Raw genomic sequence first — 57,671 nt, forward strand, 5'->3', positions numbered from 1 at the left:
CCCGCTCTACTTTTGGCATGGCGAGTGACATTCCGTACCGGATTAGCCTATTTAAGAAAAAAAGGATTCAACACTCGTACTGCAATAATCATCGGCCAAACTCCTCACGGCATTACCCTTGCTAACGAAATTCAAAACCACACTGAACACGGTGTACTTTTTGATGGCTTTTACGATGAGCGTTCTTCCGACAGATTGCCAAATTCTGCTTACCCTATTAAAGGGGCAGTTGACCACGCCCTTGAGCGAGCCAAAAAAGGGGAAGTGGATTACGTCTATATCGCAATGCCAATGCACGCAAAAGAACGTATTGCATCGCTTCTTAACCAATTCTCAGACACCACCGCAAATACGTATCTGATTCCTGACTTCTTTACCTATAACCTTTTGCATTCTCGTTGGGCGCAAATCGGCCAAGTTCAAACGCTCAGCGTATTTGATACGCCATTTGCTGGAATTTCTTCCTGGGTAAAACGGTTTGAAGACATCTTGTTTTCGAGCATTATTTTAGCCTTGATCTCTCCAGTCCTGCTCACTATTGCGATTGGCATTAAGCTGACCTCTAAAGGTCCGATCATTTTTAAACAGCATCGTTACGGCCTCGATGGACGCAAGATAGAAGTCTGGAAATTCCGTTCAATGACCACTATGGATCAAGGCCCTCACGTGAAACAGGCGACAAAGAACGACCCACGCATTACGCCTTTTGGTGGTTTTCTGCGTCGCACCTCTTTGGACGAACTGCCTCAATTTATCAATGTACTGCAAGGGACCATGTCTATTGTTGGTCCACGCCCTCACGCCGTGGCGCACAATGAAGAGTATCGCCAGATTGTTGACCGCTACATGCTACGTCACAAAGTAAAACCAGGCATTACTGGCTGGGCGCAAATTAATGGCTATCGCGGCGAAACAGACACCTTAGAAAAAATGGAAAAGAGAGTCGAATTTGATTTGGATTACATCCACCACTGGTCGGTTTGGATGGACATCAAAATCATCTTCATGACCGTTTTCAAAGGGTTCACTGGTGCTAACGCTTACTAAGGTTGAGATTATGAAGAAACTGACAATGGCAATAGCATTGAGTCTGTTTTCAACTGGCTTACTCGCAGAACCGATGGCTTACCAAACCGAGTCTGGCATTGAGTTTATTCCCCTCGTAAGAACTTTCTACGAGGGCGATGACAACATCAACAAAGCGGAGGAATCCGGCAATGTAGAATCGGTCAATATTTGGGGTATAGAGCCAAGCTTATTAGCACGTATAGAAAGGAATCGCTATCGCGCAGATATTTTATACAAGTTGAAAGCAGGTTTTTCATCAGATGACCGCAACGACTTCGACGATCATACCTTTCAGTTTTCCAACTTTTTTGAGTTCAATCATCGTCATCGTTTAGTGGTTGATTATCGTTTTCGCGCCCAGCATGAAATTAGAGGGGAAGACATTACCGAAGGTAATGGTAGCGCAATAGACTCACCAATTGAGTTCAACCGTAACGATATCAAAACCAATTATGTCTTTGGCTCTAACGGTGCAAAAGGCAGACTCGAATTCGGTTTAGGCTACAGTGATAAAACCTATCAAAACTACCGTGACGGATTACCTGGGCGCCCAAACGCTAAAACGAAATACAACGATTTTCGAGCTCCCAATGCACACTTGGAATTCTATTTAAGGGCGACGCCAAGAACCTATTGGTTGGTTGGGACAAAACAAATAGTAACCGACTATCAGCACCGAAATTCTGCGCAGCCTTCCAAAGATAATAGCACCAGTTTCTATTACACCGGTGCCGAATGGGAAGTCACAGGAAAAACCAAAGGCATCGCTCGACTCGGTTATCAAATCAAAGATTTTGACAGCGCTCAACGAGAGACATTTAAAGGCTTTAGTTGGGATATCGGCTTTGAATGGCTGCCTCAAGAACAAACTCTAGTCAGCGTGAAAACCACTCAAGCGGCAGTTAACCCAGATCAAGATGGCGATTACAACCTACAAACTCGTTATCGACTGAACCTCAAGCACGATTGGAATAGTTACCTTGCAACTCGCTTAGGTGCTATTTATCAACAAGATGACTATACGGGGATCACCAGAAACGACGATCGCTACACCCTATCTTTTGGTATCGATTATCAAATTAAACGCTGGATACAGCTGCAAGCCGACTGGCAATACCAAGATAAAACCTCTAACCGACCAGGTTATAGCTTCGAACAGAACATTTGGACTTTAAGCGCACAGTTTTCTCTGTAACAAGGATTATTAATGAAGTCATTCATCACATTCATGAGCGTCGCGTTACTGCTATTTAGCACCTTGGTAAACGCTGACTCAAACGAAGAAGATTACTTACTCGACACGGGCGATACCATTTCCGTGCAGGTCTATGGTGAAGAAGATCTTACGATTAAAAATATTCTAATAACGTCAGATGGCTATTTTGATTACCCCTACCTTGGCCGAATCAAAGCAATCAAAAAAACACCGAAACAACTCAAGTACGAAATAGAAACGGGCTTAAAAGGCGATTATCTCATCAACCCAAAAGTGATGGTCACCATCAATAACTTTCGTCTGTTTTACGTCAATGGCGAAGTCAGGAAACCAGGTGGATTTGAATATCGACCAGGATTAACTATCGAAAAGGCCATCGCTTTAGCTGGTGGCTTGACCGACCGAGCCTCACGCAAAGGCATTAACCTCACCAAACATAAAACGGGTCAAACGATAGAGGGTGTCAGTATGCACCGCAACGTTGAGCCTGGTGACATTGTATTTATCGACCAGAGCTTCTTTTAAGTGACAGGGAATCAAATGAACGGGACTCATCCAAATAATCTCCAGATGAACAAAGTAGAACTGATTCGTTTTGGTCATCACTTTAAAGCGATTAAAAAGAATTGGCTAAGCATCGCAGCTTTCACGCTTCTGTTTTCATTAACTTGTACTTGGTATATCTACTCCAAAGCATCGATATACCAAGCTACAGCAACGTTACTCATCCAAGAAGAGCAAAAAAGCGCCCTTTCAATCGAGGAAGTATATGGCGTCGACACAACGAAAAAAGAGTACTTTCAAACGCAAATCGCTATTTTAAAATCGAATCATATTGCAGATAAGGTCATTAGAGAGCTGAACCTAACTCAACAACCGGAGTTCACACGCTCAGGTGGATTAAATCAAAAGATCGACCAAATAAAGTCGATCCCTTTTGTTCAAGACCTACTGAATGTGGCTCCAAGCCCAAAAGAAACTGCCCAGTTTTCAGAGTCCTATTATCAAGCGCTTCAAGCTTTCAGAAGTAAACTCGATATTGAGCCAGTACGTAACACCCAATTAGTCAGAATTCGCTTTCGTTCTACCGACCCTAAGCTTGCTACGACAATCGCTAACGCGGTCGGCCAAGCCTACATTGACGCAAATTTTGAAGCCAAATTGGTCGTTACACAAAATGCGGCCACTTGGTTGACAAATAACTCACAAAAATTGGAGGAGCGATTACGTAACTCTGAGCAAGCGCTGCAAGAGTTCTTGTTAAAAGAAGGGTTGATCGATATAAACGGTATTGATGAAATTTACGCAAATGAGCTAGAAGAACTCACTCGCAAGCTAAATGTCGCTGTTAATAAGCGCATTGAAGCGCAGACGTTAATCCAACTGTTAAGACGTAAATCTTCACAAAGTTTAGACAGCTTGCTGTCAATTGATGAATTCGCTAATCAAGCGCAGATCCGCGACCTAAAATTATCGGAAGCCCAGGCAGCCAAAAATCTCTCTGAGCTGGCACAGCGCTACGGCCCCAAGCATGACCGAATGATTCAGGCGAAAGCGCAGCTTGCTGAAATTCAATCAAGAACCCAGCAACTCATTCGTGACATTTCCTTCAGCAAGCAACAAGACCTTCTTGCTGCAAAAGCGCAAGAGGACATGCTTAGAGCAGAACTCGATAACAAAAAGGCCGATTTCCAATCGTTAGGGTCACAAAAAGCGCGTTACGAGCAGTTAAAACGCGAGGTTGAATCCAATAAGGCACTCTATGAAGCGTTCTTAAATCGTGAGAAAGAGACCAACGCCACCAGCGACTACAAGAATGTCACCGCTCGCTTTACTGACAAAGCCATCATTCCTCTATTCCCGGTGGCACCACAACGAATCAAACTGGTACTGATTGCCACCTTTTTTGGCTTTGCCATTGCTTGCGCTCTGGTCATCATCTTAGAAACGATGCGAGAAGTTATCCGAAGCACAGCCGATGTGCAGGAAAAACTTGGTGTTACGTGTTTAGGCGTGATTCCGATGGTCAAAAAACGCAATTTGCGTAAAAACGGCGTCAGTTATACCGCGTATTTAGATGATGAAGAAAAGCTATTTAGTGAAGCTTGTCGCTCCGTCAGAACCTCGCTTCTGCTCAGACTAACCAACACTAAGCAAAAGATATTGCCCTTTACTTCTGCCATTCCAGAAGAAGGAAAAACATCGACCAGTATTAATATGGCGGTGTCGTTTTCAAAAATGGAAAAGGTATTGATCATCGACTGCGATTTACGCCGACCTTCCATCGCAAAACGGTTTGGTATTGCTGAATCAAGCCCTGGCTTAACGCATATCCTGACTATGGATACGCCAATCAAAGATTGTGTTACACATATAGAAGAAGCCAACTTAGATGTATTATCGGCCGGTCTAATTCCGCCAAACCCACAGGAACTGCTAGCTTCTGATCGCTTTAAAAAGTTGCTCGAACATTTTCAAAATAAGTATGACCGGATCATTATCGATACACCGCCCCTACTGTCAGTGAGTGATGCACTTATTCTTGGTCAGTATGCCAATGGTCTGATTACCGTCATTCGCTCAGAATCGACAAAATCATCACTGGTTAACCTTGCGTTATCTAAACAAATACAACACTCAGTTCCATCTCTTGGCGTCTTAATCACACAAGCCAAGACTAAGGAAGGAGAAACGCTTTATGTCCAGAAATACGCCTACTAACTCAAACGCATCTTGGTACCAAACGTTGAAAAGCCAAGAACAACCAGTATTGATCTATCAAATGGGCAAAGTAGGTTCGAGTGCATTAGAACATTCCATTCCTAACTCGATTCACTTGCACGACCTTATGACTGTCGATGCGCAAAAACAGATATCCCCTGTTAGAGCGCAATTGCATAAACCTCAGATCAATGCGTTAAAGCGACGACTCAAGCGCATAGCGATGAGCCGTATGTTAAAGCACAAGAAAAAAGTTCGAATTATCTCACTGGTGCGTGAACCGATCGGACGAAATATTTCAATGTTCTTTCAAGCACTTCCGTTTTGGATGGCGGACAAATACCTAAAAGATGATAGCGCAATCCGTACCGAACGTCCGCAGTTACTCCAAGAGGCATTTGATAAGCACATGAATCATCAATATGCGCTGCAGTGGTTTGACAACGAAATCAAACAACTAACAGGGATTGATGTGTTTAACGAACCTTTTAATCACGAAGTAGGCTATCAGACATACCATAACAATAACTTTTCACTGTTGGTCATTCGAAGTGACAAGCTAAAGCAGGCTAACTCCGCAGTCGAAGGCTTTTTAGGTTACCCCGTGGATGTCGTTTATGAAAATCAGTCAGACAACAAATGGTACTCGCCACTAATGAAAGAATTCAAAACGCAATTTCAACCTACACCCGAGTACGTTGAAGAAATGCTGAATTCTAAATTGACGAAGCACTTTTTCTCAAATGCAGAAATCACCGACCTTAAACAGCAATATCTGACCAATTAATCATGAAAACCAAGATTCTACATATTATTAATGATCTTTCTCAGAACGGCGGTGCTCAGAAGTTCTTAGTCGACCTTGTTTTAGAACATAAGCCTGAATACGAAATCAAAATTTTGGTCTTGTGTGATGAAAATGATTACTTACCAACGCTATCCGCCCAAGGGATAGAGTGTTTTAACTGGCGCACTTTGTCATTGAGTGAGAAATACTGCTTGCTACGTTGGCCGCATGTCGTTCACGGGCACCTCTACCCTTCCATTTATCTAGCGCTATTGGCGGTAGGTAAAAAACGAATCCAGACTGAGCACTGCTCTTACAACCGTCGACGTGACTATCCGTTGTTTAAGTTCATGGAGTACGTCTTATATTGGGGCCACGACTTGACGGTCAGTATTAGTGAAAAAGTACAAGATGAACTGGTGAAGTTCATGCCTCGCTACCAACATAAATATCACGTGGTGCACAATGGCGTTGATTTAAAAAGGTTTCCTATGATGCCGAAGAGCGCCAGCCACCTGTTCGACAAACCAGTCATCAAGATTGGAATGGTGGGCCGACTTCACCAACATAAAGATCATGAAACGCTTATCCAAGCACTTGTCCATTTACCAAGACGATACGAGCTCCATCTTGCTGGAGATGGCGAAAAAAAATCGCCACTGCAAGCATTGGCAACAAAGCTTAACGTCGCGCAACGTGTTCACTTTCATGGGGTAGTTTCTGATGTTCCAGCGTTTTTGAACGACATGGACATTTACGTGCAATCATCTCATGTCGAAGGCTTTGGCTTGGCGGCGGTTGAGGCCATGGCAGCAGGCTTACCCGTATTATCATCGGACGTACCCGGTTTGGATGACGTCACCGGACGTGCCGAGTATTTATTTCAGGTAGGTAACTCAAATGAGCTGAGCCAAAAAGTGCTCCAGCTGTGTGAAAGTGTTGAGCGGTATGACGCTGCAAGTCAATACTCAGTCAATAGGGCCTCTCTCTACACCATCGATAAATTTCGTGAAGGTTACTATGGAATCTACCAGCAGCTTTGCGCCAACAAATAGTTCCGCGCCATCGAGCCACCGAGCCTCATTGCTTGCAGCATGCCTATTAGCATTGTTCTTTATTCCCATGAAGTTTCGTGCTGGAGGAATAGCACTAGCACCATCAGACATCGTAAGTCTTTTGTCCATTGGTTTTACTGCATTAGTGGTATTGGAAGGAAAAGCTGAAAAACTCATGCATCCCTGCATGGGGTTCCTTGTACTGTTCAGTGGTTATGTGTTCTTAAATGGCCTGCTAAATCGCGTCCCCTTAATGCCGCTAGTTATAGAAACCGTGCAATGGCTGGCGATTCTCTGCTTGCTTAGCCTAATGTACGCCTATGGCGTGTTTGATGATGAATGGGTAATGGTTTATTTCACTTATCTGCTGTTTTTGATCTGCACGCTCGTTGCCTTATGGCACTTTGCTCAAGGCTATCAAAGCGGCTTTAAGTTACTCGGGGTAAGTAAATACGGTTTCGGTGTACTTTGCTCACTACTATACCTTTATCGGGATAAAATTCGCGCTTTCCACCTTTTAATGCTCGTTGCTTTGGTACTACTGGTGTTGTCGCAAGAAAGAAAAGCACTACTTGGTTTTTGTCTGCTTTTCTTCTTTGACCAGCTGCTCGTAAAAAACCTGATGAGAAAATCGCTTAATGAAACGTACACGTGGACGATTTTATTAGCCTTAAGCTTCATTGTGTTTACTGCCGTCACAACCACACTCTACGTTGGGTTTGAAACGCTAGCGGACACATTGGAAATAACCCAAGAAGACGTCTTATTTGCCAACCAAAGTGAAGCCCGCTGGGTATCGAATCTTCATAGAAAACTCTTACTTGCCAATGGGTTAGACATTTTACTTCAGCACCCTGTTTTAGGTGTCGGCGCGAAGATGCTGCCCAACTTTATGATCAGTTACTTTAACTATGATGAGCTGGCGATCTACACCCACAACTTTGTGTTAGATACCGCAATTGAATACGGGTTGCTCGGTATCGCCCTATTGTTTGGTGGTTATTTTCTGTTTATTCGCTTTTGCTTCCGTAGTCTCAATGACAACAGAAAAAGCCTCTTACTCGCGATATACGCCCTCATCATGGTGTTCTTCGTTGCGGTAAATACCACCATCATTTTAATACTCTTATTACCCGTCATGATAAGCATGAGCCGCGAGTCAAAGGTCAACACCATTACTCATACTTTTCCGGTAAACCATCACCATGAATTTGAATAATCAAGGATAGGATAGATGAAGCATTCAATCTCTCGACAATTTGAAAAGAACCGAGAACTCCAAGCTGACAATTTTGTTTTAGTTTACCAAATGGGCAAAGTTGGCTCATCGTCAATTGAGCACACGCTGGGAGAAAGAAATATCCCGAGCTATCACATCCACACCTTTGATGATCACGAAGAATTTCACATGTATCACAATAAAAAAGACGTGAGTAAATTTTTCGATTTCAAAAACCGTGCGCTCTATCGCTTAGTGCTCAAGCAACGAAAACGTATCTTACAAAAACGCGAACAGATCAAAATCGTCACACTGGTCCGTGATCCAATCGCAACTGTCTTTTCTCGTTTCTTTCAAGACCTCCATTTGCAATTTATCGAAGGCAAAAAGAATGATGCAATTCACCGAGATATGGCAGTCACGTATCAGCACCTCGAACATTGTTTCGATAACTATATCAATCTCAACTATTTTGCGAACTGGTTCGACAACGAGTTAAAACGTAACTTCAATATCGATGTGATGCGTCAAGAACTGGACAACACTCAACCTTTCTTCACATTCAAGAACGAGCAAGCCAACGTCATGCTAATCAAATGCGAAAAGCTCAGCTCTCTCGATAAAGAAATTGGCGAGTTTCTCGGGCTGCAAGACTTCGTGTTGAAAAACAGCAATGAAGCGAAAAACAAGTGGTACTCCAATATCCACCAGCACTTTAAGCATCACTACGACTTTTCAAAACTGTTCTATATGTACGATCTTCCCTTATATCGCCACGTTTATTCAGAACAAGAGCGTGATGCTTTCAAGCATAAATGGATACAGACACCAGGAACAAAATCATCATGAAAAAAGTGCTCCATATTACAGAAGCCTTCGGAGGTGGCGTTCAAACAGCCCTCTATAGTTATGCTAACTCCTCTCGAGACGAACCCTATCAACATTTCTTGCTAGCCAGAGCTCGAGAAAACGACTTAACCAATGAGAACAACCATCATATTTTCACACAGACCAAATGGGTGGAAGGCGGCTTACTTCAATTTGTTCGCGATGCAAACCACATGATTGCATCTCTTGCGCCTGACGTTGTGCATTTGCACTCGAGTAAAGCGGGCTTTCTCGGGCGATTTCTAAAACTTGGCAAGGCGCGCTTGGTTTATACGCCGCACTGTTATGCTTTCGAACGTGAAGATATCTCCGAATTAGCACGCCAGCTCTATAGAGTGCTAGAGAAAGTAAAACTAAGCAAAATTGATGTGGTGGCAGGCTGTAGCCAACGAGAATGTGACCTGGCGATTAGCATTGGCGCGAAACGTGCTGAACTGCTCAACAACTACGTATCTTATCAAAGTGAAGAGCGTTTATTGCGAAACAGACAAGAAGCGCTGCGACTTGTTGTGCTTGGTCGTGTCGCGCCCCAAAAGGATCCGCAATTTCTCATCGACACATTGCAACATCTTAATCGACATGCGCTTAACCGCCCATTAGATATCACTTGGATAGGAGGCGGTGACAACACACTCGAACAAAAATTGCGTACAGAAAATGTGGATGTGACTGGCATGTTGCCTCGTGATGAGGTGGTTAAAAAGCTCAAGGGCTCAGACCTTTACTTACATACTGCAGCATGGGAAGGGATGCCGTTAACTATTCTAGAGGCAGCCAAGTTACATCTTCCTATGGTGATTCGAACTATCGGCGCGACCAAAGATCTCAACTACCCATTTTTAGCGCTAACACCTGAAGAAATGGCCAAGCAGATCGCGCACTGTGTCAATCATTATGATGAAATTGATTTTTGCCAATATACAACAGCGTTAAACGACGCCTTCAGTGAAGAAAAACAGCGCCTCGCACTCAATAATATTTACGGTTAAATGCCCCTATGTTTCACACTGTTCAACAAAAATTACTGTTGATGCCCAGCGGTAAAAAAAGCTTGCTATCTACTGGATTGAAAACCGCAATCACGCGTGTGTTGAGTGCGCTATTTGCTTTTTTACTGACACTGATTGTATCGAAGGCCAGTGACGCTTCGACTTCCGGTCAATTTTTCTTTTTATTCAACCTAGTCTCACTACTCGCGATCGTTTCTCAGCTAGGATTTGATGTCTCATTAGTTCGCTACAATGCGATCGCCTTTAACAACAAAGAGACACTTCAACAAAGCCACAACTATAAAACGGCACTTTATCGAAGTATGGCGTTTTGCTTGCTAGCCATTGCCGTTTTGTTAGCAGGATTTAATCTGTTTCCTGAACAACTAAACCAGACCCAATCGCCAATGCATGCGATTACTTTAGGCTTGTTCTGCATACCGTTTTTGGTGCTTGCACAGACCAACAGTCGTGTGCTTCAAGCGTGTAGAAAGGTCGTGTCATCACTGTTCGCTTTACAGCTTGGCGTGAGTATGTTGATGGTCTTTTTTGTCTTTGGCTTGGACTATATCGGTCAGCAAAATATAAACAATCTGATGACCGCACTGCTTCTGGCGAGTATGAGCGTCGCGGTAATATCCAGTGTTAATTGGCTAGGTTCAGGTCAGTATCAGACATCAGCTTTCGTACCAAACAAAAAAATGGTCGCTTCTGCCAAGCAAGTCTGGATTGGCAGTATCTTCACGAACGTTCTTCAATGGGGAAGCCTTGTCATTGCGGGCTTTTTTATCTCAACAGCGGAACTCGGTCTATTAGCTGCAGCTCAACGTACATCACTACTGATTGGCTTTGTGCTGATTACCATTAACTTTGTGGTCGCTCCTATGTTTGCCTCTCTCTACAAAGAACGCCAAATGATCAAACTGCAAAGCCTTAGCCGTTTAGCTTGCCGAGCCAACGTTGGTTTGGCCATTGTGCCCGTGATTATTTGCACTCTATTCCCAGAGTTTGTGATGCGTTTTTTTGGTGAAGAGTTTCTTGCTGCTGCGCCACTGTTAGTCGTCCTGTCTTTAGGGCAGTTAATCAATGTTGCGACTGGCTCTGTAGGATTTTTATTGCTCATGAGCGGTCACGAAAGAACCATGAAATACATTACAATTTCCTCCGGCACAATCTCTATCTGCTTGCTCATTGCGCTTTGCCAAACGTTCGGTGTTATTGGTGCAGCATGGGCGATGGCAATTGGCATGGCAATTCAGAATCTAGCGGCGTTGTACTTTGTAAAACGTTACTTAGGCTTCTTTCCAATAGGTTAATTATGGTTTCAATACTGACACGGATAAGTTTTGTTTTCGTTCTGACGCTTACGGCTTCACTCTCTTTGTGGAAAAGCTCTGACTTACACCATGCCACTTACCTGCAAATGGAAACCTACTTAGGTGGATCGAGTACGCTTCACTTTACTTTCAGTTTATTGATCGGCTTTTTATCGGTCTTCACCTTCCCCTCTTTAGTAAGTTCAAGTAAAGCCGACATCTTTGGGATCCGCCTTTTGCTACTACTGTTGGCTATCGTTTCAATGGAAGAAATAAGTCAACTTTTTATTCCAAGTCGCTCATTTAGTTTTGATGATCTCAGTACCAACTGGATAGGCATTATCTCGGGTTACTTTAGTGCCAAGTTGATTCGCGTCCTACGCACTCGCTCGTTCTCTTGAAATAAGCACCTCAAGGTTATTTGGGTATATAATTACGCCAAACAATCAGACTAACGAGTACATCATGTCATCCCACCCAACCAAGATTACCTTTTTTGAATTCTTAACCCCGTTGATCACATCAGGCAAAAAAACGATTACGATTCGAGATGAATCAGAAAGTCACTACGTTCCAAATACAGAGGTCGAAGTTTTTACGCTAGAGACGGATCGTAAAGTCTGCAACATCAAAATACGCTCTGTAGAACCACTCAACTTTGAAGATATCAATGAGTTTCATGCTGAACAAGAAGCCATCGAACTACCAAAACTCAAGCAGTTAATTCGAGAAATCTACCCAAATACCGACACGCTATTTGTGATTGAGTACGAGCTAATCAAATAACCCACAACAAAAACTAGACGACTGGTCTAATTCATTCTATAGTACGCTTCATGAACGCAAAGACGAACGACACACGCCAACATATTCTCGACGTCGGATACGAGTTAATCGTAAACCGAGGGTTTACGAGTGTTGGCCTTTCAGAGCTTTTAAAAAAGGCCGCGGTGCCGAAAGGCTCGTTTTATCATTACTTCAAATCCAAAGAACAATTTGGTGAAGCGATGATTCAAGACTACTTTACTAAGTATTTTGAGCGTTTAAACGCACGCTTTACCAATACCGATCTGAATGGCTACCAACGCCTAATGAGCTACTTTGAAGAAATGGTCAAAGTAGAAGACGACGTATGTAATGCGAACAAATGTTTGTTGGTCAAGTTAAGTGCGGAAGTCTCCGATCTCTCAGAGCCCATGCGCCTAGCGTTACGCCAAGGTGCAGACAAAACCATTCAATCAATGGCGTATTGCATTGACGTAGGCATTCAAGATGGCTCTATCCCAAATGGTGACAGTGCTTTATTGGCAAGGCAGATATACTACCTTTGGAACGGCGCAAGCTTGCTGAACAAACTGTATCAAGATCAGGCAGCATTAACGCAAAGTCTGACCTATACTCAACATCTACTGCAAAACACGCGAACTTGCCCATAGTAGGTAGCGTAAAAGTAAGATGAACACCCTACATGTGTTTCACAGTTGGTAATAACTCCTGTGATAGCACAATACACTTTCCCGCTCTATGAGCGGGATATTTTGAAATCAAAACTAGACGACCGGTCTAATTAATAAGTGAGATAAATATGACTAACGCAACAAATCGCAGAATCGTACTCGCGTCACGTCCCCATGGTGCACCAACAAAAGAAAACTTTCGTCTAGAAGAAGTGGCGAAACCGACTCCTCAAGATGGTGAGATGCTACTGAGAACCGTTTATTTATCTCTCGACCCATACATGCGCGGTCGCATGAGCGATGCCGAGTCATACGCCGATCCTGTTGCGGTTGATGACGTAATGATCGCTGGCACAGTTTGTCAGGTAGAAGCATCAAACCACCCAGATTATGAAGCGGGTGAATGGGTTCTTGCATACACTGTTGGCTGGCAAGACTACGCGCTCTCAACTGGTGAGATGGTAATTAAACTAGGCAAAGAACCACAAAACCCATCATACGCTCTAGGTGTTGCTGGCATGCCAGGTTTTACCGCGTACATGGGCTTGCTCGATATCGGTCAGCCAAAACCAGGTGAAACCATTGTGGTAGCGGCCGCGACAGGCCCTGTGGGCGCGACCGTTGGTCAAATTGGCAAAATCAAAGGTTGTCGAGTTGTTGGTATTGCAGGCGGAGAAGAAAAGTGCCGTTACGCCAAAGAAGTCCTTGGCTTCGATGAATGTATTGATCACAAAGCTGACGACTTTGCAGAGCAGTTGAAAAACGCCTGTGACCAAGGTATCGATGTTTACTTCGAAAACGTAGGTGGCAAAGTATTCGAAGCTGTAATGCCACTTCTGAATACCAGCGCACGTATCCCACTTTGTGGTTTGATTTCTCAGTACAACGCAACAGAACTGCCTGAAGGTACCGACCATCTTCCATTATTAATGGGTAAGCTGCTGACTAAACGAATCAAGGTGCAAGGCTTCATCATTTTTGATGACTACGGACATCGTTACGGTGAATTTGCGCAAGATATTAATCAATGGTTGGCAGAAGGAAAGATCCAATACCGTGAACATCTAGTACAAGGACTGGAGAATGCACCAGAAGCATTTATCGGTCTGTTGGAAGGTAAGAACTTCGGCAAGCTTGTAGTACAGATTAACGACCCATTATAAGGAAGGGATAAATAAATGATTAAACTTCACCATCTCAATCAGTCTCGCTCAAAGCGCATCATTTGGTTACTTGAAGAGCTAAATGTGGATTACGAAATCGTGCCTTATGTTCGTGACAAAGTGACCTTCATGGCACCGCCTGAGCTAAAGAGCGTTCATCCGCTCGGTAAATCGCCCCTGCTTGAAGATGATGGCGAGTTCATCATTGAATCAGGCGCGATGACCGAATATTTGATTGAGAAGTACAGTGATGGTGCGTTGGCTCCTGAGCGTGGGACGAAGGCGCACACTGAGTACCTACAATGGATGCACTTTGCTGAAAGTTCAGCAATCTTACCAATGTTGTTAAAAATCTTTATCAGCAAAGAGCCAAACGAAACTCAATTTCTATCAGGCTATGCTGACAAAGAAGCGATGAACGTTCTGGGTTATTTCGAGCAATCGCTAGAAGGCAAAACTTACCTAGTAGAAGAACGTTTAACTGGCGCAGACATCATGATGTCATTTATTGTCGAGCTCGTGCATAAGTTCGGTTTGGCTGGTCACTTCCCGAATATTGAGCGTTATGGAAAACAACTCGCAACGCATCCAGCGTTTGAAAAAGCTGAGCAAATTGAAGTGAAGTACTCCTAATCATTCCGCCCCTTTGATGTTCAATAAAGCGATATCAAAGGGGCGATTTCCGACGTTAGCCTTGTCAACAAAGCGCAACTCATGCAAATGCCAGCGTCCTCTTTTTACCCTTTTCGCCAATACGTTAATAAACCAATCATAAAAATCAGCTAAGAATTTGATTCTAAGTTACTTTTCATCATCGTTACCACCTATTGAATTGATAAGCAGTATCAGTTTTTGCTTCCAGCTTTTCCGTAATAATCTTCTCTTCAGTTGCTAAGGTATTGATCCCTGGAGGGGAAGAAAAATGACAAATAAGAAATTAACCACCGCCGCAGGCTGTCCTGTCGCCCATAATCAAAATGTGATGACTGCAGGTCCTCGTGGTCCCCAACTACTGCAAGACGTTTGGTTCCTTGAAAAACTGGCACACTTTGACCGCGAAGTGATTCCTGAGCGTCGTATGCACGCCAAAGGCTCAGGCGCTTACGGCACCTTTACTGTGACTCATGACATCACAAAATACACTCGCGCGAAGATCTTCTCGGAGATTGGTAAAAAGACCGAACTATTTGCTCGCTTTACCACCGTTGCGGGGGAGCGCGGTGCCGCAGATGCAGAGCGCGACATCCGTGGTTTTGCGCTAAAGTTTTACACCGAAGAAGGCAACTGGGACTTGGTTGGTAACAACACGCCAGTGTTCTTCCTCCGTGATCCACTAAAATTTCCAGATCTAAACCACGCAGTAAAACGCGATCCACGCACCAACATGCGCAGCTCGACAAACAACTGGGATTTTTGGACATCACTACCAGAAGCATTCCACCAAGTTACGATCGTTATGAGTGATCGTGGTATTCCAGCGTCTTACCGTCATATGCACGGCTTCGGTAGCCACACATTCAGCTTTATCAACGCAGAAAACGAGCGTTACTGGGTGAAATTCCACTTTAAAACTCAGCAAGGCATCAAAAACCTGACTGACCAAGAAGCAGAAGCGATCGTAGGTAAAGACCGCGAAAGCCATCACCGTGACCTTTACGAAGCGATTGAGCGTCAAGACTTCCCTAAATGGAAGATGTACGTCCAGATCATGCCTGAGTTAGAAGCGGATGAAGTGAACTTCAACCCGTTCGACCTAACAAAAGTATGGTCACAAAAAGATTATCCATTGATCCCAGTAGGCGAGTTTGAACTGAACCGTAACCCAGAAAATTTCTATGCGGAAGTTGAGCAATCCGCGTTTAACCCGGCAGCTATCGTTCCTGGAATTGGCTTCTCACCAGACAAAATGCTGCAAGGCCGTCTGTTTGCATACGGAGATGCGCAGCGTTACCGCCTAGGTGTAAACCATCACCAAATTCCAGTTAACGCGCCTCGTTGTCCGGTACACAGCTACCACCGCGATGGCGCAATGCGCGTTGATGGCAACTTTGGTTCAACACTAGGTTACGAGCCAAACTACAAACAAGAATGGGCAGAGCAACCAGATTACTCTGAGCCACCTCTACGCATCAACGGCAATGCTGATCATTACGATCACCGTGTAGACGAAGACTACTTCAGCCAAGCGGGAGACCTATTCCGTCTGATGAGCGAAGAACAGCGTCAAACTCTATTCGACAACACCGCTCGTGCAATGGATGGTGTGCCAGACTTCATCAAAGAACGTCACGTTAACCACGCCTACCAAGCGGACGAAGCTTACGGCAAAGGCCTTGAGATTGCGCTAGGCTTAAACAAGTAAACGGACACTGCGCCAGCAAATGCTGTGATAAGAAGACATAAAAAAGGAGGTGGCCCAAAGCACCTCCTCATTCAAGTTCGTTAGTCACACACTAATGTTCAAGGGGAACGATTATGATCAACTTAAATTTCTTCAAGCTCTTTGATACTAAAGAACTGTTTATCTACTACTGATTCTTAGCCACGGCTTTAATCAGAACAGATGTATCCATGCGACCTAAACCATCGCGTTGAAGGTCTGCGTATTGCTCATCCACTTTCTTAGTCAGTGGGAGCTCTAGACCCACTCGCTCTGCTTCTTGCAAACAGAAGCCTAAGTCTTTGCGCATCCAATCAATCGCGAAGCCAAAATCAAACTTATCTTGCGCCATCGTCTTGGCGCGGTTTTCCATTTGCCATGACCCGGCAGCACCGTGCTTGAGTGTTTCAACTACTTGTTCAATATCCAAACCGGATTTCTGCGCGAGTAACAACGCTTCGCTCAAGCCTTGAAGCACACCACCAATACAGATTTGGTTTACCATTTTACAACGTTGACCCTGACCATTTTCACCCAGAAGCGTCATTTGCTTTGCATATACGTCCATCGCTGGAGACACACGATTAAAAATGTTCTGCTCGCCACCACACATGATGGTTAGTACACCATTTTCTGCGCCTGCTTGACCACCAGATACCGGAGCATCAATGAAGTGATTGCCATATTTGGTACAAGCATCGGCCAATTCAACGGCTAAATCAGCAGAAGTCGTGGTGTGATCAACCAGTACCGCGCCTGCTTTTAGACCGACTAGAATGCCTTCTTCACCGTATACAACGCTACGCACGTCATCGTCATTACCGACACAAGTAAATACGATATCGCAATCTTCTGCCGCTTCTCGCGGTGTCTCACACGCAATGCCGTTGTATTCTGCAGCCCATTTATCAGCTTTGGCTTTGGTGCGGTTGTATACTTTGGTTTCATATCCCGCTTTGCTCAAATAGCCCGCCATTGGGTAACCCATAACACCCAAACCAATAAATGCTACTCGTTGTTTTTCCATTGCACGCTTCCCTTAGTTCACCTGACTGAAATGTTTTGTAACATGCTACTAAAGAATTGAAAACATTACTCGTAATTTATCCTTCACTCGCGGCACAAATAAAAGCGAACCGCGATGTTGGAGTAAATACCAAAAGCATTCATCAGGGTCATCGAGGAGACATTTCTCAGAAGTTAAATGTTAAGACACTCTACGAGCTTGCAACAAAGCCGTGGCGTTCAACATGGCATCCTTGGTACTGACATCCAAGACTTGGATTTTTCGAAAACGTTCCGGTTCTTTGATCGCGACATCATGAGCAAAGATCACAAACTTCGCTTTCTCGATGTCTTTCTCGGTAATTCGGTTGATGACACCATTCGCCCCTTGGGTTTCGACTTTAATCTTAATGCCGAGTGCACAAGCCGCTTTTTCCAATGACTTCGCCGCTAAGAACGTATGTGCCACACCTGATGGACAAGATGTGACCGCCAAAACATCCGCCTCACCTTCGCCTTGAACGGAGCCATATACTTGAGAATGACCTGTATAACTCTCATCTTCGGTCACGGTTTTCTTTAGTGCAATCACGATCAACGCGGTGGTAACAGAGCCCGCAATCGTGCCGATGATGTAACCGATTTTTCCATCCACAACAGGGAGAACAATCCAACCGCCCCACGGTGCATGGTTCATTACGTGGAACATAAAGCCAATCACGTTACCGACGATGCCACCCGCCACAATAGCGGGTAGCACTCGTGCAGGGTCGCCAGCGGCAAAAGGAATCGCACCTTCGCTAATACCGATCATCCCCATAATACCTGCGGCTTTCCCTGCTTCGCGTTCATCTCGCTTGAATTTACTCGGCGCCAAAAACGTGGCTAGTGCCATACCCAATGGCGGCGTACAAATCGCAATACCGACCCCGCCCATCAACCATGGTTGCGTGTTCACTTGGGTTTGAGCAAACAACGTCGCCACTTTGTTGATTGGGCCGCCCATATCAAACGCGGTCATTGCCCCAAGCACGGTACCGAGCATTACTTTGCCTGAGCCCGCCATGCCCGTCAGCACCTCGTTCATGGTGGTCATTGCGCTGGCAATCGGAGCACCTATCACCCACATCACCGCACCGCAAGTAACAAACGTACCGACTAGCGGATAAATAAAAATCGAGCCAAGCGAACTCATGCTGTCTGGTAGCTGAATTTTCTTTAATAGCCAAACGACAAGGCCAGCAAAAAAGCCGACTACAATCGCACCTAAAAAACCCGTATTATAATGACTGACCGCAATCCAAGATCCAATCATACCCGGCGCAAGGCCCGGCTTGTCGGCAATGGAATAAGCAATGTAACCGCCAAGCACGGCAGTAAACAATGTCAGGCCAGCAATCCCCATTTGGGCAATATCGGCCAGAATGCCCTCTTGTGGTACACCACCGTGACCAGAGATCATCACCGACAACGACAACAGCACACCGCCCGCAACGATAAACGGGATCATGTGGGATGTGCCAAACAGCAAGTGCTCTTTAATGCGGCCAAGTTTTTGCGCCCAAGGGCTCAAGGGTTCTGATGCAAATTCTAAAGAAGTTGGGAGAAATTCATTGGATTGGGTTTGAATATCAGTCAGCATCTCAAGCGCTTCTTCTCGCGATTGAGCCAACTTGAGCTTTTCAACAAAGCCGTCTTCGATAATTTTGGTGGAAATTTGTGCCAATACTTCAATGTGATGATGATCATCACCATCTGGAGACGCCAGCATGAAAAACACATCGGACAGCTCGCCATCTTCGGCGCCATAATCAATCCCATTACGGCTGATCCCGACCGCGACAGCCGGTTTCGCTACAGCATCACTTTTGGCATGAGGGATCGCAATACCATCATCAAATCCTGTGTTACCGATCTCTTCTCGTTTCCAAATATCTGCCAAGAACTGGCTTTGACTATTGAGCTTGCCGGCGGCCTCTAACATCTCGACCAGCTCTTTGAGCGCTTCATCTTTGGTTTGAGCTTTTAGATCTAAACATATCGTTTCCAGCTCAATTAGGTTTGTGATGTCCATTGTTTTACCTTCCAATATTCACGCTCGAATATATACCCAAGTGAGTTTGAGATACAGGATCCCCTGGCTCGTATGCGTTCCTACTCATTTTATTTGGGCATAGATTAACCAGTGCCTACCCTTTGATATATAGGACTAAAAGTGCATTAACTGGATTAATGTAACATGAGATTCAAACTGTGATAGAGCTCTTGCGTTAATCCAGCTCAAATCAATTCAATCTGCGGTGGCTGTGCTAATATCCACAAAAAATAAAATGGATAGAACATGAAAATCGTAGCGGTGACAGCATGCCCTACAGGCATCGCTCATACTTATATGGCGGCAGATGCACTAATGAAAGCTGCGCCAAAACATAACGTGCAAATTAAAGTAGAAACGCAAGGTGCGATGGGGATAGAGAATCAGCTCACTCCGCACGATATCGCTCAAGCGGATCGGGTTTTGATCGTGTCGGATATTGAGATAGAACAACCTGGCCGATTCGAAGGGACGCGCAAAATTCAAATCCCCATTGAAGAGGTTTTGCTGAACGTCGACAAAGTATTCCTCGTCCACTGCCGCGACTAAATTTGCAGATGAACGAATACCAAATCACCTTTTTCGTCGATAATGCAAATGCCAGTGCGCACCTTGCTCAGCCACTCAATCGAGTGGCAAAGAAGTTCAAAAGTACCTTACATATCATTAATGTAACGCAAAATCGTGTTGCGGAACTCACCAAGTCCGTGGCGATTTTGCAAGCAGGTCTACAACAAGGTGATTTGTGTCAAATCACAGCGATTGGCATTGACGCAGAGCTGGCCTGCTTCGTCATCAAAGACATGATTGCTGAACACTTTACGGTGGTGGGATCTCATATCAACTATGAGTTTTCTAGCCAACTGGCCGAGCGTTTACCGCAAATTTGCCCACCTTGTGAAATCAAATGGCACTACGCCAAAGCACATACCGAGCTCACCAAGTTTGAATGCCTTAAAGGATTAGCTCAGCTTATCCACCCCATTCATCCCGACGAACTGATTCTTGCTTTTATTAAACGCGAAGAACGTTCATCAACTTGCGTGACTCCGGGGATCGCTCTGCCGCATGTGATGTTTTCAGGTGTTGACCATATTTCCATTGCCGTTATTGCAAATGAAAAATCGATGGATTGGGCTTCGAAGATGGGGGATGTTCATCTGGCTATAGCACTGGTGATGCCAGAAAATCCGACCCGAGAACAGATCATTGCGGCCACTAACCTCACACGAAATCTGCTTACCGATCAAATGGCGGAACGCCTACTACTAACAAAAAGCAGCGTCGACTTACAAGCGCTGCTGATGTACGCCATGTCGAGGCTGCTCGCCTAAACTTCTCTATGATTTACGCACTCTTACTGAAGGTTTAAATCGAACCACGATATTCCGTCGGCGTTCTGCCTGTACGGTTCTTAAATACTCGGCAGAAATAGTTCACGTCTTTAAATCCACAGCGCACTGATACGTCATTGAGTTTGAAGTTGTATTTCTTGAGCATAAACTTCGCGCGATCCACACGTACCCAAGTAATGTAGTCAGCCAAAGTCATGTGCCCCTGCTGACGGAACAAGCGCGACAAATGGTTCGAGGAAATACTGAATCTCGACGCAATGCTGTCGCGCGTGATTGGGCGATGGAAGTTCTCTTGAATGTAGATACAAATCCCTTGATAGAGATCTTGCACACGGCTATGTGACTGCTGCTCGACTGGTGCATCCAACATCGTCTTCGCGTATTGCAGTAATGCTTGCAGTAAAAGCTCATCCATTGGTTTTTTAGTATTCTCACGAGCCAGTGAGCTCAACGCTTCTAAGATGTTATCTATCGCAAATCCTGAGCGTGTTTGGATGCTATGCTTTTGAATATCGTAAAAGTTTGCCTCACCTTTGCGTTTGCTCACCAAACTCAACCCAAGTTGTCGACGCCCAAACAAAATACTTAACACTGAGCAATCGGTATCCCAGTCTGGTTTATTCCAACAGTTAGGTGGAATAAATATCGCGTCGCCTTTTTTAGCAACGATGTGCGTTACTTTTCGATCATGACTTTCCATTTCATTAATATATTCCCCATCCAGAACTAACTCTAGGCGAGGGAAATTAACTTGATAGCTAAATTCAGGCGGCGTATGAAAATCTCCTGCAAACCAAATATTATGAAATGGCTCTCTTTCATTTAATACAGCTGAAATTAAATCATGAAAAATCATTGTCTCACACTCTATATATGCATCAATGATGCTATTTACTATAGATATACACCGGACTGGACTTTTGTGCTATTGAGCAAAATCACACTTCCATTTTAATGTTACAAAAATCCAGTTAACGCATCAAATCTCCAGTAACAAAAACTCTATCAACAACACTCAATCCCTTTTCAAGTGGGAGCGAGGCCACATTTCACTTATCGTTTAGCTTCTTATCCATCATGTCACAGATATGCAGCTAGATTTGTCCAGTGAACGATCTAAATCACACTATAGTTAGTCGGTTACAATCCTCCAGTAAATGCATTTTTTCTTCACTACAGTCTTTTTCTCACTAATTTAAAAATATCCCTGAAATAAAAATTATATTTATAGGGGTTCTACAATGATCACCAAACTAATAAATGAAGACTTAATTAAGCTTGATCTTAAAGCGTCTTCAAAAGAAGACGTATTTAAAGAACTGGTTGCCGTTCTTCATGCCCAAGGTCGTATTTCTGACCAAACACAATTTCTTGCAGATATAAAAGCACGTGAAGAATTAGGAAATACTGGATTTGAAGATGGCGTGGCAATTCCACACGCGAAAAGCGCCGCTGTGATTGAACCAGCGGTTGTGATCGGCGTAAGCAAATCAGGTATCGAATACGGCGCGGAAGACGGCTTGCCTTCAAAACTGTTCTTCATGATAGCTTCTCCAGACGGTGGCGATAACCACCATATCGAAGTACTTGCAGAACTGTCTTCAAAATTGATTGAAGATGGTTTCATCGATGCGTTCTTAGGCGCAACAAACAGCCACGACGCACTGGCACTCCTTCTTGCTAAAGAAGAACCGCAACCAGTGACAGATGCTCCAGCAAACCAAGGTTTCATCATTGGTGTTACTGGTTGTCCTGCTGGCGTTGCCCACACGTACCTAGCGGCGGAAGCGCTAGAGAAAGGTGCAGCGGCGATGGGTTACGAAATCAAGGTTGAAACGAACGGTTCAATCGGTGTGAAGAACAGCCCAACCGCAGAAGAAATCGAGCGTGCAGATGCCATCATCGTCGCCTGTGACAAACAAGTCGACATGAACCGCTTCGCGGGCAAACGCGTGGTTAAAACCAACGTAAAAGCCCCAATCCGCGATGCTCAAGGACTGATTAGTGAAGCGTTAAACGCACCGACGTACCAAGCTGAGTCCAATGGCAATACGCAAGCGTCAGTTGCAAACAAAGCTTCTCAAGCCCGTTCTGACTTATATCGCTACTTGATGAACGGCGTATCACACATGATCCCCTTCGTCGTAACGGGGGGTCTGTTGATTGCACTTGCTCTTGCAATCGGCGGTCAGCCAAGTGAAGCCGGCATGGCCATCCCTGAAGGCAGCATGTGGAACCAAATCCTCAACGTCGGTGTGGTTGCCTTTACGCTGATGATCCCAATTCTAGCGGGTTACATTGCTTACGCGATTGCTGACCGCCCTGCTCTAACTCCTGGCTTGATCGGTGGTTGGATTGCAAACAACGGTTCTTTCTACGGCGCAGACGCAGGTACAGGCTTTATCGGTGCCATCATCGCAGGCCTGCTTGTGGGTTACTTCGTGAAGTGGATTACGTCTATTAACTACCACAAGTTTATTCAACCTTTGGTGCCAATCATGATTGCGCCAATCACAGGTTCGTTGTTCATCGCAGGTCTTTTCATCTTCGTTATCGGCGCGCCAATCGCAAGCCTAATGGACGGTCTGACTGCGCTACTAACGAGCATGAGTACAGGTAACGTCGTTCTACTGGGTATCGTACTTGGAGGTATGGCTGGCTTCGATATGGGTGGTCCATTCAACAAGGTCGCATTCCTATTCTCTGTGGGCATGATTGCGAGCGGTCAAACTCAATTTATGGGTGCGATGGCGTGTGCAATCCCTGTTGCACCTTTAGGCATGGCACTGGCAACGGCGCTTGGTCGTAAGTTCGACCTGTTCGAAGAATCAGAAACCGAAGCGGGTAAAGCCGCAGGCGCAATGGGTCTGGTGGGTATCTCTGAAGGTGCGATTCCGTTCGCAGCGCAAGATCCAATGTCAGTGATTCCTGCAAACGTACTTGGATCAATGGTGGCGGCAGTAATGGCGTTCTCATTCGGCATCACCAACAGCGTTGCTCACGGTGGTCCCGTGGTCGCTCTGCTTGGCGCGATGAACCACCCAGTCCTTGCTCTGATTTGTATGGCAGCTGGCGCAACGGTTACCGCAGTAACGTGTGTAACGTTGAAGAAAGTGCGTAAAGCAAAAATGATGCAAGCAGCCGCTTAATCATTCCCTTCCCCCAAATGGCTCCTATGGCTTGGGCAATGTCGCCTAAGCCATGATTTTCTCGCACGGTGACACTCTATGTCTGATTTAACGATGTCCGATACACAAACGATTCAAACTCAAGCTAAGCATCCGATGTTTTTCCTGATGAACAACGTGATTCAAAACTACGCTTGGGGCAGTACTACTTCTGTTAACCAACTGTTTGGCATTGAAAACCCAACGGGCGAACCACAAGCCGAAGTATGGATGGGCGCGCATCCAAACGGTTGCTCATTGGTGATGATAAACGGTAAGGAGATCAAACTCTCTTCACTGATTGCTCAAAACATGAATGCTTTTCTGAGTGAAGAAGTCGTAAACCGTTTTGGTGAACTTCCATACCTGTTTAAAGTGCTTGCCGCTGAGAAAGCGCTGTCGATTCAGGTGCACCCAAACAAGCAACAAGCAGAACTGGGTTTTGCACTGGAAGAAAAACAAGGCATTCCCCTAACCGCTGCAAACCGTAACTACAAAGATCCAAACCACAAACCAGAATTGGTTTACGCGCTAACCGAATACCAAGCGATGAATGGCTTCCGCCCAACCAGTGAAATCATCAGCTTCTTCTCTGAGTTGGCGATTCCTGAGCTGCAAGGCTTGGTGGATGACCTTATCGACAATCAAACTTCCAAAGGCTTGGCGAGCTTCTTCTCCGGTCTATTGTCACTGGAAGGCGAACAGAAAGAGATGGCGTTGACGGTGCTATTGGCACAAGCTCGCATCACCGACTTACCTCTGTTCAACCTGGTCTTGGAGTTAGAAGCGCAATACCCGGGCGACATTGGTTTGTTTGCGCCCTTGCTACTCAACGTCATCACGCTGAAACCAGGCGAAGCGATGTTCTTGGATGCAGAAACGCCACACGCGTACTTGAAAGGTACGGGGCTTGAGATCATGGCGAACTCAGACAACGTGCTACGTGCCGGTTTAACGCCGAAGTATATGGATATAAAAGAACTCGTTGCATGCACACGCTTCGAAGAAAAACCATTCGATACACTACTGCTTGAACCAATCGAAAACGATGACATGTTGGAATACCCAATTCCCGTCGACGATTTCAAATTCGCGATTGTAAAACAAGCCAACCAACGAATGCTTGATGTAAGAACCGCAGAAATCCTGTTGCCGCTAGATTCCCCGCTCGTGATTACACATGCAAATGGTGAGACGTGCGCAGTAGACAAAGGCCAGTCTGTTTTCATCCCAGCTTACGCCAAACAATATACCTTGAATTGCAAAGGTCGTGTGGCGCGGGCTTATAGTTAATATCGCTGATTAAGTTTGCATGTCGTTACTGCCAATAAGCAAAAAAGAGCAGAGAAACGTCTCTGCTCTTTTACTTAATATGCGCTTTTCCCGATAAATTCACGCAATAATCAAATTGTCTAGAAAGGTTTACTGCTTAGCGTGGAACATCGCTTGTCCACTTTTATCTTTATTCGACCAAAAGTTAATATTGAACTGTGCATCATCGCTTATTTCAATACGATGCCAATACTGTGGCGGGCTTGTCGCGAACTGACCTGCGTTGATCACGATGACCATTTCAGGCTCTGTCGCGAATTCATCTGCAAAACCATAATAGGTGACTTGCCCCTCCATTACACATAACTGCCCAAACACGCCTTCGGCTGTGTTGTGATGAGTTAGAAGAGCTGGAGGCACACTGCCTTTGGTAAAAAATGGCGTCGAACGTTGAACCTTCCAGTCTTTCGGAATACGAAGATGTGACATGGTTATACCCTCTTTGAATATAAAATTGTGCTTCTTGAAGCGAGTTACGATTGCGCGACTTGAGACAGTTCACGCAGTAACGGAAAAGCCTGAGCCACTTGCTCGCCCGTAACAACAAACCCTGTCAATATGCTTTGTTCATTTTCAGCTTTTGCCACGATGCCAGATTGAGAAATCTGCACATTCCAATTCGCGACAGCACTGAAGTCCCCGGCAAGCTGAATTGGGTAACTCGGCGTTTTGACTTTTACCATCATTGGCGGCAACTTCAATTGCGCTTCCTGCCCAAGCAACTGCTTACCTAAAACATTAGCGCTCAACACGATTGGCTGAAGGTATGGAAGCATACGCCCTTGTATCTCGGCGCAATCGCCCAGAGCGAATACATTATTCGCAGAAGTCTGCAGCTTAGCGTCGACAGCAATGCCTTTCCCAACCTCTAATCCACAAGCATTCGCTAATTGAGTGTTTGAACGTAAGCCAGCGGCAGAAATCACTACATCAGTCTCGATCACTTCACCGCTGTTCAAAGTCGCCACCAACGAATCGGCGGTACGATTCACCTCAACAACCCCATTTCCCAACGCCAGTTGAATGCCTTGCTGCTTAAGTTGGCTTTCCAGAGGCAACGCCACAAACTCAGGAATAAGATTGGCAAGCAAGCGTTGGTTTGATTCAACCACCGTAACGGCTTTACCGCTACTCGCAATATCCATTGCAATCTCAACGCCAATCAAACCACCACCGATAACCATTACGCGCCTTGCTTGACTGATTCTCTCTTCTGCGAGCTGATACTCTTGTAACGAATTGAGCGTTAGGACATCGCCAGAAGCATCACCTCGCATTGGAGGAACAAAGGCTTTCGCGCCCGTTGCAAAAATCAGTTTGGAGTACGCATAAACTTGTCCATCTGCTACCACTTGTTGGGCTTGCGTATCCACACTATCAATTTTAGTGTGGGTTAATAACTCGATATGATGCTCTTGAGCAAACGCTTCTCCCGTTTTTACCACCAGATCCCTCGCGGTCTGTTTTCTACTGAACACATGGCTCAAATCGGGCTTGTTATACTCCGCACCGTCATCAGCGGTGAATACTTGAATTGACACCTGTGCATCCATTCGACGCACAGTTTTAACCAGTTGATAGGCAGCAAAGCCACTGCCTATGATTACAATTGGTGCTTGCATCACAGCTCCTTAACCCTTGAACTCAACAAATACATCTTTACCCAAGTGACACTCAGGGCAAAGGAAGTAATCCGGAACGTCTGACCACACGGTGCCTGGTTCAATTCCTTGATTAGGCTCACCCTGAGCAGGGTCATACACCCAGTTACAAACGGTGCAAATCATGCATTGGCAATCTGATGGATGTGCCTCTGAGCTTGGATTAATAAGCTCCCTTTCGACCACTGCTTGCGTTTCTACTTGTACAACGGGCTGCGATTGAACTTGCGGTGCAGACGCAGCCATCATCGGAGACGCAACAGGGCTTGTTAGTGAATGTTTCGCCCACAATTTCGCGATGCTCTTGCCATGTTCACGACACTCACGCATCGCTTTACCATCTGGTCGCCATTTAGTTTTCAGGCTGACTGCCGTTTCAAAACCCGCGTCGGTCAACCGTGCGTGGATACGGTCTACCGCACCACCATTCCAGCCATAACTACCAAAGGCAGCGGCTTTCTTGGCTTTAAAACGAAGACCTGTGATCTCCTCCAGCATGCCAGCAATCTTCGGCATCATGACGTTATTCATGGTAGACGAACCAACCAAGATGCCTTTTGAGCGGAACACATTGGCGAGAATTTCATTCTTATCGTGCTTAGACACATTGAAGACTTTAACCGCGACACCCGGGTCGACATCGTGAATGCCCTGTGCAATCGCGTCCGCCATCATTCGGGTATTGTTCGACATAGAATCGTAGAAGATGGTAATACGATCTTCTTGGTAGTTATCCGCCCACTCTAGATACTGTTCGATGATTTGGACTGGGTTATCGCGCCACACAATACCGTGTGAAGTTGCAATCATGTCGACAGGCAAGTTGAAGCTCAGTACTTCTTTGATTTTGGCTGTTACCAAGCTGCTGAACGGCGTTAGAATGTTTGAGTAGTAACGCAAACACTGTTCCATCAGCTCATTTTGATCCACTTCATCATTGAATAAGCGTTCATCGCAGTAGTGCTGACCAAATGCGTCGTTACTGAATAACACTGCATCGCCAGTTAGGTATGTCATCATGCTGTCTGGCCAATGCAGCATTGGCGCTTCCACAAACACCAATTGCTTACCGTTACCAATATCGATGCTGTCACCCGTTTTTACCGTTTTAAAGTTCCATTCGGGATGATGGTGATGGCCAACAATCGAATCAATCGCCGCTTCCGTACAGTAAATTGGCGTGTTCGGAATCTTCTCCATCAATGCCGACAATGCGCCCGAGTGATCTTCTTCTGCATGGTTCACGACGATAAAATCGATCGTCTTAAGATCGATTTCCATTTCTAGGTTCTGGATAAATTGCTGGCTGAATCGATGATCGACCGTATCGATCAGCACCGTTTTTTCTTCACGAATTAGATAACTGTTGTAACTGGTGCCTTTTGTCATTTTGTATTCTGTACCGTGGAAGTCTTGAACTTCCCAATCGCGTTGACCTACCCAGTGGATGTTGTTTTTTACGTGAATTGTCATGATTACTACCTTGAATGACGAAATAAACAAAAATAATTTCTTCTTGTATTGCACTGGGCATGCCAACTTTTAATTGCTATATATTTCAATAATTTAATTAAAATACAACTTGAACAACTGTCATTTAGACACGGTTGAAAATTGTCATTAAGACACTACAATAGTCATATTGACACAATTGGTATTGGCTATGACTTCTTTAATCGCGCAATGGCTACACATCACGCAAGACCTAAATTCAGCGCTCACTCGGCAAGCTCGATTTGATACCTTATTAACAACGATTCGCGAGATATTAAAATGTGATGCTTCTGCTCTTCTTTTGTATGAAGATCAGCACTTTAAGCCGCTGGCTATCAATGGCTTAGCAAAGGAAGTATTGGGACGCCGTTTTTCTATAAACCAACACCCGAGATTGGAAGCCATTGCACGCGCTGGCGATATCGTACGGTTTCCATCGAATAGCGACTTACCCGATCCCTATGACGGGTTAATTCCGAACCACGACGACAAGCTGCACGTCCATTCATGTATTGGTCTCCCTTTGCTGATCGACGATCAATTGATTGGCGCGATCACTATTGATGCCTTCGACCCGAACCAGTTCGATGGTTTACTCAATCAAGAACTACGCTTTGTCAGTGCGTTAGCCGCGGGTGGCTTGCACACTGCGCTACTACTGGAGCAGTTAGAAACACAAGCAAGCTTGCCACGTGAGTCTTACACTGAGAAACGCACGCTAAGCAACGAAATCATTGGCAAATCTGCTGGGATGAAAGCACTTCAAGAGCAAATCGATGCGGTGGCAGATACCGAGCTATCGGTGTTGGTAATGGGTGAAACAGGGGTTGGTAAAGAGCTCGTCGCAAACGCAATTCATCATCGCTCTCACCGAGCCAATAATACCTTGGTGTACTTAAACTGTGCCGCGTTACCTGAGTCTGTCGCAGAGAGTGAACTTTTTGGTCATATCAAAGGTGCTTTTACTGGTGCTATCAGTAATCGGAAAGGTAAGTTCGAGCAAGCCGACGGCGGCACACTATTCTTGGATGAAGTTGGCGAACTTTCTCTGGAGTTACAAGCCAAGCTACTTCGCGCATTGCAATATGGCGATATCCAGCGTGTTGGGGATGACCGACATATTCGAGTCAACACACGCATTGTGGCGGCAACGAACCGTGTTCTGCATGAAGAAGTAAAAGCTGGCCGTTTCAGAGCAGATTTGTACCACCGTTTGAGTGTATTCCCTCTTCATGTTCTCCCACTTCGTGAACGTGAAGACGATGTCGTGCTACTGGCTGGTTTCTTTGCAGAGCAACTACGCAGCAAGTTGGGGCTGAACAGTGTTCGACTCTCTCCCACTCTAGTTCAAGCACTTAAAGATTACTCTTGGCCGGGCAACGTGCGTGAACTGGAACACGTCATCAAACGAGCGGGCGTGCTTGCCAAAGCTAGAACTCAATCGCTGGATATCGAATTGGTGGAACAAGATTTCGATATCAAAGCGTCGAACAATCAGCCCACCACTGAAGAGTCAGGTATACCTAGCTCTTCATTTGAACTGTCAGACGCTGGTTTAAAGCAAGCCACTGACACCTTCCAAAAAGCCATGATTGTAAAAGCACTAGAGCAGAATCAAGGAAACTGGGCTGCAACAGCACGTCAGTTAGAACTCGATAATGGTAATTTACATCGCTTAGCCAAACGGCTAGGTATAAAGTAAAAAAGGATACGGACGGTTTGAATTCCGCAAGAAAATCTATCTCGCTTATGTCAAAATGCACCATCACAATCGAAAAGTCTGTAATGTAATGAACTACCAAGCTGCTATTTTTGATATGGATGGTTTGCTCCTTGATACTGAGCGCGTCTGTATGCGTATTTTCCAAGAAGCATGTGAAGTCCAAAACCTTCCGTTTTATGAAGATGTTTACCTGTCGATCATTGGTCGTAATGCGGCAGGTATTGAAGCAATTTTCCGCAAAGCCTACGGTGAGAACCTAGACCGCCTGCATCATGAATGGCGTACTCGTTACAATGCTGTCGTCAAACACCAAGCCATCCCAGTGAAAAATGGTGTTGTTGAGCTGCTAGAATGGCTGAAAGCACAAGGCTTACCAATCGCAGTAGCGACTTCTACGGCAAAAGAGGTGGCGAAAATCAAACTGGAATTAGCGGGTTTGAGTAAGTACTTCGACAACCTCACCACAGGCTGCGAGGTAAACCACGGTAAACCCGATCCAGAAATCTATTTGTTGGCAGCGAATCGTCTGGATGTAGAACCAAGCCAATGTTTGGCCTTTGAAGATTCCAATAACGGTGTTCGCGCAGCGGTGGCAGCGAATATGGTTACTTATCAGATTCCGGATTTAGTTGAACCTTGCGAAGAGGTAAAACAATTTGGTCATTCCATCGTGCCGTCATTACATGAAGCGTTAGATGCGTTGAAGCAAAATCGCTAAACGTCAACTGCCGCTCTAACTGTTAAAGCTCAGCAATTTGGCTGAGCTTTTTTATGCTTGAGCCTCTCCTCTCACCTTCTCTAATCTACTTCTAATAAATGCCAAGATACTGCTCCAAAGGCTTAATAAGATAGACCTTATCTCTGTACGGGGCGTGTTCCTTTCTTTTTTGATTTACCTCACGCCATCGCATGAAATAGGGCCTATGAGTGATCAAATAGTGGAACTAACCAGTACAACTTTGCAACAAAACGTCAATATACCGCTTGAAGCACGTTTTTCGAGTGAAAATTGGCTGATAATGAGAACTATTGGATGAGATTAATCCAAGTCAGCCCAAAATATAAAATGGAGAGTGTTATATGTCTTTACGTTTATTAGCAGCAACCTTCGCATTAGTAGGAATGAGCTTTGGTGCCCAAGCCAGTGCCGAGTGTGAAGTGTCCCTAGATGCTAACGATATGATGCAGTTTTCTACTAAAACACTGAGCGTTCCAGCCACTTGTAAAGAAGTAAAACTGACGCTAAACCACACAGGTAAAATGCCTGCACAATCAATGGGTCACAACGTCGTTATCGCAGATACCGCTAATCTACAAGCAGTAGGTACGGACGGCATGGCAGCAGGTGCAGAAAACAATTACGTGAAGCCAAATGACGACCGTGTATACGCTCACACAAAAGTGATTGGCGGCGGTGAAAGCACCAGCATTACTTTCAGCACTGAAAAAATGAAAGCTGGCGGCGACTACTCATTCTTCTGCTCGTTCCCTGGTCACTGGGCGATCATGCAGGGTAAATTTGAGTTCAAATAAGAGCTAACTAAGTCAAAACAAGACTCACTATAGGGAAGCCATCGCTTCCCTTTTTATTGCACGTTAGTTAAGCACGTCGATGGATAATCTCATCCAAAGGTACAGGCCTTGCTAAGTAAAATCCTTGAACTTTATCAACCCCACTTGACCGCACAAAGTCATAGTCAGACTGCGTTTCCACCCCTTCCGCTACGACCTCGCAATTTGCAATATGTCCTAACTTAGCAACCAATCGATACAGTTGACGTCCACGATGATCGTTAGCGTCCAATAGCAGCGATCTGTCTAGCTTAATCTTGTTAAATGGATACTTGAACAAATGAGGAAACGATGCGTAGCCCGTACCAAAATCATCCATTGTGATACGAACTCCCATACTCTGTAGAGCTTTCATGGTGTTAGTTAAAGAAACTTCATTGTCTAATACGGCTTCTTCAGTAATTTCAATTTCAAGCCATTCAGCCGGGATTCCAAAATAGACCAACCTGCCTTGTAAATGCTGAACAAAATCCACTTGTTGAATGGTAGCAACAGAAACATTAATGGCCACTCTTCGCTGATCAGATAATCCCATTTCCTTCATATCCGACAACACCTTTTCGAGAACTAGTTTATCGAGCAGTGGCATAGCATCTAACCGGTGAAAATCTTCAATAAACGTTGGTGAAAGTAAGTTTCCATCTTCATCTTTATATCGAATAAGCGCTTCGTAAGAATACTGTTCCGCATCCTTTGTTGAATGCTGCTTTTGATAAAACATCACCAACTCGCCTTCACGAAGAATGGAAGTTAAACGCTTCTGCGCGGATGACTTGCTGATACTCGATGTGTTCGCATCTTTCACACTACTGAGTAGTGATTTAAATAGGGATTGTTCTAAACCATTGTAAGTATTACTTACACCAAGCTGCCCCACATATTTGCCTGCATAGGCTAGATAAAAAGGTCGATAAATTAGTACACCAATCGCAATCACCACCAGTTGAAGTATCGCCCCCTGGACCTGATGCCCCATTGCAACATAACCACTCAACAGAGGCGGTGTCATCCAGTTCACAATATTTTCAACAGGCGCAATTAAGCCGGAAGCAATTGCGCAGTAGGTGATGATAAAACTTACCAGCGGCACTAATACAAATGGGACGACCAGAATAGGATTAAAGATGATAGGCAACCCAAATAGCAGCACTTCATTGATGTTGAACATCACCAATGGTGCTGCCGCTAACGCCAGTAAAATATGATTGCGCTCTTTAGCGAACAATAACAGACACAGGAGTAAACTGATGCTATTCCCTGACCCGCCCATGGATAAAAATGCGTCGTAAAAACCTTGGCTAATGACGTTAAGCGACGCTTCGCCTGTTTGCCAAGCAGCCATGTTGGCTTCGGTCGCAGCGTATATTTGCTGCTTGATAGCAAACAACATGTTGTGACCATTAATGCCCGCCGCTCCTAATAAGCTCAAGATGGATTGATAAAATAATCCTCCTGTGAACGTCAGCGGATCAAAGTTAAGTCCAGCCACTGTTGTAGTAAAAGCATCCATCACCGCTGCGGTGACATGAGATAAGCTAACCGCAAATAAAACGAATACGAAAAAATGTAAGACATCTTTAAAAAGACGAGAAGAGAAGTCCATTGCTTGAGGATCAAGCAGCTCAATTCGGAAACTTTTACAATAAACGTATGACACCGTTGCACTAAAGAGTGCTAATAACGGGTTATTCGGCAACATGTAATTACTAGAAAGGCTGTCATTCTCTATTGAAATTAAATAGAACATGACCAACGAATAAATGATGATAATCGCGCTCGACACGTTCACTTTGTGCGATAAATAGTAACCAGCCACAATGCAAAACGCTGTGGGATATAAGTTGATTAAAATATCAGAAAGATGGAACAATAACTGAGAAACCTCTGACACCCCTAGGATTCTAGAAGCGTGACCAAGAAAGATGGCAAGTGCGTTAGATAGCGTCAGCGGTAACAGCAATAAGGCAATAGATGCGAGATCAGTAAGATAAGATTTAGATCCAAGTCGCCATTTATCTGTAAATACCGTTAGACGATGAAAGGGATCAAATACGCGTTCACGACGAGTGTGCATGGTGAGTTCTTATATTAAGTAATAATCATCGGCTGCGAAATAGGCAGCCGTAAATGCAACGGCCAGACTCAGTAACGTATTATTTGGTGGATAATTTTTAGTGTTTCTATTGGCTAAAACAATAGTTTGAATTGCCAGTCACAGCGCAAAGATGTCGCAAGTGCAATTTAACGATTATATAGCCCTTGATCCAATGAGATTATTATCCTTAACGATAAAAGCCATACCAAGCATCTCGATATGGCTATCGTTAAAACTGATGTATATACCCTAATGACTTCAAGAAGGAGGCTTCGGTGACACGCCCTTGACGGGCTAGTTGATTTGGCTCACATACACTGTGAACGATTTTTGATTTAGCACGAGTAGAACTTCAAGTCGTTGTCTCGTCTGTAAAACAAATCATTCAATCCCGTGTAGCTCTTTCCAGTTTCCTGGATGAACCACATAGCCGAACAGGGCATACCCACCATAAACCAATTCGGTTCCTTCCGGGATCCACAGCATTTGACCTGGGTGCACAAAATGTGTCTCACCATTTGCGGTCAGCTCGAAACAGCCTTCAATCACAAAAACAACTTCATCATAAAGCACTGTCCAAGCCACTTGAGCGCCTTCCCATTTAGCAAAGCCTACGCCAATGTTTGGTGAAATTTCTGGGCTTAACGCTCGGGCTACGTACGCCATTCCCGGCGTATCACCACGAACATTAAAATCTAGGTTTTTACTATCAACGAGTTTGACTTGCTTCATAATTCACTCCGGCTTTGCCATTTTGCTAATTGGATACGCGTTTTTACTCCCATGCCTAAAAAAGGCTCTGGCGGATTCAAACAAGGCATTCCTGTCACTTGCTGTATGTCATCCAATGATTTAGATGTCGCACCAACGACATAGTCAGCTAACAGCGTTCCAGAAATGGTTCCCCACGCAGCGCCAACACCATTGTCACAAGCGCTGGCATAAACACCTTCATCTAATTGACCAAAAAAGTTAGTAAAGTTACGAGAGATGGCATACACCCCACCCCATGTGTGAGTAAATGGTACGTCGGCCAGCTCTGGGTAACGCGCCAAAAAGACTTGACGATGATCGTCTCGGATTTGATCTCTGACTTTATCGTTCATGCTTGAGCCATACTTCGGCACGTGTTTGTAAGTATTTCGGATCAAAATACGTCGATCGGCGGTCATACGTAACGTCGTTCCCGCATGATCTGCTGGAGTTAAACCCCAATTCAGCTCACCTCCGTATCGTTGCATTTCTGCGTCGGTCAATGGACGCGTCCAGCTTGCAAACGTCATCACTGGCAGTAACCTGTTTTTAAGGTAACCAAACTCACGAGTAAAAATGCTGGTGCCAAGTAACAGTTCAGTGGTTTCAACAGAACCACTATCTCCATGTAATACCCAGTAACCGTTTTCTTTACTGAGTTTGCGGATTGGCGAGTTTTCTAACACCTCGACATTCTCTGGAAGGCTTTCCCCTAGCCCACGCACCAGAGCAGCAGGTTGCATTAAATAACCACCTGGCGTGTAAATTGCGCGGCTGTAGTAATTTGTCCCTAAGACTTTCGCCAGCTCACTGCCATTAACATGGAAGTATGGTTCGCCAAGGTCTTTCATTAGGTGCTCAAAGTGATCGAGATACGCTTCACCGCGCGCCCCTACGGCTCCTTGATATTTGCCCTTTGCTGACCACTGACAAGAAATACTGTGCTTCGACACTAAAGTGTCTAGCTGAGCAATCGCAGAACGGTTGAGCGATAATAACTTTTGTTTGTGCTCAGGATCGGGATGCTCAAGTGAAAACTTATGAGGCAAATCGATCACAAAGCCCGAATTTCTCCCTGACGCCCCTTGGCCGATACGTTGCGCATCAATCAGTATAATTCGTGCGTTAGGCTGAAGCTCAGCTAAACGTCTTGCCATAGCTAGTCCAGCGAAACCGGCACCTAGCACGGCATAGTCAGCAGTTTTTTTACCTTTTAACGCTGGTTTTTCTGCAATACTTGGCAACGCATGGTACCAACCACATGTTGCATCATCATTGGGTAAATGAATCATCTTCTTTCTCCGTTACGCTGCTGAAAGTTTCAATGACAATTGATCTAACCAAGGACCACGTAATGACTGTACTTTTCTTCCTAGCAACGCAAAGCCAAGCATCGTTCCCTCAGGAGAATAAAACGCAGCGGTCAATTCATTTGCTTGGTTCTCGATGTACCATTGTCCCTGCTCTTCAGCGGCTGCCGGGAAAATAGTGAGTGGAAGAATCGGCGTTTTCACAATCACTGGTGTTGGCGTTAAAGAGATAGGCGTAATATCACCTAGCAAGCTTTTCGCCACGGAAGGAATCATTTGATTAATTGGCGCAATATACGGTTGCCAACCTTGCTCCGTTTCAACACAGTCGCCTAGCGAGTAAATATTCTCATCACTCGTCTGGCCGAATTGATTCACTTTAATGCCGCGGCCCACTTCTAGCCCTGCTTGCTCAGCCAGCGATACATTTGGCTTGAGTCCAACCGCGCTTAGCACTAGGTCTGCTTCAATTTTCTTGCCACTGTTTAGATGCAAAACCGCGCTTGATTCGGACCTTGGCTCGATTCTGGCGATACTGTCTTGTAGAGCCCATTGCACGCCTCGATCTGCAAGTGCACTTTGTAATGATTCACCCAACTGTTGCGGGATCAAACGCTCCATTGGCCATTGACCTAACCCGATAACTGTCACTTCATAACCGCTTTCGATCAGGTCATTCGCGAACTCACAGCCAATTAAGCCATCGCCGAGGATTGCGATGCGCTTTTTGTTCTGTAGCTGAATTCTGAAACGGCGGTAATCAACTAAGTCGTTCACACTCATAACACAAGAGCGATCTCCCTCAATTGGGATTTCAATCGGTGATGCACCTGTTGCCAGTACCAAGCGGCTATAGGCGTATTTGCCGATAGAGGTGTGTAGCGTTGAATTGGCACGATCGATATGCTCAACGCGGGTATGCGGGTAAACGCGGACATTTAGACGGCTTTCCCACTCCAACGCGCTTTCACTTTGTAGCGCGTCGCCGTCTTTATTCATGACCAGTGCATTAGACAAGGCAGGCTTGCTGTACAGTGCGCCATCATCAGCGGTAAAGAGAGTGATCGGAACCGTTTCAGATTGCGCTCTAAGTGCCGCTGCCAACTGGTAACCACTGTGGCCACTACCGATGATAACGATAGGGTCAGCTGAAAATATAGGCTGAGTGACTTCAGGTGGAAGTGGCTGAGCCGCATTTGGCTGAACAGACGATCCTACCGACACCGAAGACACTGCCGCGACCTCTTCTACTGGCGCATCATCGGTAATTTCGATCATTTCAAAATCGGCCTTACCCACTAAACAGTCAGGACATAACCAGTCATCCGGTACATCTTCCCATGCTGTTCCTGGTGCAATGCCATCGGATGGCCAACCTTGTGCTTCATCATAGATTAAGCCGCAAATAATACAGAGCCACTTTCTCATCACTTTTACTCCAACTACCTTGTTCAGAATTTCCGTGTTTACAAACCACTGTCAGATTTGTAGCGATTCCATCAACCTCGCTCTAGCTTGTGGTCTGAAATCCAAGCCGGTGCGAGGTGATGAAAATCAAGTTACACGGTAGCTATACGTTGCTGTCTTGCTGCAAACGAATGGCAATATTGCGTGTCTGGACGTAGCTATATATCGCTTCTTGTCCTTTTTCTCGCCCAAACCCGGACAAGCCCACGCCACCGAATGGTGTTTCGATACCACCAGCAAACCATTCATTGATGAACACTTGTCCACCACGCAGTTGCTGTGCCACACGCAATGTTTGGTTTAGGCTTTCACCAAAGACACCAGCAACCAGGCCAAAATCAGTGCCATTCGCGATATCGATCGCTTCGTGTTCAGTTTCAAACGGTGTAATCACCAGTACAGGGCCAAACACTTCTTCTTGAGCAATACGCATATCTGGTGAGGCTTCAATCACCGTTGGTGCCACAAAGTAACCCGATAAATCAGGTGCGTAGCCACCCGTTAGGATATTCGCGCCGTCGGCTTTTGCTTGTTCTATCATTTCAAGCACGCGTGCTTGTTGATCAGCAGATACCAACGGTGTGATGTCCGGCTGGCTTTCGCCTTGACCAATAGTTAGGCTTTTTGCCATTTCCACTACCGCCGCTTTTACTTCTTCATAACGCTCTTTTTGAATCAGCAAACGAGACATTGCCGAGCACACTTGACCAGCGTTAAAGAAAATACCGACCTGAACGCTTTTCAAAAGTGTTTCAAGGTTCGCATCTTTCAGTGCGATAGCAGCCGATTTACCACCCAGCTCCATCACCGATGGAGTAGCGCGTTGCGCTGAATCTTGCAGAATGCGTTGGCCGGTCGGTACAGAACCCGTAAAGACAATTTGATCGACCTCTTGATGCTGCACCAAATGACTGCCAACGACGGAGCCTTTGCCACATAGCAAGTTAATCGTGCCTTTTGGGAAGCCCGCTTTTTCAATCGCTTTAATCAACAACGTCATGGCAAGTGGAGAAATCTCTGGCGATTTGATCACCACTGCGTTACCGGCGGCTAATGCAGGTGCCAATGAGCGTGCACAAATAGAGACAGGGAAGTTCCACGGCACAATCTGCACTGACACGCCAAACGGCACATATTGAGTGAAGTCGACATAGTCTTTACCCAACGGAATTGACGTGCCTTCCAGCTTGTCGGCCATGCCAGCGTAGTATTCGAAGTAACGTGCCGACTCTAAAAACTCATCTTTGGCATCTTGCAAAGATTTCCCATTTTCACGACAGGCAACTAACCCACCTTCATCAACCATTTCACGAATAGCTGCGGCGGCTTTTAACATCCACTCGGTTCTGACGGCGGGACGAACGTCCGAAAGAAGGCCTTGATTGACCACTCGGCGTGCCGCTGCCATTGCGCGATCGACATCGGTGATAGTGGCTTCTGCAATCGTCGCATACGCTTCGGCTGTGCCAGGATTCATGACGGTCAGCGCTTGCTCTGAATCGCACCACTCACCATCAATATAATTAAGGTAATGCATCATCTTACTGCTCCAGTGCCGCTTTCACTTGCTTTGCCAACCAGGTTTGGAAGAAATGCGTCGGAACATCCATTTCTGGTGAGAACACGCCACCACTAAAGCCAGGTGAGTAACGACCTTCCTGCATACCTTCGACCGCTCCAATATCTTCGCCGAACACGACTCGCCACGACTCAACGGTAGCGGTACGACACGCAGCAAACTCATCTTTCGTTGCTTCATCACCCACATAGAAAACACGTAGGTGCTCAACACTCTTATTCGCAGTGATTGGTTCAATCATCATTGCAAAGGCATGATCGGCTTGAATACCAAGCAACACGTTTGGAAAGAGTGCAACGTATTCTGCATGACGCAGTTTATCTTCTGGCCAGCTTGGAAATTTAGGTAAGTGTGTTCCTGCTGTATCTGAAAGGTTGTACGCGAGACTACCTTGACCAGCAAAGCGCTCTGCAAACATGATGTTGTAGTGATCCTCTAGGCGAGAATAACTGTTCAAACTCGGATGCACCCAAGGTAAGTGGTAAGCCTCGCAGTAGTTTTCTACGGCAAGCTTCCAGTTACTTTTCACTTCGATCTCTAAGTTGCCACCCATGTTCACGCGGCGAAGAAGCCCTAACCCATCTTCACCTAAGAATTGCTGCCAACGTTGCTCTAGCGGCGCGATATGATCTTCAAAGCTTTCAGCATTGCCCGATAAGTTAACGAATACCATGTCCATCCAAACGGCTGAACGAAGTGGCTTAAGGCCGTGTTTTTCACACTTAAATCGATCATCTTTGTGTTTTGCGATACCACCGATGTGTGGTGTGCCTTTTAGATTGCCGTCAAGATCGTACGTCCATGAATGGTAAGGACAGCGAATCATGCCTTGAACTTCGCCTGCCTCATGAACCAGCTTCATACCTCGGTGGCTACATACGTTGTGGAAGACTTGGACTTCACCTTGACGATTTCTCATCATGAGTAGTGGAAGATTCATGAAATCAAGTGGCATCACATAGCCATTTTTAAGCAGGTCTGATGCAAAACCAATGCATACCCAAGTGTTACCAAACACCTGATCACGCTCAAAGGTAAAATACTCTTCGCTGGTGTAGGCCTGATTCGGCATTCCTGTTGCTTCACTGATTGGGTTCAGTACATTATCAACAAGTTCAACAGGAATAATGGTTTGGTTGACATTGCTCATATTCTTATCTCCGAGAGTCGAGTTGCATCCAGTGCGTACAACATCGTGTTGTGTTAGTGGAGATGATTTTGATTAACAACCCAGCAACAAACAAACGACTTTTTCGCCGGGTTTGGATGAGTTTTTGTCATTCATGCATTGATCTCAAACAACAAAATAACCTTTTAATTAACAATGTTCTTCTTGTCATGATTAATACTCATTAACCGATGAGTATTAATCAGTTGAAACACAAAAGCCCTCTCTCTACTCTCTTTCAAAAATTAACAATAACGCAACAAACAATAACGCTAAAACAAAAGCACTGTGAGGGATGCCTATGAGAGCAACATCTGGGATATTGAAAGGACTCAATCCGACTGTGACTATCGCATCAAAGATCGTCGTTATCGGTTTTGTACTTTTCTGCGCCATTCTCGCTAACCAAGCGGGCCAATACTTCGAAACGATTTCCGGCATTTTGCTGCAGAATATGAAGTGGTTTTACATCGGACTTGTTTCACTCGTTGTCGGTTTTCTTCTTTACCTTATGGTTAGTCGATATGGACATATTCGTTTGAGTAAAGATGACGAAAAACCAGAGTTTAGTTATTTGTCTTGGGTATCCATGCTTTTTTCCGGAGGTATGGGGATAGGCTTAATTTTCTGGTCGGTCGCCGAACCGATGTGGCACTACGCTGACAACCCATTTACTCAAGGCCTGACCAATGAAGCCGCAACAACATCAATGAAGCTGACATTCTTTCACTGGGGTCTACACCCTTGGTCTGTCTTTATTATTGTTGCACTCGCATTAGCCTACTTTTCCTACCGTAAAGATCTGCCTTTTACCCTACGCTCTATCTTGTACCCTTTGATTGGCGATCGTATTTATGGGCCTATCGGGCACACGGTTGATATCCTAACAGTCGCGGTGACTGCTTTCGGTATCTCTCAAACCTTGGGGATGGGAGTTATCCAAATAAACTCTGGTTTGAATCAAGCCTTTGGTCTAGACATTAGTTTGGGGATTCAACTCTTTATTATCGTATCCCTTTGTACTTGTGCGGTTGCATCGGTGCTATCTGGTGTAGGGAAAGGTATTCGCCGTTTATCAGAATGGAACATGCTGCTTTCACTCGCACTCGTGCTGGTCGTACTTTACATTGGCCCAACTCGCTATATCTTAAATACGCTACTTGAAAGCACGGGGCTTTATGCACAAAACATTGTCGGTATGAGCTTATGGAGCGATACACAGAATGACTCTGGCTGGCAAAACTGGTGGACGGCTTATTACTGGCCTTGGTGGATGACTTGGGCACCTTTCGTTGGCATGTTTGTAGCTCGTATCTCTAAAGGGCGCACAATACGTGAGCTTATCGGCGGTGCTCTCATCGTACCCACGCTGATCACGTTTTTATGGATTTCAGTATTTGGTGGTGCAGCGTTAAAGGTAGAGCAAGACGCTCGTGTTGCTCATCAAGAGCAAGTCACTGCGGCACAAGAAGCCAAACAAACACCACCTGCAGATTTTTCTGGCGGCCCGATTCTTGAAGCGACCAAAGCCGATACGACACGCGCTTTGTTTACGCTATTCGACAATCTAGATACAGGTATGTTTGGTAAACTACTTAGCGTGCTTGCGTGTCTATTACTCGGTACTTATTTCATTACCTCCGCTGACTCGGGTACCTTGGTTCTATGTACCCTCGATGCCGCTGGACACAGTGAGCCTCCTACGTCTATACGCGTATTGTGGGGAATCATGATCGCTGCCATTGCGGGAGTGCTTCTATACGCCGGAGGGTTAAAAGCCATGCAAACGGCCTCCATTATTGCCGGTTTCCCTATCGCCATTTTTATCGCGGTGATGAGCTTAACGCTGTTCCATAGTATTCGACGCGAACCTAAGCCATGGGCAATGCTGCCTGAGCATGTTCACCCAGAGCAAGAGAAACTTGATGGTCCTGTTGAACCGCTTGTTGAAAGCAAAACAGTGGTTTCCGAGCCTATCGCTTCAACATCCTCACTAAAAGATGATTCGACACTTAATCAGGGACCAGTACTCACTTAGTGCGTCGTTTCATCAATCAATTAAAAAAGCGGGAACTGATATTCCCGCTTTTTTAACATTACCAAACTCTGTTCTTTTCTCTGCTTATTGATTTAAGCTAAGCCTCGATCACCTACTTCATCTGGCAACTGATGCAAAAGCCACTCTCTAAAACGTTTGACGCTGGCAGGGATTAAACCTCTATTTTTAGGTTCAAGCATAGAAAAATTGGAAGGTGTTGAAAGAACATGCTCGACTGGCCTAACCAAAGCGCCGCTTTGTAAATAGTCGTCCACTAATGAGCCCCAGGCTAACGCGATGCCCTGACCATTAATTGCCGCTTGTAACAGCATTGGATAGTTATTGATGTTCATGCGATTACGAGGCGCAATATTTGGCAACCCCACACTCGCAAACCACTGCTCCCAATTCACCCAATCTCTTTGAGACTCTTCCAGATAGAGTAACGTTTTATTGAAGATTTCTTCTGGCTCACTAGGCTGGCCGATTTTCTCTAAATAAAGCGAGCTACACACAGGGAATACTTCTTCTGAAAATAGCGTTGTCACATCCATTTCCGCAGGTGGAGTGCGACAATAAAACAAGGCGATATCGCAATCTAATCGGCGTAAGTCCAACACATTATCTGAGGCCAAAATCCTTATATCGATGTCATCATGTTCATTTTGAAATTGAGCGACCTTAGGCAACAACCACAAAGCGGCCATTGCGTTTGTCGTCGCAACCGTGATCTTTTGTTCGCCCTGCCACTTCTTCACTTCACCCGTGATTTGAGCAATATCGAGCAAAGATTGGCTGACGGCTTGATAATATTGAAGACCTGTAGGCGTTAAGTTAATGCTTCGATTGGCTCTCGTGAACATAGCCTTGCCTAAGTATTCTTCTAATTGTCTAATTTGGCGACTGATAGCACCTTGGGTCACGTTTAACTCGTCAGCGGCTAACGTAAAACTCAAGTGCCGCGCCGACGCTTCAAACGCAACGAGGCTATTTAAAGGTGGGAGGGGTTTGATTTTCATGTATCTTCCAGTAAGGCAGTATTGTAATTATTTTTATTCCCGGCAATCTTATGTTGCACGTGGATAATGCCATTCTGGACAACACCTCAAAAACGACAATTTATAAATGATAAAAAATAGAGATGAATCATAAATTGTTGTGAGAGAGACTGCCGTATACAGTTTCGTGGCTACAACGAGCACAAAAAAGAGGAGCATTTACTCCTCTTGTACCCATTCTTTTGCTCACTTTCTCCGAGTTAGCCCATTTACCCTATTGCCAGTTTAGTGCTCGCGTAACGCGCTTTTTTCTTTCTTGGACTGGCTAAGAAGTACGCCAAAGTAAGAGGCCCTAATCGTCCCATAAACATCATGAAGATGATCACTAACTCACCCGGTTCGGACAAACTGCCCGTTAAGCCTCGCGACAAACCAACCGTACCCAGTGCCGAGACCGCTTCGAACATAATGTCTAACATAGACGCTTTCTCTGTCAGTAACAGCGTGAATATGGCAAACCAAGTCACCCCCACCGAGATCAGAGTCAGCGCCAATGCCTTGCTGATGGTCTCTTTGGGAATCTCGCGTTGAAAGGCATAGGTTGCTTCATCGCGACGCAAATAGCTGTAAGTTGCCAAGACTAACACCATAAATGTCACAACTTTAATACCACTTGCCGTGCTCAGTGATCCACCGCCGATAAACATCAACACCAGAATGATCGCCGTTGTGGCATCTTCCAACTGATCGATAGCTAAAGTGTTGAAGCCTGCCGTTCTTGGCGTCACCGCTTGAAACCACGATGCCCACCATTTCCCTGCTTCGCTCAACGGGGCAAGCGTGTTGGGGTTGTCATATTCAATCAGGTAAATGGCGATAAGTGCCACCACGTTAATGATCATCGTGCCTAAGATCATCATTCGACTGTAAACGGTGAGTCGGTGCCAACGGCGATTGCGTTTTAAGTCAATCCAAACCGAGAAGCCTAAACCACCAATAATGAACAAACTGGTAATGGTGAAGTTAACGACCGGGTCGTCCACGTAAGGCATTAAGCTATCGGCACTCAACGCAAAACCTGCATTGTTAAACGCACTGATGGTGTAGAAGAAACCATGGAACAAACTGGTTTCCCAGCCCAGCTCTTTACTCCAATAAACGCTCAAAATAGTGAAACCAATAAGTTCAACGAGCAGAGCGAACATCAATACAGATTTAGCAGTGGCAATGAGTGTCGATGAGTCAGTTTGGTTGAATGCCTCTCTCGCGACGGCTCGCTCCAAAAAGCCAATTTTTCCACCCAGAGCCAGCAAGGTCACGATGGCAAACGTCATTAAACCTAGGCCACCACATTGAATCAGGAAGGCAATAACCACTTGCCCAAAAGGCGTAAACGCCGTGCCCGTGTCTACCACAACTAATCCCGTCACCGTAATGGCCGATGTCGCAGTAAACAGACTTTGAATCCAAGTGATAGGCTCTGTGGTGGCAATCGGCAGTTTGAGTAAAACTGTGCCGAGCATGATCAAGCACGCAAAACTGAGACTAAGTATCAATGGCGGTGCGCCCAACAATTTTTTACCCGCTTTGGGTTTTCGCTCGATTGGGATAATAGAAGGATGCCACAAAACCATGTTACACCAACCTTGGAGCGACGTATTTCAGCTCAGCGCGACTACCGCAAAGCAACAGCGTGTCGAACTCATTAAGCACAAACTCATCATTGATATTGGTGTATACGGCTTCTTCGCGCTTCACCAATATCGGCTGAATGTTGTAACTGCCTCGGCTGATCAACTTAGAAAGCGGCGTATGGTGCAGATTGGATTTAACGTGGATTTCCACCACATACAAACCATGCCCCATTTCCAAATAGTTGTTCACCATCGGATAGTTGAGTGCCTGCGCGACTCTTACGCCCATCTCCTCTTCCGGATGAATAATGCGTTGTACACCAAGCTTAGACACGATGGTGTGGTGCGCTTTGGTGCTCGCTTTGACCCAAATGGATTTCACACCCAGATTTTTCAGCGCCAGCGTACACAACAAACTGGCTTGCATGTCTTCGCCAATCGCCACCAACACCACATCACTGTTCGCTAGCGCTAATTCTCTGAGTGCACCTTCGTCTGTCGCGTCACATATGACCGCTTGCGTTAACTCTTCGACGTATTTTTCGACGATTTTCGGGTCGCTATCCATCCCCGTTACCGTGTGTCCAAGATGAATAAGTTCTAAGCTGGCGGCAACACCAAATCGCCCTAAACCAATTACTGTAAAGTGAGCCATATCAATCCCTAACTGTGTTTTATGTATAGAAAATGCTAATGCGTTAAGGGCTAGACTGATTTTCCGTCACGAAAAATAGGCAACACGAATCCTGTTCGAGTGCCGACAACCAGCACTAAACCTTGGCATTAACGTTGATTAAATTTGGAATTTAGTGGTGCTTGGACGTCTCAAGCACTAAACGGTAGCCCAGCCCCGGCTCGGTTTTTAATAGCCGCTGTTCGTCAGCACTATCGTTCAGTTTTTTGCGTAGTTGACTCACTAACACGCGTAAGTAGTGAGTATCTTCGACATGACTTTTTCCCCAAATCACCGCTAGCAAATGAGTTTGCTCAATGAGTTTTCCCGGCTTGATAATCAACTGTTCAATGAAGGAAAACTCTTTCTTGGTGAGTGGAATTTCCCTCTGATCCAACCAAAATTGGTGAGTACTTTTGATGATTTTGACTCGGCCAGCCACCAGCTCATCAGCGACGGTTTGCTCATCCACCAAATCTCGAACCAGCACTTTGATGCGCGCGATGAGCTCTTTTACGCCAAAAGGCTTACTCAAGTAATCATTCGCTCCCGCTTCTAAAAGGCGGATTTTTTCCTCTTCTTGATCGCGAGCTGTCAGCACTAGCACTGGCGTTTTATAGGTTTGACGAAGCGTAGTGAGAAACTCCGTCCCATCGCCGTCGGGCAAGCCTAAATCTAGCAGAATGACGTGCGGCGAATGCGCTTCGAAACACGCTTTGGCTTCTGCAATGGTACTCGCGCCAATGTAATCAAACCCTTCAGCAGACAGCGAAATTCGAATAAAGGTATGAATGCGAGGCTCATCGTCCACGACTAACACTTTGTAACTCACGCCTGCTCTGCTCCTTGATTGAGTGGAAGTCGAATGCGGACCAGCGTCCCTTCTGATACTGGCATAGATTGAATCTCTCCTTGGTGCGCGGTGATGATGCCTTTGGCAACCGCGAGTCCCATTCCGGTGCCTGAATCGGCCGATTTGTTGTTCTCGCCGGAATAGAAAAGGCTGAATATTTTTTCCGCATCTTCAGCTTTGATGCCAATCCCCATGTCCCGAACATCAATCACGCACGACAAACCCTGCTTAGAAAGAGAAACCTCAACAGATTCATTCTCTGGTGAAAATCGCATGGCATTATCCAACACATTAAAAATCGCTTGTTCGATAAGCGAACGACTTACTGATAAATAACCAACGGCATCATCCATATTCATGGACACTTTCTCGGTGTAATTCGGCAAACGAGAAACCGCATCCCGCACAATATTCGCAATAGGCTCATCTTTTTTGGTAATTTTTAATGTGCCGTGTTGGAGCTTAGTCGCCTGTAAGAGGTTCTCTATATATTGATGCAAGCGGTGGCTTTCTGAAGTCGCACTGTCGAGCAATTCTTTGCGCTCTAAGTCATTGAGCTTGGGCATGTACTCGTTGAGTGTGGTCAGTGTTCCAATAATGGTTGCCAGCGGCGTGCGTAGGTCGTGGGACACCGATAGCAGGATGCTGTTTTGCAGCTTGGTTTGTTTTAACTCGCCCTGCTGGCGACGATAGAGATCCGCAAAGGTGCTGGTGATAAATGCCACCACCATAAACACGACTAGATTAAAAATGTCTTCCGGACGAAACATCTGCAAAGAGTAACGAGGCGTCGTGAAAAAGAAGTTGAAGCTCAGCGCTTCGATCACCGCCGCCGCATAAGCGAATCGCGAGTTGCATTGAAACGCCACCACCACGACTGCTAACTGCAAAATCAGCAGGACGGCAGCCGTAGAGTCAAACAGTTGGTCTAACAGCCATGAGGCCACAACCGCGCCAACAATCACGATGGCAGAAAAGAGAAATGTGTTATCTCGCCAATGAGCAAACATAAAGTACATCAACCAAAATTCGATGCAGAAACTTTAGCAAAAGCCCATTCGGAGTTCGCGTAAAAAAAGCGTAAAAAATTCAATAACGACAGACAGTTATAAACATAACCATCACTAAGTTGGTCTAACTCAATGAATAATCACAAGTAAACGTCACCCATTGACGCCTACTCACTCGGTATAAACGGCAGACATAAAAAAGAGGAGCATTTGCTCCTCTTTCGTGTAGCGTCATATTAGATGACTTGCAGTTGAGCATCACCTTGCTCAGACAAAAAGCCGCCGGTTTGATGCTTCCACAACTGAGCGTAAACGCCACCCAATTGGAGCAGCTCGTGGTGTGAGCCTTGCTCAATGATTTTGCCGTCATCCATCACAATCAAACGATCCATCGCGGCAATCGTTGATAAACGGTGAGCAATCGCAATCACTGTTTTTTCTTCCATCAGAACTTCAAGGTTTTCTTGAATTGCCGACTCCACTTCTGAATCAAGTGCAGACGTTGCTTCGTCCATGATCAAAATTGGTGCGTTTTTCAGCAGCACGCGAGCAATCGCCACGCGTTGACGCTGACCGCCAGACAACTTCACGCCGCGTTCACCCACTTCAACGTCATAACCAACGTTACCTTGCTCGTCTCGTAGAGATTGAATGAAATCATGAGCATGTGCTTTTTCAGCAGCTGCGATAACGGCATCCATTGAAGCATCTGGATCACCGTAAAGAATGTTTTCCTTAATTGAACGATGCAGCAAAGAGGTGTCTTGCGTGATCATACCGATGTGTTGGCGCAGCGACTCTTGTTCGACTTGAGAAATGTCCTGTCCATCAATACAAATTTTACCGGTATTCACATCGTAAAAACGCAGCAACAGGTTAACCAACGTGGATTTACCTGCCCCAGAGCGACCGACAATACCGACTTTTTCGCCTGGTTTGATGGTCAGGTTCAAGTTTTCAAATACCGCCTTTTCGTCACTGTAGTTAAAACCTACGTTGTCGAAACAGATCTCACCTTGCGAGATTTGCAGAGGCTTGGCATTTGGTATGTCTTTCACTTCAACGTCGTTTGAAATCGTATTAATACCGTCCACTACCGTACCGATGTTTTCAAACAATGCGCTAACTTCCCACATGATCCACTTCGACATTCCTTGTACGCGCAACGCAATACTAATGGCAATCGCAATAGCACCAATTGTTACAGCGTGATCTAGCCATAAATAAACCGAAATGGCACTGATAGACATCAGCAGTAAATAGTTGATGGCATCAACACTAAACAGCAAACAAGTCACCATGCGCATTTGGCGGTAAACCGTCACCAAAAATTGCTTCATGCTGCTTTCTGCGTATTCCAACTCTCGCTGTGAATGAGCGAATAGTTTTACGGTAGAAATGTTGGTGTAAGAATCGACAATGCGTCCAGTCATTACAGAGCGAGCATCCGCTTGCTCTGTCGCTACTTGTTTCATTTTAGGGATAAAGTAGAACTGGATAACCGCGTACATTCCTATCCAAATCACAATAGGCAACATCAGCAAACCATCGGCCTCGCCCATCATCCAAAGCATCGAAAGAAAATAAACGCTGATATAAACCAGTACATCCACCAGCTTCATGACCGTTTCTCGTACCGCTAACGCACTTTGCATCACTTTGGTCGCAACTCGGCCTGCAAAGTCACGTTGGAAAAATCCAACCGCTTGTTTTAGCAAGTAACGGTGAATCAACCAACGGATAGACATCGGGTAGTTACCCAATAACGTTTGGTGCATCACCATTGAGTGGACAAAACCCAGAGCTGGCATCACAACCGCAACTAAGAACAGCATCATTAGCATGCGATCACCCTGATCTTGCCAGAATGTTGCGCGATCCTGATTAGAGAGAATATCGACGAGCTCACCCATATAACGCAACAGCGTCACCTCAGTAATGGCAATAAGCGCACTGAACACAGCCATGACAAGTAAAGGGGCTTCAAAGCCACGAGTGTAAAAGCGACAGAAGCCAAAAAGTGTCTTCGGTGGCTTTTCGGTTTCCATCTGGGGAAAGGGTTGGGTCAGTTTTTCAAACCAATTGAACATAACAACGACTTTAAGTACCGCGAATGAATTTGCGAACGTTTTACTATCTTTTGATACAAAAGTCAGTAAAATACCGAAACAAAAGTTCAAATGATAATAATTACAATTAAGCTTAGCGTTAATCATAATTGTCGGGAATATATTTATGACAAAGAATAACTTACTGACCATCGCGATCCGTAACGCGTTGGTCTGTGCTTTGGCACCAACAGCAGCAGTGGTTGCATTCACAGCACAAGCTCAAGAAGACGTTGTACAAGATGACATTATTGCAATGGAGACTATTACGGTCACCGCGCAAGCACTTAAAGTAGAAACCCCTGCGGCAGAAACACCGCGCAGCGTATCTATCATTTCTGAAGATGAACTTCGTGTTCGTGCACCGCAAAAATTGGACGAAGCATTACGCTACACATCTGGCGTAACCGCTCAGCCTTATGGTGCCGACAACGACACCGATTGGTTCAAAGTTCGTGGATTTGATGCTGCGACTTACCTAAACGGCAACCGCCTCTTCCGCGATGGTTACTACACATGGTTGGTCGAACCTTACGGCCTAGAAAGTGTGGAAGTGGTTAAAGGCCCATCAGCTATTCTGTTTGGTGAATCGGCACCAGGCGGCATCGTGAATGCGGTGCAGAAAAAACCAACGTTTACGCCTCAAGGCGAAGTAAAAGTCGAAGTGGGCAACAACCAACACCAGTCTGTGGGTTTTGACATTGCTGATGAAGCAAACGACGATGGCACAATCCGCTACCGTTTGGTTGGCCTGATGACAAGCCAAGATGGCGAACTGGACGGCACCAATAACGAGCGTTTTTATCTAGCGCCAAGCGTCGAGTTCGACATTTCTGACCGCACAATGCTGACCGTTTTGGCTACTTACCTTCGTGATGACGGTGTGCCAACCAACCCATTCTTCCCAGCAGCAGGAACTTTGATTGGTTCTAACTTTGGCAAAATCGATCCTTCGACTAACCTTGGTCAGCCAAACTACGATAAATACGAACGCACGCAGTTCTCTCTAGGTTACTTGCTAGAGCACGACATCAATGACACGTGGTCATTCTCGCAAAACCTCAACTACGGCTCCAATGAGTTGTACTTGCGCAGCTCTTACGCATTCTCAAACAACGATCCTGCAAAAGAAGAATTAGCGCAAGGCATCGTATTCCGTGACGGCAAAAACCAGAGCATCACATTCGACAATAACGCTGTCGGCAACTGGATGACAGACAACGCAGAGCACACGGTGCTTGTCGGTATGGATCTGCAATTCCACAAAACCGATGGCGACGAACAAGACAACTACGCATTTGGCACCATCAACCCGTGGAACCCAGTTTACGGCAACTTCACCCCGCTTGATCCTGCCAACAACGTGAAACGTGAGATTGAGAAATCTCAAGCAAGTATCTATTCGCAATACCAATTGAAACTGCATGAACAGTGGATTGGTAACATCGGTGCTCGTTACGACTGGGTGAAAACAGAAAACTCTGGCAAAGGCGCTACCGTTGACCAAAGTGAATCTCGTGATGATGGTCAGCTCTCTCTAAGCGCGGGTGTGATGTACCTTGCAAGTAATGGATTGTCACCTTATGCGAACTACTCTCAGTCGTTTGAAGTGATCAGCACTATTGATGCGGCAACCAATGAGCTATACAAACCGCTAGAAGGTGAACAAGTAGAGGTCGGTGTGAAGTATGAGCCAAGCTTTATGGATGGCTTTATCAACCTTGCATGGTTCGACATCACGCAAAAGAACGCGTTGGTGACCAACCCATCAACATGGATCGCGACACAAACGGGTGAAGTGACTTCTCAAGGTATTGAGCTTGAAAGCACGGCGCAGCTAACCGACGATCTAAAACTGATGGCAAGCTACACCTACACTAAAGCGAAAACAGATGAGAGCTTTGGCCAAGGTAAAAAACAAGCCGCGCTTATTCCTGAACACCAAGCTTCGGCATGGGTAGACTACAGCGCGTACAGCCTAATTCCAGGCCTAAACATCGGTACTGGTGTTCGTTATGTGGGCGAATCTAAAGATAACCCTAAGAGCTCGAACCTAACCGTTCCTTCAGTGACTCTTTGGGATGCGTCAGTCACTTACGACATCACTTCACAGTGGCAAGCACAGCTAAACGTGAACAACATTCTGGATAAAGAATTTGTATCAGGTTGCGATTACTGGTGTTACTACGGCCAGTCTCGCTCTGTCATGCTAAACGCAAACTACCGCTGGTAATTGAACTTCCTACTCCCCTCTCTTGAGGGGAGTTTTCTCCTGAGAGCCATCCATGTTTCAACTGTCTAATATTGAGATCGTTCGAGGTGGACGTCAGATCCTCGGCATCGACCAACTTAACATCCCAACGAATGAACTGACTGTCGTTTTGGGCCATAACGGTTCAGGCAAATCGACACTGGTGAACCTGCTTTCTGGTCAAATGTCACCAGATAAAGGCACGGTAGCATTAAACGACACTTCCCTTTCATCACTCAAAACCAAAGAGCTGGCAAAGCAGATAGCCTATTTGCCACAAAAGCTGCCCTCCTCGGCTGGTTTAACGGTAGAAGAGCTAGTGCGCTTAGGCCGCTTTCCGTGGCGTGGCGCACTTGGTCGTTGGAAACCTGAAGACAAAAAGATTATCGCTGAAGCCATGGCTCGCACTGGCGTAGCTCCGTTTGCTCAAGCATTAGCGGACGATTTATCGGGTGGCGAGCGCCAACGCGCTTGGGTGTCTATGCTGTTGGCTCAACAATCACCAATTTTGATCCTAGATGAACCGACCTCCGCGCTCGATGTTCACCATCAATTTCAACTGATGGCGCTACTTGCAGAGCTAAATAGAACCGAGAACGTAGGCATTATCGTGATCCTGCACGATTTGAACTTAGCACTGCGCTATGCAACCCACATTGTTGCGCTCAAGAAAGGTCAAATTGCGTTCGAAGGCAACGCCGACATGTTGCTAGATGAGGAGCGCCTTTCTGAGTTGTATGAGTCACCGATTAAGCTCATTGATCATCCAACTCCAGCCAACACATTGGCGAGCCAAAAGGTGGCTGTTGTATGCGCATAATAGCTCGTTTACTTACTGTGGTTACACAATCTGCTTTTCTGTTGGCATTTTTTATGACTAATGCAAATGCAGTCATCACCGTTACCGATGAATATGGTGAGCATAGTTTTGAGCAAGCGCCACAACGCGTTGTTGCCTTAAACTGGGACATCTTAGAACAAGTTTTGGCGCTAAACGTAGAACCAATCGCAGCCCCAAATTTACCAGGCTACCGCCAATGGGTCGTCAATCCAACTGCACCAGAGTCAATTGAAGATATTGGAACCCGAGCAGAGCCCAACTTAGAAAAAATCGCCAGCTTGAAGCCAGATGTCATCCTTGCTGCGTCTCCACAGCAAGACTTGATTCCGTTACTCAAACAAATTGCTCCGGTTATATATTTACCTAATTTTTCTGAAAATGAGGCTGCGGCCGAGACTGCTATTCGTCACTTTCGTACGCTCGGCAAGCTATTCAATAAAGAGGCACTTGCTGAACAGAAACTGGCAGAATTAGATGCTTCATTTGCGCAGATGCGCCAGCGAATTCGCCACTATTACTCTGAGCCACTCAGTGTTCAGGTGATGCGTTTTTCAACGCCGAATACGGTGTTTCTTGCAACCGAAAATTCCACCACAGACTACGTGGCCAGAAAGCTGGGATTACACGCTCCAATTAAAGAGGCTCCACGCGCGTGGGGCGTAAAGCAAGATCGGATTAATCGACTTCAAAACCTTCAAAACAGCTACGTTCTCTACGTACAACCTTTCCCAGAAGAACGCAAACTGAAAGATTCGCCACTTTGGCAAGCGATGCCGTTTGTAAAGAAGCAGCGGGTAAATTCAGTCAGAGCAGTGTGGGCGTATGGCGGTGCTATGTCTTTGCAATACACCGCTGAAGCGATTACCGACAGTCTAATAGAGTTGGCACCAAAGCAATGAGAACGAAACATTATATTGGTTATCTGGCGCTGATTACGTTACTTAGCGTCTTTAGTCTACAAATTGACACTAATTTATCACTCTTCGAACAGTGGCAATTATTAACAAAACCAGAGGTAGCGAGCGAATTTCGTGACGTATTTTTTACGCAAGCTCAGCTTCCTAGGTTAAGTATTACCCTCCTTGTTGGTGCCATGCTTGGTCTCACCGGCAGCTTAATGCAGCAATTAACGCAGAACAACCTCACCTCGCCGTTGACTCTTGGCACCTCTTCTGGCGCTTGGCTTGCATTAGTTGTGGTAAATATTTGGTTCGTCGATTGGGTAGCCGATTACTCTGCATTAGCCGCAATGGCGGGGGCTTTAGTGGCGTTTGGCCTGATCGTATCAATTGCCGGTGTGCGTAATATGACAGGTTTGCCGTTGGTCGTTTCGGGGATGGTGATCAATATCTTGCTCGGTTCTATCGCCACAGCCATTATTATTTTAAACGCTCAGTTTGCACAGAATATTTTTATGTGGGGAGCAGGAGACCTTTCTCAATACAGCTGGGATTGGTTTGAGTGGTTATTGCCTCGCTGCGCTATCGCAATCGTAATTTTGATCGTCGCACCACGTATTCTGACTCTAATGAAACTAGGGCAAGAAGGCGCAGCAGCCCGAGGCTTAGCGGTATTACCTGCTTTTGGCACGTTAATGGTGATGGGTATTTGGCTGGTATCTGCCTCAATCACCGCAGTTGGCATTATCAGCTTCATCGGATTACTGACACCTAATATTGCCAGAGCGATGGGGGCAAGAACACCGCGCGACGAATTGATCAGCAGCATGCTTTTGGGCGCAATGCTGTTAATCATCACAGACTCTGCCGCCATCTCATTAAGCTTATGGTTAGAGGAAACCATTCCTAGCGGCGTAGCGGCTGCAGCTATTGGCGCTCCCGCTTTAATTTGGTTTACTCGTAAAAAGCTGACGGCAACCGATCAACTTAACCTTTCAATGAGCCAAGGAAAAACGGCGCTTTCTAAGCGCGCAGTTTGTAGCATAGTGATAATGAGCATCGTCGGGGTTCTGGTTTACTCATTCGTTACCCATGGTATAAACGGGATCCAATGGTCCGTGCCAGGGGAGTTCCAATGGCAATTACGCTGGCCGCGAATGCTAACCGCACTTTCTGTCGGTATTGCGCTATCCGTTGCCGGAATCATTTTGCAACGCATTGTTTACAACCCTCTGGCCAGCCCAGATATTCTCGGTGTGTCTTCCGGAGCCACGTTTGCCATTATTACGACTGGAGTCATCGCTGGGTCACTTCTCTCCGCATTTAACTGGGGTATCGCTTTTTTCGGAAGTATGTCCGTATTGATGTTATTGCTGATTATCGGTAAACGAAGCCATTTTAATCCATCTAACTTCGTGTTGTCCGGCATCGCACTAACGGCACTATTGGAAGCCCTCGTTCAATTTTCGCTAGCTCAAGGTTCTGGTGACAGTTACAAAATTTTATTGTGGCTAACTGGTTCAATTTATCGAGTCACAGCCGACACCGCACTGATGCTATGTTTGGCAATAATGGTTCTGCTTACCGCTGTATTCGCGATTTCTCGCTGGCTAACATTAATTTCCATCGGACGACAATTCTCAAATGCACGAGGACTTAACCCCACCGTAGCCAATACGCTAATGCTCACCATCGTGGCTTTATTATGCGCCTTTTCTACCGCTACAGTTGGTCCGATATCTTTTGTTGGCTTGGTCGCTCCCCATATGGCGATGATGTTAGGAGCAAGAAAAGTGAAAGAGCAACTAAGTGTCGGAGCCTTAATTGGTGCAACCCTAATGTTGTGGGCAGATTGGCTGGGACAAATCGCTATTTATCCAAGTCAGGTGGCAGCTGGCACATTGGTCGCTATTTTAGGCAGTACTTACTTTCTGTTTTTAATGCTGAAAAGTAAATTCAGCTAAGTATTCAGGGAATATAGTTAGAGCTGGAAATACCGTTAGAAAAACAAACCCCGCTATGTTTGATAGCGGGGTTTGTTTTAACTAGCGTACGACACTTCTCTATTTTTCAATCACCACAGGAAAGCGCTGCTCATAAAGTTCCATAAAGTCTTTACGAATCAAATGCTCCAAGTGGTTAGCTTTATCGGTCGGGCAGAAAATCATAACATGCAAAATCTGCTCACCATTGATATTGCTAGAAATATGCATATGTGGCTCTGCACCGGGAAGATCAACCCCAGCGTGTTTTTCAATCATCGCGTTGTAGCGATGCGCAACATCACTGAAGTAGCTACAATGCTCTTCAATCTTGTCGGTCAAGATTGGTAACAGAGGATACAAATTAACGAAGTCTTTCACCACGATAGAAAAATTGTGGTAGACGTAGCGCTTCATAAAATTGAGGTTCTTTACTGGGTAAGTAAAAAACATACTATTGGGTAAGGTCGCGGTTTTTCCGGTGTAGTGATATTGACCATGGTGCAGGTCGATTTCTTGAATCACCGTCGCCATCATATTGTGCTCGATCACTTCGCCGCACAGTTTACCGACCTCAATCCAGTCACCGACACGAAAAGAACGTGAGCTTGCTCTTTGAATCGAGCCTGTAAAACACAAAATTATCTCTTTGGATGCCACAACAATGGCAACCGCTATCGCCGTGACACTTAGAGCAAACTCGTTTATTTCTGATTGCCATAAAATAAATAAAATCAGTAATGTAACGGCAAAGGTGCCGTTCTTAGTTCTGGACATCCAGCTGCGCTGATCTTCAGAAAGAAAGGCATGGTCACCACGAATCATCGATAAAATGGTACGACGAATTAACCACATAATCACAAAGATCAGTGCGGTAAAAATCAGTTTATGAGTGAGAAGAAAATCGACGACTAACTGCACTTTCTCCATTCCACGGCTCCCTTAGAATTAAAATACGGCCTAGTAACGGGTAACCATAACAAATTATTTTGTCAGTTGTCCGTGTTCACTCAAGTACTTTTGAGATTACTCCTCTCTAAAGGCGCGATTCATGCTTTCAGTGATTGGCTTTATTAAATAACTTAAAGGCGTTCGCGGTTCAGATAAAATAAGCACTTCCGCGTTCATTCCTGAAGTTAAGCGGTGTTTGGCTACATCTTCTTGCGAAATTGCAATTCTAGCGAGGTAAAAATCCTCTTGGTTTTCTTGTGAAAGCTTATCCGCAGAAATCGTTAACACCGTGCCGTCTAATGGTGCCAACGTTCTAGCATTCAGAGCGGTCAGACGAACATGCGCCTGCTGACCTGGGTTAACTAAATCGATATCCTGAGGATTCACGCGAGCCTCGACTAACAACTTATCGTCTTGAGGAACCAACTCTAATAGCGTTTCACCCGAACCAATCACACCTTTTTCGGTAAACACCTGCATGTTGACCACACGGCCAGCAATAGGTGCATTGATGGTTGTTCTCGCTACAATATCTTGTGCTGAGCGATACTCTTCACGAATGGCGACGATTTCCTTTTTGGTGTTTCGTAGCTCCTCGACAATCTCATTCAGTCTTTCAAGCTTCAACTCTTCAATTTGCGCTTGGTTTTCATCCAACCTTTTGTTTACTGTGAGTGATTGTCTGTCTAACTGACTTAAGGTACTCCGCACTTCCGCCGCAAGACGTTTGAGTTGAAGTAAGGTGGATTTACCCGAAAAGCCTTTTTGAACTAGAGCTTGGTTACTGTCTATTTCTTCGGCGATAAAATTGAGTCTTTCTCTCTCAATTACTTTGGTTTGCTGGAGGTTTTCCAGCTCCAAATTTGCCCCAGAAATACTCTGCTCAATGATGCTCAGCTTACTATCAGAGAATCGCTTTCTCGCTTCAAAGATCTTGTTTTGAACCAGTTGAGCTTCTTGGACGATATCGACGCGAGGAATACTTTCAAGATCATCAGACCATACGATCGTTGGCAATTCATCTAGCTCAGCACTTAGACGGTTTTCCTTCGCTAGAGTATGAATAAACTGACCACTTAATGAGTCCAACTTCGCCATAGCTTGTCGCTTAGAGAGTTGAATTAATAATTGACCTTTTTCAACCAAGTCTCCCTCCTGCACGTACAGCTTTTCAATAATGCCGCCTTCTAGATGTTGAATTTCTTGTCGCTTAGTGAGAACAGACAAATCGCCATAAGCAATTGCAGCACTCTCTAATTTCGCTGTCGCAGCCCAGTAGCCTAGGCCACCAAGAAAAATACTTAGCGTCACCACACCAAGTAAAATTGGCTTTCGAAAGCTTAGTTTCGCTTGCGGACTAAAACGATAAACGGTTTCAGACGGATGCTGATTAACGGC

Annotated in this window: 49 protein-coding genes and 1 pseudogene (3 of these 50 only partly in view); 28 read left to right on the forward strand and 22 right to left on the reverse strand. The window is 45.4% G+C overall.

Features of this window, described 5'->3' with window-relative positions; all coding sequences use genetic code 11:
* The 16 genes from NDJ01_RS16370 to NDJ01_RS16445 all read left to right on the forward strand — a co-directional run.
* Positions 1–1,047, forward strand: the 3' portion of a protein-coding gene (locus NDJ01_RS16370) for an undecaprenyl-phosphate glucose phosphotransferase (RefSeq protein WP_145472143.1). Its footprint begins 354 nt before the window's first position; 1,047 of the gene's 1,401 nt are visible here — the last part of the coding sequence; its start codon lies beyond the left edge, outside the window; its stop codon occupies positions 1,045–1,047.
* A gap of 10 nt (positions 1,048–1,057) precedes the next feature.
* Entirely contained in the window at positions 1,058–2,263 is a 1,206-nt protein-coding gene (locus tag NDJ01_RS16375) for an outer membrane beta-barrel protein (protein ID WP_258586986.1), read from the forward strand.
* A gap of 12 nt (positions 2,264–2,275) precedes the next feature.
* On the forward strand, positions 2,276–2,809 hold the full coding sequence (locus NDJ01_RS16380; protein ID WP_048625325.1) for a polysaccharide biosynthesis/export family protein: 534 nt from the start codon (positions 2,276–2,278) through the stop codon (positions 2,807–2,809).
* A 15-nt stretch (positions 2,810–2,824) separates the two neighbouring features.
* A complete protein-coding gene (locus NDJ01_RS16385) occupies positions 2,825–5,005 on the forward strand; it encodes a polysaccharide biosynthesis tyrosine autokinase (protein WP_258586987.1) in 2,181 nt (726 codons plus the stop codon).
* Positions 4,983–5,792, forward strand: a complete 810-nt coding sequence (locus NDJ01_RS16390) for a putative capsular polysaccharide synthesis family protein (protein ID WP_176319697.1) — start codon at positions 4,983–4,985, stop codon at positions 5,790–5,792. Before NDJ01_RS16385 ends, NDJ01_RS16390 begins: the two co-directional genes overlap by 23 nt.
* A 2-nt stretch (positions 5,793–5,794) precedes the next feature.
* Positions 5,795–6,847: a glycosyltransferase gene (locus NDJ01_RS16395; RefSeq protein WP_258586988.1), complete on the forward strand. Its 1,053-nt coding sequence runs from the start codon at positions 5,795–5,797 to the stop codon at positions 6,845–6,847.
* Positions 6,813–8,066 (forward strand): O-antigen ligase, encoded by a 1,254-nt coding sequence (locus NDJ01_RS16400; protein WP_258586989.1) that lies wholly within the window; start codon positions 6,813–6,815, stop codon positions 8,064–8,066. The genes NDJ01_RS16395 and NDJ01_RS16400 overlap by 35 nt, the downstream gene beginning before the upstream one ends.
* 15 nt (positions 8,067–8,081) lie before the next feature.
* Positions 8,082–8,915 carry a putative capsular polysaccharide synthesis family protein gene (locus tag NDJ01_RS16405; protein WP_258586990.1) on the forward strand — a complete coding sequence of 278 codons (834 nt, stop codon included), beginning with the start codon at positions 8,082–8,084 and terminating at the stop codon, positions 8,913–8,915.
* A complete protein-coding gene (locus NDJ01_RS16410) occupies positions 8,912–9,943 on the forward strand; it encodes a glycosyltransferase family 4 protein (RefSeq protein ID WP_258586991.1) in 1,032 nt (343 codons plus the stop codon). The genes NDJ01_RS16405 and NDJ01_RS16410 overlap by 4 nt, the downstream gene beginning before the upstream one ends.
* A gap of 8 nt (positions 9,944–9,951) precedes the next feature.
* A complete protein-coding gene (locus NDJ01_RS16415; RefSeq protein ID WP_258586992.1) occupies positions 9,952–11,259 on the forward strand; it encodes an oligosaccharide flippase family protein in 1,308 nt (435 codons plus the stop codon).
* 2 nt (positions 11,260–11,261) lie between these two features.
* Complete coding sequence (locus NDJ01_RS16420; RefSeq protein ID WP_258586993.1) at positions 11,262–11,660, forward strand: VanZ family protein; 399 nt, start codon at positions 11,262–11,264, stop codon at positions 11,658–11,660.
* A 64-nt stretch (positions 11,661–11,724) separates the two neighbouring features.
* A complete protein-coding gene (gene yqfB / locus NDJ01_RS16425) occupies positions 11,725–12,045 on the forward strand; it encodes a N(4)-acetylcytidine aminohydrolase (RefSeq protein ID WP_005392475.1) in 321 nt (106 codons plus the stop codon).
* Between the two features lie 50 nt (positions 12,046–12,095).
* Positions 12,096–12,695 carry a TetR/AcrR family transcriptional regulator gene (locus NDJ01_RS16430; RefSeq protein WP_005392474.1) on the forward strand — a complete coding sequence of 200 codons (600 nt, stop codon included), beginning with the start codon at positions 12,096–12,098 and terminating at the stop codon, positions 12,693–12,695.
* Positions 12,696–12,844: 149 nt separating this feature from the next.
* Positions 12,845–13,879 (forward strand): NADP-dependent oxidoreductase, encoded by a 1,035-nt coding sequence (locus NDJ01_RS16435; protein WP_065645713.1) that lies wholly within the window; start codon positions 12,845–12,847, stop codon positions 13,877–13,879.
* Positions 13,880–13,894: 15 nt separating this feature from the next.
* Complete coding sequence (locus NDJ01_RS16440; RefSeq protein WP_006742223.1) at positions 13,895–14,512, forward strand: glutathione S-transferase family protein; 618 nt, start codon at positions 13,895–13,897, stop codon at positions 14,510–14,512.
* A gap of 289 nt (positions 14,513–14,801) precedes the next feature.
* Complete coding sequence (locus NDJ01_RS16445) at positions 14,802–16,241, forward strand: catalase (protein WP_124007529.1); 1,440 nt, start codon at positions 14,802–14,804, stop codon at positions 16,239–16,241.
* A 166-nt stretch (positions 16,242–16,407) separates the two neighbouring features.
* Here NDJ01_RS16445 and NDJ01_RS16450 read toward each other — a convergent pair whose 3' ends face one another.
* Both NDJ01_RS16450 and NDJ01_RS16455 read right to left on the reverse strand, forming a co-directional pair.
* Positions 16,408–17,286, reverse strand: coding sequence for an NAD(P)-dependent oxidoreductase (locus NDJ01_RS16450; protein WP_258586994.1), 879 nt, complete (start codon positions 17,284–17,286; stop codon positions 16,408–16,410).
* A 180-nt stretch (positions 17,287–17,466) separates the two neighbouring features.
* Positions 17,467–19,338 (reverse strand): fructose-specific PTS transporter subunit EIIC, encoded by a 1,872-nt coding sequence (locus tag NDJ01_RS16455; RefSeq protein WP_258586995.1) that lies wholly within the window; start codon positions 19,336–19,338, stop codon positions 17,467–17,469.
* A 267-nt stretch (positions 19,339–19,605) separates the two neighbouring features.
* Between NDJ01_RS16455 and NDJ01_RS16460 the strand changes: the two genes are divergently transcribed.
* Together NDJ01_RS16460 and NDJ01_RS16465 are read left to right on the forward strand one after the other, a co-directional pair.
* Positions 19,606–19,908: a PTS fructose transporter subunit IIB gene (locus NDJ01_RS16460; RefSeq protein ID WP_005463048.1), complete on the forward strand. Its 303-nt coding sequence runs from the start codon at positions 19,606–19,608 to the stop codon at positions 19,906–19,908.
* A gap of 8 nt (positions 19,909–19,916) precedes the next feature.
* A complete protein-coding gene (locus NDJ01_RS16465; RefSeq protein ID WP_021452121.1) occupies positions 19,917–20,693 on the forward strand; it encodes a PTS sugar transporter subunit IIA in 777 nt (258 codons plus the stop codon).
* A 34-nt stretch (positions 20,694–20,727) separates the two neighbouring features.
* On the opposite strand, the gene NDJ01_RS16470 is transcribed toward NDJ01_RS16465, so the two are convergent.
* A complete protein-coding gene (locus NDJ01_RS16470) occupies positions 20,728–21,570 on the reverse strand; it encodes a helix-turn-helix transcriptional regulator (RefSeq protein WP_006742228.1) in 843 nt (280 codons plus the stop codon).
* A 385-nt stretch (positions 21,571–21,955) separates the two neighbouring features.
* Here NDJ01_RS16470 and NDJ01_RS16475 point away from each other — a divergent pair, with 385 nt between their 5' ends.
* Together NDJ01_RS16475 and manA are read left to right on the forward strand one after the other, a co-directional pair.
* Entirely contained in the window at positions 21,956–23,863 is a 1,908-nt protein-coding gene (locus NDJ01_RS16475) for a fructose-specific PTS transporter subunit EIIC (RefSeq protein ID WP_145472150.1), read from the forward strand.
* A 78-nt stretch (positions 23,864–23,941) separates the two neighbouring features.
* Positions 23,942–25,174: a mannose-6-phosphate isomerase, class I gene (gene manA, locus NDJ01_RS16480; RefSeq protein WP_145472151.1), complete on the forward strand. Its 1,233-nt coding sequence runs from the start codon at positions 23,942–23,944 to the stop codon at positions 25,172–25,174.
* Positions 25,175–25,303: 129 nt separating this feature from the next.
* On the opposite strand, the gene NDJ01_RS16485 is transcribed toward manA, so the two are convergent.
* Genes NDJ01_RS16485 through norV form a run of 3 tightly spaced genes read right to left on the reverse strand, consistent with a single transcriptional unit; the run spans position 25,304 to position 28,347 of the window.
* A complete protein-coding gene (locus tag NDJ01_RS16485; protein WP_047008461.1) occupies positions 25,304–25,642 on the reverse strand; it encodes a DUF1971 domain-containing protein in 339 nt (112 codons plus the stop codon).
* A gap of 44 nt (positions 25,643–25,686) precedes the next feature.
* Complete coding sequence (gene norW / locus NDJ01_RS16490) at positions 25,687–26,835, reverse strand: NADH:flavorubredoxin reductase NorW (RefSeq protein WP_258586996.1); 1,149 nt, start codon at positions 26,833–26,835, stop codon at positions 25,687–25,689.
* A gap of 9 nt (positions 26,836–26,844) precedes the next feature.
* Positions 26,845–28,347, reverse strand: coding sequence for an anaerobic nitric oxide reductase flavorubredoxin (gene norV / locus NDJ01_RS16495; protein ID WP_258586997.1), 1,503 nt, complete (start codon positions 28,345–28,347; stop codon positions 26,845–26,847).
* 190 nt (positions 28,348–28,537) lie between these two features.
* Here norV and norR point away from each other — a divergent pair, with 190 nt between their 5' ends.
* From norR to azu, 3 genes are all read left to right on the forward strand, one after another.
* Positions 28,538–30,070, forward strand: a complete 1,533-nt coding sequence (norR, locus tag NDJ01_RS16500) for a nitric oxide reductase transcriptional regulator NorR (protein WP_258586998.1) — start codon at positions 28,538–28,540, stop codon at positions 30,068–30,070.
* An 88-nt stretch (positions 30,071–30,158) separates the two neighbouring features.
* The gene (locus tag NDJ01_RS16505; RefSeq protein ID WP_005392456.1) at positions 30,159–30,809 is read left to right on the forward strand and encodes an HAD family phosphatase; all 651 of its coding nucleotides are present in this window, start codon (positions 30,159–30,161) and stop codon (positions 30,807–30,809) included.
* Between the two features lie 362 nt (positions 30,810–31,171).
* Positions 31,172–31,624, forward strand: coding sequence for an azurin (gene azu / locus NDJ01_RS16510; protein WP_005392455.1), 453 nt, complete (start codon positions 31,172–31,174; stop codon positions 31,622–31,624).
* 67 nt (positions 31,625–31,691) lie between these two features.
* Here the strand turns inward: azu and NDJ01_RS16515 are convergent, their stop codons facing one another.
* From NDJ01_RS16515 to NDJ01_RS16545, 7 genes and pseudogenes are all read right to left on the reverse strand, one after another.
* Positions 31,692–33,737, reverse strand: a complete 2,046-nt coding sequence (locus NDJ01_RS16515; RefSeq protein ID WP_047008465.1) for an EAL domain-containing protein — start codon at positions 33,735–33,737, stop codon at positions 31,692–31,694.
* A 402-nt stretch (positions 33,738–34,139) separates the two neighbouring features.
* Complete coding sequence (locus tag NDJ01_RS16520) at positions 34,140–34,490, reverse strand: ethanolamine utilization protein EutQ (protein WP_258586999.1); 351 nt, start codon at positions 34,488–34,490, stop codon at positions 34,140–34,142.
* Positions 34,487–35,803, reverse strand: coding sequence for an FAD-binding oxidoreductase (locus tag NDJ01_RS16525; RefSeq protein WP_258587000.1), 1,317 nt, complete (start codon positions 35,801–35,803; stop codon positions 34,487–34,489). Before NDJ01_RS16525 ends, NDJ01_RS16520 begins: the two co-directional genes overlap by 4 nt.
* Positions 35,804–35,815: 12 nt before the next feature.
* Complete coding sequence (locus tag NDJ01_RS16530; protein ID WP_258587015.1) at positions 35,816–37,099, reverse strand: NAD(P)/FAD-dependent oxidoreductase; 1,284 nt, start codon at positions 37,097–37,099, stop codon at positions 35,816–35,818.
* Positions 37,088–37,249 (reverse strand): annotated as a pseudogene (locus tag NDJ01_RS16535) (rubredoxin); the annotation flags it as partial. The gene NDJ01_RS16530 and the pseudogene NDJ01_RS16535, both read right to left, overlap by 12 nt.
* Positions 37,250–37,391: 142 nt before the next feature.
* Positions 37,392–38,828, reverse strand: a complete 1,437-nt coding sequence (locus tag NDJ01_RS16540) for an aldehyde dehydrogenase family protein (RefSeq protein WP_258587001.1) — start codon at positions 38,826–38,828, stop codon at positions 37,392–37,394.
* A gap of 1 nt (position 38,829) precedes the next feature.
* Positions 38,830–40,017 (reverse strand): aromatic ring-hydroxylating dioxygenase subunit alpha, encoded by a 1,188-nt coding sequence (locus NDJ01_RS16545; RefSeq protein ID WP_005392447.1) that lies wholly within the window; start codon positions 40,015–40,017, stop codon positions 38,830–38,832.
* Between the two features lie 319 nt (positions 40,018–40,336).
* Between NDJ01_RS16545 and NDJ01_RS16550 the strand changes: the two genes are divergently transcribed.
* On the forward strand, positions 40,337–42,073 hold the full coding sequence (locus tag NDJ01_RS16550; protein WP_258587002.1) for a BCCT family transporter: 1,737 nt from the start codon (positions 40,337–40,339) through the stop codon (positions 42,071–42,073).
* A gap of 92 nt (positions 42,074–42,165) precedes the next feature.
* Here NDJ01_RS16550 and NDJ01_RS16555 read toward each other — a convergent pair whose 3' ends face one another.
* From NDJ01_RS16555 to NDJ01_RS16580, 6 genes are all read right to left on the reverse strand, one after another.
* On the reverse strand, positions 42,166–43,092 hold the full coding sequence (locus tag NDJ01_RS16555; protein WP_258587003.1) for a LysR substrate-binding domain-containing protein: 927 nt from the start codon (positions 43,090–43,092) through the stop codon (positions 42,166–42,168).
* A gap of 248 nt (positions 43,093–43,340) precedes the next feature.
* Positions 43,341–44,705, reverse strand: a complete 1,365-nt coding sequence (locus NDJ01_RS16560) for a TrkH family potassium uptake protein (RefSeq protein ID WP_139059209.1) — start codon at positions 44,703–44,705, stop codon at positions 43,341–43,343.
* Position 44,706: 1 nt separating this feature from the next.
* The gene (locus NDJ01_RS16565; RefSeq protein WP_258587004.1) at positions 44,707–45,360 is read right to left on the reverse strand and encodes a TrkA family potassium uptake protein; all 654 of its coding nucleotides are present in this window, start codon (positions 45,358–45,360) and stop codon (positions 44,707–44,709) included.
* A gap of 151 nt (positions 45,361–45,511) precedes the next feature.
* Complete coding sequence (locus NDJ01_RS16570; RefSeq protein ID WP_258587005.1) at positions 45,512–46,210, reverse strand: response regulator transcription factor; 699 nt, start codon at positions 46,208–46,210, stop codon at positions 45,512–45,514.
* A complete protein-coding gene (locus tag NDJ01_RS16575; protein ID WP_374043028.1) occupies positions 46,207–47,250 on the reverse strand; it encodes a DUF4118 domain-containing protein in 1,044 nt (347 codons plus the stop codon). The genes NDJ01_RS16570 and NDJ01_RS16575 overlap by 4 nt, the downstream gene beginning before the upstream one ends.
* A gap of 227 nt (positions 47,251–47,477) precedes the next feature.
* Positions 47,478–49,331, reverse strand: coding sequence for an ABC transporter ATP-binding protein (locus tag NDJ01_RS16580; protein WP_258587006.1), 1,854 nt, complete (start codon positions 49,329–49,331; stop codon positions 47,478–47,480).
* 145 nt (positions 49,332–49,476) lie between these two features.
* Here NDJ01_RS16580 and NDJ01_RS16585 point away from each other — a divergent pair, with 145 nt between their 5' ends.
* Genes NDJ01_RS16585 through fhuB form a run of 4 tightly spaced genes read left to right on the forward strand, consistent with a single transcriptional unit; the run spans position 49,477 to position 55,304 of the window.
* A complete protein-coding gene (locus tag NDJ01_RS16585; RefSeq protein WP_258587007.1) occupies positions 49,477–51,582 on the forward strand; it encodes a TonB-dependent siderophore receptor in 2,106 nt (701 codons plus the stop codon).
* 52 nt (positions 51,583–51,634) lie between these two features.
* Complete coding sequence (locus tag NDJ01_RS16590) at positions 51,635–52,420, forward strand: ABC transporter ATP-binding protein (RefSeq protein WP_258587008.1); 786 nt, start codon at positions 51,635–51,637, stop codon at positions 52,418–52,420.
* Positions 52,411–53,340 carry an iron-siderophore ABC transporter substrate-binding protein gene (locus tag NDJ01_RS16595; protein ID WP_258587009.1) on the forward strand — a complete coding sequence of 310 codons (930 nt, stop codon included), beginning with the start codon at positions 52,411–52,413 and terminating at the stop codon, positions 53,338–53,340. Before NDJ01_RS16590 ends, NDJ01_RS16595 begins: the two co-directional genes overlap by 10 nt.
* Positions 53,337–55,304, forward strand: coding sequence for a Fe(3+)-hydroxamate ABC transporter permease FhuB (fhuB, locus tag NDJ01_RS16600; RefSeq protein ID WP_048625355.1), 1,968 nt, complete (start codon positions 53,337–53,339; stop codon positions 55,302–55,304). The genes NDJ01_RS16595 and fhuB overlap by 4 nt, the downstream gene beginning before the upstream one ends.
* A 99-nt stretch (positions 55,305–55,403) precedes the next feature.
* Here fhuB and NDJ01_RS16605 read toward each other — a convergent pair whose 3' ends face one another.
* On the reverse strand, positions 55,404–56,252 hold the full coding sequence (locus NDJ01_RS16605; RefSeq protein ID WP_139059203.1) for a mechanosensitive ion channel family protein: 849 nt from the start codon (positions 56,250–56,252) through the stop codon (positions 55,404–55,406).
* 96 nt (positions 56,253–56,348) lie between these two features.
* Positions 56,349–57,671: the 3' portion of an HlyD family type I secretion periplasmic adaptor subunit gene (locus NDJ01_RS16610; RefSeq protein ID WP_258587010.1), read on the reverse strand. The gene runs 18 nt beyond the window's last position; 1,323 of the gene's 1,341 nt are visible here — the last part of the coding sequence; its start codon lies beyond the right edge, outside the window; the stop codon is at positions 56,349–56,351.
* Positions 57,664–57,671, reverse strand: the final stretch of a protein-coding gene (locus tag NDJ01_RS16615; RefSeq protein WP_046875802.1) for a type I secretion system permease/ATPase. The gene runs 1,711 nt beyond the window's last position; 8 of the gene's 1,719 nt are visible here — the last part of the coding sequence; the start codon falls outside the window, past its right edge; its stop codon occupies positions 57,664–57,666. The genes NDJ01_RS16610 and NDJ01_RS16615 overlap by 26 nt, the downstream gene beginning before the upstream one ends.

The organism is Vibrio sp. HS-50-1 (assembly GCF_024747315.1).
GTDB classification, from domain to species: domain Bacteria; phylum Pseudomonadota; class Gammaproteobacteria; order Enterobacterales; family Vibrionaceae; genus Vibrio; species Vibrio diabolicus.

Bases quoted from the DNA above. Each gene is read 5' to 3' on its own strand.
- norV (WP_258586997.1), bottom strand. From the start codon at position 28,347: ATGACAATTCACGTAAAAAACAACATCCACTGGGTAGGTCAACGCGAT.
- NDJ01_RS16455 (WP_258586995.1), bottom strand. From the start codon at position 19,338: ATGGACATCACAAACCTAATTGAGCTGGAAACGATATGTTTAGATCTA.
- NDJ01_RS16420 (WP_258586993.1), top strand. From the start codon at position 11,262: ATGGTTTCAATACTGACACGGATAAGTTTTGTTTTCGTTCTGACGCTT.
- NDJ01_RS16445 (WP_124007529.1), top strand. From the start codon at position 14,802: ATGACAAATAAGAAATTAACCACCGCCGCAGGCTGTCCTGTCGCCCAT.
- NDJ01_RS16460 (WP_005463048.1), top strand. From the start codon at position 19,606: ATGAAAATCGTAGCGGTGACAGCATGCCCTACAGGCATCGCTCATACT.
- NDJ01_RS16405 (WP_258586990.1), top strand. From the start codon at position 8,082: ATGAAGCATTCAATCTCTCGACAATTTGAAAAGAACCGAGAACTCCAA.
- NDJ01_RS16430 (WP_005392474.1), top strand. From the start codon at position 12,096: ATGAACGCAAAGACGAACGACACACGCCAACATATTCTCGACGTCGGA.
- NDJ01_RS16560 (WP_139059209.1), bottom strand. From the start codon at position 44,705: ATGGTTTTGTGGCATCCTTCTATTATCCCAATCGAGCGAAAACCCAAA.
- NDJ01_RS16435 (WP_065645713.1), top strand. From the start codon at position 12,845: ATGACTAACGCAACAAATCGCAGAATCGTACTCGCGTCACGTCCCCAT.
- norR (WP_258586998.1), top strand. From the start codon at position 28,538: ATGACTTCTTTAATCGCGCAATGGCTACACATCACGCAAGACCTAAAT.
- NDJ01_RS16505 (WP_005392456.1), top strand. From the start codon at position 30,159: ATGAACTACCAAGCTGCTATTTTTGATATGGATGGTTTGCTCCTTGAT.
- NDJ01_RS16375 (WP_258586986.1), top strand. From the start codon at position 1,058: ATGAAGAAACTGACAATGGCAATAGCATTGAGTCTGTTTTCAACTGGC.
- NDJ01_RS16385 (WP_258586987.1), top strand. From the start codon at position 2,825: ATGAACGGGACTCATCCAAATAATCTCCAGATGAACAAAGTAGAACTG.
- fhuB (WP_048625355.1), top strand. From the start codon at position 53,337: ATGAGAACGAAACATTATATTGGTTATCTGGCGCTGATTACGTTACTT.
- NDJ01_RS16485 (WP_047008461.1), bottom strand. From the start codon at position 25,642: ATGTCACATCTTCGTATTCCGAAAGACTGGAAGGTTCAACGTTCGACG.
- NDJ01_RS16525 (WP_258587000.1), bottom strand. From the start codon at position 35,803: ATGATTCATTTACCCAATGATGATGCAACATGTGGTTGGTACCATGCG.
- NDJ01_RS16565 (WP_258587004.1), bottom strand. From the start codon at position 45,360: ATGGCTCACTTTACAGTAATTGGTTTAGGGCGATTTGGTGTTGCCGCC.
- NDJ01_RS16440 (WP_006742223.1), top strand. From the start codon at position 13,895: ATGATTAAACTTCACCATCTCAATCAGTCTCGCTCAAAGCGCATCATT.
- azu (WP_005392455.1), top strand. From the start codon at position 31,172: ATGTCTTTACGTTTATTAGCAGCAACCTTCGCATTAGTAGGAATGAGC.
- yqfB (WP_005392475.1), top strand. From the start codon at position 11,725: ATGTCATCCCACCCAACCAAGATTACCTTTTTTGAATTCTTAACCCCG.
- NDJ01_RS16400 (WP_258586989.1), top strand. From the start codon at position 6,813: ATGGAATCTACCAGCAGCTTTGCGCCAACAAATAGTTCCGCGCCATCG.
- NDJ01_RS16395 (WP_258586988.1), top strand. From the start codon at position 5,795: ATGAAAACCAAGATTCTACATATTATTAATGATCTTTCTCAGAACGGC.
- NDJ01_RS16580 (WP_258587006.1), bottom strand. From the start codon at position 49,331: ATGTTCAATTGGTTTGAAAAACTGACCCAACCCTTTCCCCAGATGGAA.
- NDJ01_RS16475 (WP_145472150.1), top strand. From the start codon at position 21,956: ATGATCACCAAACTAATAAATGAAGACTTAATTAAGCTTGATCTTAAA.
- NDJ01_RS16550 (WP_258587002.1), top strand. From the start codon at position 40,337: ATGAGAGCAACATCTGGGATATTGAAAGGACTCAATCCGACTGTGACT.
- NDJ01_RS16575 (WP_374043028.1), bottom strand. From the start codon at position 47,250: ATGTACTTTATGTTTGCTCATTGGCGAGATAACACATTTCTCTTTTCT.
- NDJ01_RS16390 (WP_176319697.1), top strand. From the start codon at position 4,983: ATGTCCAGAAATACGCCTACTAACTCAAACGCATCTTGGTACCAAACG.
- NDJ01_RS16540 (WP_258587001.1), bottom strand. From the start codon at position 38,828: ATGATGCATTACCTTAATTATATTGATGGTGAGTGGTGCGATTCAGAG.
- norW (WP_258586996.1), bottom strand. From the start codon at position 26,835: ATGCAAGCACCAATTGTAATCATAGGCAGTGGCTTTGCTGCCTATCAA.
- NDJ01_RS16380 (WP_048625325.1), top strand. From the start codon at position 2,276: ATGAAGTCATTCATCACATTCATGAGCGTCGCGTTACTGCTATTTAGC.
- NDJ01_RS16520 (WP_258586999.1), bottom strand. From the start codon at position 34,490: ATGAAGCAAGTCAAACTCGTTGATAGTAAAAACCTAGATTTTAATGTT.
- NDJ01_RS16410 (WP_258586991.1), top strand. From the start codon at position 8,912: ATGAAAAAAGTGCTCCATATTACAGAAGCCTTCGGAGGTGGCGTTCAA.
- NDJ01_RS16465 (WP_021452121.1), top strand. From the start codon at position 19,917: ATGAACGAATACCAAATCACCTTTTTCGTCGATAATGCAAATGCCAGT.
- NDJ01_RS16555 (WP_258587003.1), bottom strand. From the start codon at position 43,092: ATGAAAATCAAACCCCTCCCACCTTTAAATAGCCTCGTTGCGTTTGAA.
- NDJ01_RS16515 (WP_047008465.1), bottom strand. From the start codon at position 33,737: ATGCACACTCGTCGTGAACGCGTATTTGATCCCTTTCATCGTCTAACG.
- NDJ01_RS16605 (WP_139059203.1), bottom strand. From the start codon at position 56,252: ATGGAGAAAGTGCAGTTAGTCGTCGATTTTCTTCTCACTCATAAACTG.
- NDJ01_RS16470 (WP_006742228.1), bottom strand. From the start codon at position 21,570: ATGATTTTTCATGATTTAATTTCAGCTGTATTAAATGAAAGAGAGCCA.
- NDJ01_RS16415 (WP_258586992.1), top strand. From the start codon at position 9,952: ATGTTTCACACTGTTCAACAAAAATTACTGTTGATGCCCAGCGGTAAA.
- manA (WP_145472151.1), top strand. From the start codon at position 23,942: ATGTCTGATTTAACGATGTCCGATACACAAACGATTCAAACTCAAGCT.
- NDJ01_RS16595 (WP_258587009.1), top strand. From the start codon at position 52,411: ATGCGCATAATAGCTCGTTTACTTACTGTGGTTACACAATCTGCTTTT.
- NDJ01_RS16545 (WP_005392447.1), bottom strand. From the start codon at position 40,017: ATGAGCAATGTCAACCAAACCATTATTCCTGTTGAACTTGTTGATAAT.
- NDJ01_RS16590 (WP_258587008.1), top strand. From the start codon at position 51,635: ATGTTTCAACTGTCTAATATTGAGATCGTTCGAGGTGGACGTCAGATC.
- NDJ01_RS16450 (WP_258586994.1), bottom strand. From the start codon at position 17,286: ATGGAAAAACAACGAGTAGCATTTATTGGTTTGGGTGTTATGGGTTAC.
- NDJ01_RS16530 (WP_258587015.1), bottom strand. From the start codon at position 37,099: ATGATCGAAATTACCGATGATGCGCCAGTAGAAGAGGTCGCGGCAGTG.
- NDJ01_RS16585 (WP_258587007.1), top strand. From the start codon at position 49,477: ATGACAAAGAATAACTTACTGACCATCGCGATCCGTAACGCGTTGGTC.